Origin of the sequence: Pseudomonas sp. NPDC096925 (assembly GCF_044762545.1) — a bacterium.
Lineage (GTDB): Bacteria > Pseudomonadota > Gammaproteobacteria > Pseudomonadales > Pseudomonadaceae > Aquipseudomonas.
The window spans coordinates 1-56,767 of record NZ_JBIWEM010000004.1 but is presented as its reverse complement, the minus strand read 5'-3'; the positions used below and the strand labels follow the sequence as shown (position 1 = coordinate 56,767).

The 56,767-nt window shown below is 64.0% G+C and carries 47 protein-coding genes and 1 pseudogene (1 of these 48 cut by a window edge); 24 read left to right on the top strand and 24 right to left on the bottom strand.

Annotation, left to right across the window (positions count from 1 at the left end; all coding sequences use genetic code 11):
• On the bottom strand, positions 1-710 hold the 5' portion of the coding sequence (gene metE, locus ACIQYU_RS14015; protein ID WP_233694106.1) for a 5-methyltetrahydropteroyltriglutamate--homocysteine S-methyltransferase. The gene continues 1,582 nt to the left of window position 1, outside the view; the window shows 710 of its 2,292 coding nt (coding positions 1-710); its start codon is at positions 708-710; the stop codon falls past the left edge of the window.
• 315 nt (positions 711-1,025) lie between these two features.
• On the opposite strand from metE, the gene ACIQYU_RS14010 reads away from it, so the two are divergent.
• A complete protein-coding gene (locus ACIQYU_RS14010) occupies positions 1,026-2,513 on the top strand; it encodes a methylenetetrahydrofolate reductase C-terminal domain-containing protein (RefSeq protein ID WP_233687081.1) in 1,488 nt (495 codons plus the stop codon).
• Here the strand turns inward: ACIQYU_RS14010 and yjiA are convergent.
• The 3 genes from yjiA to ACIQYU_RS13995 all read right to left on the bottom strand — a co-directional run bounded on the left by yjiA (position 2,473) and on the right by ACIQYU_RS13995 (position 5,852).
• On the bottom strand, positions 2,473-3,450 hold the full coding sequence (yjiA, locus tag ACIQYU_RS14005) for a GTPase (protein ID WP_207836523.1): 978 nt from the start codon (positions 3,448-3,450) through the stop codon (positions 2,473-2,475). The genes ACIQYU_RS14010 and yjiA overlap by 41 nt on opposite strands.
• A gap of 124 nt (positions 3,451-3,574) precedes the next feature.
• Positions 3,575-3,772, bottom strand: a complete 198-nt coding sequence (locus ACIQYU_RS14000; RefSeq protein ID WP_013974210.1) for a YbdD/YjiX family protein — start codon at positions 3,770-3,772, stop codon at positions 3,575-3,577.
• A 13-nt stretch (positions 3,773-3,785) separates the two neighbouring features.
• Complete coding sequence (locus ACIQYU_RS13995) at positions 3,786-5,852, bottom strand: carbon starvation CstA family protein (protein WP_063913400.1); 2,067 nt, start codon at positions 5,850-5,852, stop codon at positions 3,786-3,788.
• A gap of 178 nt (positions 5,853-6,030) precedes the next feature.
• Between ACIQYU_RS13995 and ACIQYU_RS13990 the strand changes: the two genes are divergently transcribed.
• Positions 6,031-6,390, top strand: a complete 360-nt coding sequence (locus tag ACIQYU_RS13990) for a PilZ domain-containing protein (protein ID WP_207836536.1) — start codon at positions 6,031-6,033, stop codon at positions 6,388-6,390.
• 263 nt (positions 6,391-6,653) lie between these two features.
• Positions 6,654-8,171, top strand: a complete 1,518-nt coding sequence (locus ACIQYU_RS13985; RefSeq protein WP_207836538.1) for a nucleobase:cation symporter-2 family protein — start codon at positions 6,654-6,656, stop codon at positions 8,169-8,171.
• A gap of 176 nt (positions 8,172-8,347) precedes the next feature.
• Here the strand turns inward: ACIQYU_RS13985 and radA are convergent, their stop codons facing one another.
• Complete coding sequence (gene radA / locus ACIQYU_RS13980) at positions 8,348-9,718, bottom strand: DNA repair protein RadA (protein WP_003251626.1); 1,371 nt, start codon at positions 9,716-9,718, stop codon at positions 8,348-8,350.
• A gap of 177 nt (positions 9,719-9,895) precedes the next feature.
• Between radA and mscL the strand changes: the two genes are divergently transcribed.
• Positions 9,896-10,315: a large-conductance mechanosensitive channel protein MscL gene (gene mscL / locus ACIQYU_RS13975; protein ID WP_207836542.1), complete on the top strand. Its 420-nt coding sequence runs from the start codon at positions 9,896-9,898 to the stop codon at positions 10,313-10,315.
• Between the two features lie 123 nt (positions 10,316-10,438).
• Here the strand turns inward: mscL and ACIQYU_RS13970 are convergent, their stop codons facing one another.
• The gene (locus ACIQYU_RS13970) at positions 10,439-11,215 is read right to left on the bottom strand and encodes a ferredoxin--NADP reductase (RefSeq protein WP_207836544.1); all 777 of its coding nucleotides are present in this window, start codon (positions 11,213-11,215) and stop codon (positions 10,439-10,441) included.
• Positions 11,216-11,428: 213 nt separating this feature from the next.
• On the opposite strand from ACIQYU_RS13970, the gene ACIQYU_RS13965 reads away from it, so the two are divergent.
• Together ACIQYU_RS13965 and ACIQYU_RS13960 are read left to right on the top strand one after the other, a co-directional pair.
• Positions 11,429-12,136 carry an autoinducer binding domain-containing protein gene (locus ACIQYU_RS13965; protein WP_207836546.1) on the top strand — a complete coding sequence of 236 codons (708 nt, stop codon included), beginning with the start codon at positions 11,429-11,431 and terminating at the stop codon, positions 12,134-12,136.
• A gap of 96 nt (positions 12,137-12,232) precedes the next feature.
• On the top strand, positions 12,233-13,357 hold the full coding sequence (locus tag ACIQYU_RS13960; protein WP_402800444.1) for a methyltransferase: 1,125 nt from the start codon (positions 12,233-12,235) through the stop codon (positions 13,355-13,357).
• Between the two features lie 117 nt (positions 13,358-13,474).
• Here ACIQYU_RS13960 and ACIQYU_RS13955 read toward each other — a convergent pair whose 3' ends face one another.
• From ACIQYU_RS13955 to ACIQYU_RS13945, 3 genes are read right to left on the bottom strand one after another with little or no spacing between them, the layout of a single operon-like run.
• On the bottom strand, positions 13,475-13,630 hold the full coding sequence (locus ACIQYU_RS13955; RefSeq protein ID WP_085626848.1) for a DUF2474 domain-containing protein: 156 nt from the start codon (positions 13,628-13,630) through the stop codon (positions 13,475-13,477).
• A 9-nt stretch (positions 13,631-13,639) separates the two neighbouring features.
• Positions 13,640-14,647: a cytochrome d ubiquinol oxidase subunit II gene (gene cydB / locus ACIQYU_RS13950; RefSeq protein ID WP_063913408.1), complete on the bottom strand. Its 1,008-nt coding sequence runs from the start codon at positions 14,645-14,647 to the stop codon at positions 13,640-13,642.
• 3 nt (positions 14,648-14,650) lie between these two features.
• Entirely contained in the window at positions 14,651-16,087 is a 1,437-nt protein-coding gene (locus ACIQYU_RS13945) for a cytochrome ubiquinol oxidase subunit I (RefSeq protein WP_233687083.1), read from the bottom strand.
• Between the two features lie 344 nt (positions 16,088-16,431).
• Between ACIQYU_RS13945 and ACIQYU_RS13940 the strand changes: the two genes are divergently transcribed.
• The 3 genes from ACIQYU_RS13940 to trmA all read left to right on the top strand — a co-directional run bounded on the left by ACIQYU_RS13940 (position 16,432) and on the right by trmA (position 20,309).
• A complete protein-coding gene (locus tag ACIQYU_RS13940) occupies positions 16,432-17,652 on the top strand; it encodes an MFS transporter (protein ID WP_207838223.1) in 1,221 nt (406 codons plus the stop codon).
• A 279-nt stretch (positions 17,653-17,931) separates the two neighbouring features.
• Entirely contained in the window at positions 17,932-19,227 is a 1,296-nt protein-coding gene (locus ACIQYU_RS13935; RefSeq protein ID WP_233687084.1) for an NCS2 family permease, read from the top strand.
• Positions 19,224-20,309, top strand: coding sequence for a tRNA (uridine(54)-C5)-methyltransferase TrmA (trmA, locus tag ACIQYU_RS13930; protein ID WP_402800439.1), 1,086 nt, complete (start codon positions 19,224-19,226; stop codon positions 20,307-20,309). The genes ACIQYU_RS13935 and trmA overlap by 4 nt, the downstream gene beginning before the upstream one ends.
• A gap of 133 nt (positions 20,310-20,442) precedes the next feature.
• Here trmA and pcaG read toward each other — a convergent pair whose 3' ends face one another.
• A complete protein-coding gene (gene pcaG / locus ACIQYU_RS13925) occupies positions 20,443-21,048 on the bottom strand; it encodes a protocatechuate 3,4-dioxygenase subunit alpha (RefSeq protein ID WP_046616363.1) in 606 nt (201 codons plus the stop codon).
• Positions 21,049-21,058: 10 nt separating this feature from the next.
• Entirely contained in the window at positions 21,059-21,778 is a 720-nt protein-coding gene (pcaH, locus tag ACIQYU_RS13920) for a protocatechuate 3,4-dioxygenase subunit beta (protein WP_003251597.1), read from the bottom strand.
• Between the two features lie 227 nt (positions 21,779-22,005).
• Here pcaH and ACIQYU_RS13915 point away from each other — a divergent pair, with 227 nt between their 5' ends.
• A complete protein-coding gene (locus ACIQYU_RS13915) occupies positions 22,006-22,893 on the top strand; it encodes a neutral zinc metallopeptidase (RefSeq protein WP_207837835.1) in 888 nt (295 codons plus the stop codon).
• Between the two features lie 6 nt (positions 22,894-22,899).
• On the top strand, positions 22,900-24,987 hold the full coding sequence (locus tag ACIQYU_RS13910; RefSeq protein ID WP_402800435.1) for a methyl-accepting chemotaxis protein: 2,088 nt from the start codon (positions 22,900-22,902) through the stop codon (positions 24,985-24,987).
• A gap of 136 nt (positions 24,988-25,123) precedes the next feature.
• On the opposite strand, the gene ggt is transcribed toward ACIQYU_RS13910, so the two are convergent.
• The 3 genes from ggt to ACIQYU_RS13895 all read right to left on the bottom strand — a co-directional run bounded on the left by ggt (position 25,124) and on the right by ACIQYU_RS13895 (position 28,579).
• A complete protein-coding gene (gene ggt / locus ACIQYU_RS13905) occupies positions 25,124-26,791 on the bottom strand; it encodes a gamma-glutamyltransferase (protein WP_207837841.1) in 1,668 nt (555 codons plus the stop codon).
• A 117-nt stretch (positions 26,792-26,908) separates the two neighbouring features.
• Positions 26,909-27,805 (bottom strand): LysR family transcriptional regulator, encoded by an 897-nt coding sequence (locus tag ACIQYU_RS13900; RefSeq protein ID WP_233687085.1) that lies wholly within the window; start codon positions 27,803-27,805, stop codon positions 26,909-26,911.
• A 183-nt stretch (positions 27,806-27,988) separates the two neighbouring features.
• Entirely contained in the window at positions 27,989-28,579 is a 591-nt protein-coding gene (locus tag ACIQYU_RS13895) for an NAD(P)H-dependent oxidoreductase (RefSeq protein WP_402800430.1), read from the bottom strand.
• A gap of 154 nt (positions 28,580-28,733) precedes the next feature.
• Between ACIQYU_RS13895 and ACIQYU_RS13890 the strand changes: the two genes are divergently transcribed.
• The gene (locus ACIQYU_RS13890) at positions 28,734-29,048 is read left to right on the top strand and encodes a putative quinol monooxygenase (protein WP_063913418.1); all 315 of its coding nucleotides are present in this window, start codon (positions 28,734-28,736) and stop codon (positions 29,046-29,048) included.
• Here ACIQYU_RS13890 and ACIQYU_RS13885 read toward each other — a convergent pair.
• Positions 29,038-29,802: a sulfite exporter TauE/SafE family protein gene (locus tag ACIQYU_RS13885; RefSeq protein ID WP_207837847.1), complete on the bottom strand. Its 765-nt coding sequence runs from the start codon at positions 29,800-29,802 to the stop codon at positions 29,038-29,040. The genes ACIQYU_RS13890 and ACIQYU_RS13885 overlap by 11 nt on opposite strands.
• A gap of 77 nt (positions 29,803-29,879) precedes the next feature.
• On the opposite strand from ACIQYU_RS13885, the gene ACIQYU_RS13880 reads away from it, so the two are divergent.
• The 7 genes from ACIQYU_RS13880 (at position 29,880) to ACIQYU_RS13850 (ending at position 36,695) form a co-directional block, all read left to right on the top strand.
• Positions 29,880-30,761, top strand: coding sequence for a LysR family transcriptional regulator (locus ACIQYU_RS13880; protein ID WP_402800425.1), 882 nt, complete (start codon positions 29,880-29,882; stop codon positions 30,759-30,761).
• Positions 30,762-30,922: 161 nt separating this feature from the next.
• Complete coding sequence (locus ACIQYU_RS13875; protein ID WP_207837854.1) at positions 30,923-31,528, top strand: CDP-alcohol phosphatidyltransferase family protein; 606 nt, start codon at positions 30,923-30,925, stop codon at positions 31,526-31,528.
• A 30-nt stretch (positions 31,529-31,558) separates the two neighbouring features.
• Complete coding sequence (locus ACIQYU_RS13870) at positions 31,559-33,313, top strand: bifunctional alpha/beta hydrolase/class I SAM-dependent methyltransferase (RefSeq protein ID WP_233687088.1); 1,755 nt, start codon at positions 31,559-31,561, stop codon at positions 33,311-33,313.
• Positions 33,314-34,699 (top strand): phosphatase PAP2/dual specificity phosphatase family protein, encoded by a 1,386-nt coding sequence (locus ACIQYU_RS13865; protein WP_233687089.1) that lies wholly within the window; start codon positions 33,314-33,316, stop codon positions 34,697-34,699.
• Entirely contained in the window at positions 34,696-35,127 is a 432-nt protein-coding gene (locus ACIQYU_RS13860; RefSeq protein ID WP_207837859.1) for a hypothetical protein, read from the top strand. The genes ACIQYU_RS13865 and ACIQYU_RS13860 overlap by 4 nt, the downstream gene beginning before the upstream one ends.
• A gap of 10 nt (positions 35,128-35,137) precedes the next feature.
• Positions 35,138-35,761, top strand: coding sequence for a lysophospholipid acyltransferase family protein (locus ACIQYU_RS13855; RefSeq protein ID WP_087503209.1), 624 nt, complete (start codon positions 35,138-35,140; stop codon positions 35,759-35,761).
• Position 35,762: 1 nt separating this feature from the next.
• Complete coding sequence (locus ACIQYU_RS13850; protein ID WP_402800418.1) at positions 35,763-36,695, top strand: phosphatidate cytidylyltransferase; 933 nt, start codon at positions 35,763-35,765, stop codon at positions 36,693-36,695.
• A 394-nt stretch (positions 36,696-37,089) separates the two neighbouring features.
• Here the strand turns inward: ACIQYU_RS13850 and ACIQYU_RS13845 are convergent, their stop codons facing one another.
• Complete coding sequence (locus ACIQYU_RS13845; RefSeq protein WP_063913427.1) at positions 37,090-37,365, bottom strand: metal/formaldehyde-sensitive transcriptional repressor; 276 nt, start codon at positions 37,363-37,365, stop codon at positions 37,090-37,092.
• 70 nt (positions 37,366-37,435) lie between these two features.
• Here ACIQYU_RS13845 and dmeF point away from each other — a divergent pair, with 70 nt between their 5' ends.
• From dmeF to ACIQYU_RS13825, 4 genes and pseudogenes are all read left to right on the top strand, one after another.
• Positions 37,436-38,377: a CDF family Co(II)/Ni(II) efflux transporter DmeF gene (dmeF, locus tag ACIQYU_RS13840; RefSeq protein WP_402800414.1), complete on the top strand. Its 942-nt coding sequence runs from the start codon at positions 37,436-37,438 to the stop codon at positions 38,375-38,377.
• A 96-nt stretch (positions 38,378-38,473) separates the two neighbouring features.
• Entirely contained in the window at positions 38,474-38,818 is a 345-nt protein-coding gene (locus ACIQYU_RS13835) for a cupin domain-containing protein (RefSeq protein ID WP_003258412.1), read from the top strand.
• Positions 38,819-39,125: 307 nt separating this feature from the next.
• Complete coding sequence (locus ACIQYU_RS13830) at positions 39,126-39,614, top strand: type VI secretion system tube protein Hcp (RefSeq protein WP_207837871.1); 489 nt, start codon at positions 39,126-39,128, stop codon at positions 39,612-39,614.
• A 10-nt stretch (positions 39,615-39,624) separates the two neighbouring features.
• Positions 39,625-40,601, top strand: a pseudogene (locus tag ACIQYU_RS13825) (hypothetical protein).
• Positions 40,602-41,081: 480 nt separating this feature from the next.
• On the opposite strand, the gene mmsB reads toward ACIQYU_RS13825, so the two are convergent.
• Positions 41,082-41,969 (bottom strand): 3-hydroxyisobutyrate dehydrogenase, encoded by an 888-nt coding sequence (mmsB, locus tag ACIQYU_RS13820; protein WP_402800410.1) that lies wholly within the window; start codon positions 41,967-41,969, stop codon positions 41,082-41,084.
• 10 nt (positions 41,970-41,979) lie between these two features.
• Complete coding sequence (locus ACIQYU_RS13815) at positions 41,980-43,506, bottom strand: CoA-acylating methylmalonate-semialdehyde dehydrogenase (RefSeq protein ID WP_402800407.1); 1,527 nt, start codon at positions 43,504-43,506, stop codon at positions 41,980-41,982.
• Positions 43,507-43,638: 132 nt separating this feature from the next.
• On the opposite strand from ACIQYU_RS13815, the gene ACIQYU_RS13810 reads away from it, so the two are divergent.
• Entirely contained in the window at positions 43,639-44,589 is a 951-nt protein-coding gene (locus tag ACIQYU_RS13810) for a LysR family transcriptional regulator (protein ID WP_207837876.1), read from the top strand.
• A gap of 188 nt (positions 44,590-44,777) precedes the next feature.
• Here the strand turns inward: ACIQYU_RS13810 and ACIQYU_RS13805 are convergent, their stop codons facing one another.
• The 6 genes from ACIQYU_RS13805 to recC form a co-directional block, all read right to left on the bottom strand.
• Positions 44,778-45,269 carry an OmpA family protein gene (locus tag ACIQYU_RS13805; RefSeq protein WP_233687093.1) on the bottom strand — a complete coding sequence of 164 codons (492 nt, stop codon included), beginning with the start codon at positions 45,267-45,269 and terminating at the stop codon, positions 44,778-44,780.
• A gap of 4 nt (positions 45,270-45,273) precedes the next feature.
• Positions 45,274-46,545, bottom strand: a complete 1,272-nt coding sequence (locus tag ACIQYU_RS13800) for a diguanylate cyclase domain-containing protein (protein WP_233687094.1) — start codon at positions 46,543-46,545, stop codon at positions 45,274-45,276.
• Positions 46,542-47,108, bottom strand: a complete 567-nt coding sequence (locus ACIQYU_RS13795) for a YfiR family protein (protein WP_207837888.1) — start codon at positions 47,106-47,108, stop codon at positions 46,542-46,544. The genes ACIQYU_RS13800 and ACIQYU_RS13795 overlap by 4 nt, the downstream gene beginning before the upstream one ends.
• Positions 47,109-47,313: 205 nt before the next feature.
• Positions 47,314-49,389 (bottom strand): exodeoxyribonuclease V subunit alpha, encoded by a 2,076-nt coding sequence (gene recD, locus ACIQYU_RS13790; RefSeq protein ID WP_402800400.1) that lies wholly within the window; start codon positions 49,387-49,389, stop codon positions 47,314-47,316.
• Positions 49,386-53,063, bottom strand: coding sequence for an exodeoxyribonuclease V subunit beta (gene recB, locus ACIQYU_RS13785; protein ID WP_207837892.1), 3,678 nt, complete (start codon positions 53,061-53,063; stop codon positions 49,386-49,388). The genes recD and recB overlap by 4 nt, the downstream gene beginning before the upstream one ends.
• On the bottom strand, positions 53,060-56,542 hold the full coding sequence (gene recC, locus ACIQYU_RS13780) for an exodeoxyribonuclease V subunit gamma (protein WP_207837894.1): 3,483 nt from the start codon (positions 56,540-56,542) through the stop codon (positions 53,060-53,062). The genes recB and recC overlap by 4 nt, the downstream gene beginning before the upstream one ends.
• Positions 56,543-56,767 lie beyond the last annotated feature (225 nt).

Sequence of the window (56,767 nt, the reverse complement as noted above, 5' to 3'; positions counted from 1 at the left end):
GCCCGCTGAAGGATGTTGTAGACGCGCTCGTAAGCGTTCTTCCAGTCCTGAGGCAGGTCCAGGGCCAGGATCGGCTCATCGATCTGCACCCATTCCACACCTTGGGCAGCCAGGCGGTTGAGGATCTGGTCATACACTGGCAGCAGGCGGTCGAGCAGCTCCAGCTTGTCGAAATCGCCACCCTTGGCCTTGCCCAGCCACAGGTAGGTCAGCGGGCCGATTACTACCGGCTTGGCCGCGTGGCCCAGGGCCTGGGCCTCTGCCACTTCTTCGAACAACTGCTCCCAGCTCAGGGCGAACTGCTGGTCGACGGTGAATTCGGGGACCAGGTAGTGGTAGTTGGTGTCGAACCACTTGGTCATTTCCTGGGCGTGTGCGCCACCGCAGCAACTGTCACCCACGGCGCCACGGGCCATGGCGAACAGGGTCTGCAGGGTCGGCCTGGCAGCGTCCTGGCTGCGGAAACGCTGCGGAATCACGCCGAAGGTCAGCGAGTGGGTCAGCACCTGGTCGTACCAGGCGAAGTCGCCGACCGGCAGCAGTTCGATGCCGGCGTCTTTCTGCACCTGCCAGTGGCGGGCACGCAGCTCACGGCCGACGGCGCGCAGGCCGGCTTCGTCGAGTTCACCCTTCCAGTAGGCTTCCAGGGCCTTTTTCAGCTCGCGGTCGCGACCGATACGTGGAAAGCCCAGGTTGTGTGCCAGTGCCATGTCTTGTCCCTCAGCATGCATAAATGAATGAGGGGATTTTCCGGATGCTTGCATCTTGAGACAAACTCATTAAATTTGAGATGAACTCAAGATTTCCTCATGTTCATGTTTTTGTGCTGCCTGTGCCGGCCCTTTCGCGGCTAAAGCCGCTCCCACAGGTACCGCGCCACCCTGTGGGAGCGGCTTTAGCCGCGAAAGGGCCGCTACAGGCAACCTTGGATGTCTCATTCAGAGCACCACCCTGCGCATTCGGACATGACCCCACCCGCCTTCTGCCGCACAATGCCACCCTGACCACACCAGGTACCCGGCCCCATGAGCCTGCTGAAAACCGCGCTGCGCGAAAACACCTTCGTCTGCGTCATGGAGTTCGTCCCCAAAGCCTCCGCAGAACGCTTCGCCGCCATGGAGGCGATCCTGGCCCGTGCGCACCTGTGCGGCTGGCCAATGACCGTGGCCATTGGCGACCGCGTCGGCAGCCCGCTGGACATGTCGCCACTGGACGCCCTCGCCTCGTTCAGCAACCCGGTACCCGCCCTGCCGCATTTCTCCGGCAAGGACCGCGAACACCACCACCTGCTCGCCCAACTGCAACGCATGGATGCCGCCGGCCTGGACCAGTTGTTGCTGCTCACCGGCGACCGCCTGCCCGGCCACCAGCCTGGCCAGCGCCCGGTGCGCTACCTGGAATCGGTCGCAGCCCTGCAGATCGCCCGCCAGGCCTGCCCGCACTGGCTGCTTGGCGCTGCGCTGAACCCGTTCAAGTACTGCGAGGAAGAAGGCGGTGCCCAATACTTCAAGGCCGAGAAAAAGCTGGCGGCAGGCGCCGACTTCCTCACCCTGCAACTGGGTTTCGATGCTGGCAAACACCAGGAAGCCATGCACTGGATGAGCCGCCAGGCCACGCCCAGGCCGATGCTGGCCTGCCTGATGAGCCTCACCCACGGGCGGGCGACGATGCTCGAGCACGTGGCGGGCGTGACCGTCACGCCGTCCATGCGCGACATGCTCGAAGCGGAAGCGGCGCAGTCCAAGGCCTTTGCCCAGGCGCGCAGCATCGACCGCCTGGCCTTGCAGATCATCGGCGTGAAGCTGATGGGCTATGCCGGCGTGCATCTGTCGGGGGTTCACGAACTCAAGCAACTGCTGGCCCTGGAAGCACGCATCGAGCACTGGCAGGCGCAAATCCACACGCTGGAACAATGGGCGCCGGCCTGGCATGCCAGCTGGCAGATGCCCGGTCTGCCGGCAGTCAGCTTCCACCCGCCACAGGCGAGCTGGCGCCAGGGCGAGTCACGGGTCGATGCGTCGTTCAAAGAAAAAGCGCGCTATCACCTGATGCACGGCATGCATTCGCTGCTGTTCAGCCGCCGTAATGGCCTGAGCAAGGCATTTGGCTGGGCCGTGCGCCAGCCTTTGTGGACTACACGCCTTGGCGCGCGGGTGCTGCACAAGGTGGAACACGCGGTGAAGCACCCGCTGGTAGGCTGCGACACCTGCGGCCGTTGCCGCCTGGAGGACACCCTGTACATCTGCCCGGAAACCTGCCCCAAGGGCCTGGCCAATGGCCCCTGCGGCGGCACGGCGCTGAACCGCTGCGAGTTCGGCGACCGCGAGTGCATCCACAGCGCCAAGTACCGCACTGCCAAGGCGGTGCGGCAAACGGCGCTGCTGACCGAGCGCCTGATCCCGTGTATCGAGTTGGAGACACGCCACCGCAGTTCATGGCCACAGTGGTTCCAGGCCCAGACACCGCGTCAGCTCAGCCCGCAGCCAGCGCCTCGAACCCAGCCCGAATCCTAGCTTCGGGCAATTCGTCGGCGATGAACACCATCACGCTCTCGCGGGTTTCATCTTCGGCCCACTCGGCATCCCAGTCGAAGCCGTAGAGCTTGAGCACGCCCTGGAACACCAGCTTGCGCGCTTCACCGGCAATGTTCAGCACGCCCTTGTAGCGCAGCAGCTGCTTGCCGTGGGTTTCCAGCAGTTCGTTCATGAAGTCGCTGAGGCGGTCGATGTCCAGCGCGGTTTCCGTGCGCAGCACCAAGGTGGAGATCCGGTCCGGGGTAGCGGGCTTGAGCAGCGGGCGCAGCGCCGGCTGCAGGTTCGCGCCCAGATCGGGGTTGAGGTTGAAACCACGCACATCCAGCAGTTCAGCCAGGTCGATGCGACCATGCTCGACCACACGGATCGCGGCCCGGCCATTGATGCGGGCCAGGCGCTCGCGCAGGGCCTCGACCGCAGCGGGCTCGACCAGGTCGGTCTTGCTCAGCAGCAGGCGATCGGCAAAGCCGACCTGGGCCTGGGCGATGGTCTGGGTCAGGTGCAGCTCGGCGTGGGCGGCATCGACCAGGGTGAGGATGCCATCGAGGATATAGCGCTCGCGAAGCTCCTCGTCGATGAAGAAGGTTTGTGCCACCGGCGCCGGGTCGGCCAGGCCGGTGCATTCGATTACCAGGCGGTCGAAGGCGATCTCGCCGGCATCCAGGCGTTCGAGCAGCAGGTACAAGGCGCGGGTCAGGTCGCCGTGGATGCTGCAGCACACACAGCCATTGGCCAGGGTCATCACCTGCACCGGCTCGTCGCCCAGCAGCTGGCTGTCGATGCCGGCCTCGCTGAATTCGTTTTCGATCACGGCGATTTTCAGGCCGTGCTCGGCCTTGAGCATGTGCTTGAGCAAGGTGGTCTTGCCGGCACCGAGGAAGCCAGTGAGCACGGTTACGGGAATAGGCGTCTGCACGCAGAACATCTCCTGTGCAGTGAGAATTTTGAAGGTGTACCACGGCCCTTGTGGGAGCGGCCCTATCGCGACACGAGGCCGCTCCCACAAAGACCGCGCTAGCCGATCAGGCTAGCGCGGGCCGTTAGCAGCACTTGGGCCCGGACTTGCCGCCGTAACGCGCTTCCTGGCGTTCGCGGAAGAACTCCTCGTACGTCATGACCGGCTTGTCCGGGTGCTTGGTCTGCATGTGCTCGACGTAGTTGTCGTAGTCGGGCATGCCGACCATCAGGCGGGCTGCCTGCCCCAGGTATTTACCCAGTCGACCCAGGTCGTTGAACATCGCAGCAGTCCTCTCAAGCGTCCGGCAGGGCCTGGAACGGGGTTTCCTTGTCGGTACGTTCCTTGCGGCCGAGGGCGGCGAAGCCGACCTTGACAGCGAAGAACAGCACGCTGAACACCACCAACAGGAACAGCACGGTCAGGCCGGCGTTGGTGTAGGCATTGAAGATCACATGCTGCATCTGCCCGATGTCCTTGGCCGGGGCCAGTACCTGGCCGGCGTCCAGTGCAGTGCTGTACTTCTTGGCCAGGGCCAGGAAGCCGACTGCCGGGTTCGGGTCGAACAGCTTGATCAGGCCTGCGGTAGTGGTGCAGATCAGCAGCCACACGGCCGGCAGCAGGGTGACCCAGACGTAGCGCTGGCGCTTCATCTTGATCAGCACCACGGTGCCGAGCATCAGGGCGATACCGGCCAGCATCTGGTTGGAGATGCCGAACAACGGCCACAAGGTGTTGATGCCACCCAGCGGGTCGATCACGCCTTGGTACAGCAGGTAGCCCCACAGGGCCACGCAGCCGGCAGTACCGATCAGGTTGGCGGTCCACGATTCGGTGCGTTTGAGCGCCGGCACGAAGCTGCCCAGCAGGTCCTGCAGCATGAAGCGCCCGGCACGGGTGCCGGCGTCTACCGCAGTGAGGATGAACAGGGCCTCGAACAGGATCGCGAAGTGGTACCAGAAGGCCATGGTGTTTTCACCCGGCAGCACCTGGTGCAGGATCTGCGCGATACCCACCGCCAGGGTTGGAGCGCCACCGGCACGGGCCAGCACAGTGTGCTCGCCAATGTCGCGGGCGGTGGCCTCGAGCTGCTCAGGGGTGATCAGGAAGCCCCAGCTGCTGACCGTTTGCGCCACCGACGCCACGTCTGCACCGACCACCGCGGCCGGGCTGTTCATGGCGAAGTACACGCCCGGCTCGATTACCGAAGCGGCGACCATGGCCATGATGGCGACGAACGATTCCATCAGCATGCCGCCGTAGCCGATGTAGCGGGCGTTGGTTTCGTTGTCCAGCAGCTTCGGCGTGGTCCCCGAGGAGATCAGCGCGTGGAAGCCGGACACCGCACCACAGGCGATGGTGATGAACAGGAACGGGAACAGGGTGCCCTTCCACACCGGGCCGGTGCCGTCGGTGAACTGGGTCAGCGCCGGCATTTTCAGCTCGGGCGCGATGATCAGGATACCGATGGCCAGGCCAACGATGGTGCCGATCTTGAGGAAGGTCGACAGGTAGTCACGTGGCGCCAGTACCAGCCATACCGGCAGCACTGCGGCGACGAAGCCATAACCCACCAGCATCCAGGTGATCTGCACGCCGGTGAAGGTGAACGCCGGGCCCCAGGTCGGATCTGCAGCAATCTGGCCCCCCAGCCAGATCGAGGCCAGCAGCAGCACCACGCCGATGACCGAAATCTCACCGATGTGGCCCGGGCGGATGTAGCGCATGTAGATGCCCATGAACATCGCGATCGGGATGGTCGCCATCACCGTGAACATGCCCCACGGGCTTTCGGCCAGGGCCTTGACCACGATCAACGCCAGCACCGCAAGGATGATGATCATGATCAGGAAGCAGCCGAACAGGGCAATGGTGCCCGGAATGCGGCCCATCTCCTCGCGCACCATGTCGCCCAGCGAACGGCCGTTACGGCGGGTGGACAGGAACAGGACCATGAAGTCCTGCACCGCACCGGCCAGCACCACGCCGGCGATCAGCCACAGCGTGCCGGGCAGGTAGCCCATCTGCGCGGCGAGTACCGGGCCGACCAAGGGACCTGCGCCAGCGATGGCGGCGAAGTGGTGACCGAAGAGGATGTGTTTGTTGGTCGGGACGTAGTCCAGGCCGTCGTTGTTGAGCACCGCCGGGGTGGCTCGGCGCGGGTCGAGTTGCATCACCTTGGTGGCGATGAACAGGCTGTAGTAACGATAGGCGACCAGGTAGAGGGCCACCGCCGCGACCACGATCCACAAGGCATTGATCGCCTCGCCGCGACGCAGGGCAACCACACCCAGCGCACAGGCTCCTATGACTGCCAGCGCCAGCCACGGAATGTGGCGTAGCAGGCTATTATTGTTGTTCATGGTTTGCTTCCAGCTGGTGGATTGGAAAAGACCGCCCATCGAGTCTAGGGCGAGTCATCGCGCATTGCCACACTTGCTTTGGTCTAGAGCCTCTGCGGCCAGATTGCGGTACCTGATGCACATACCACTCTAACTATAGTCAGGATGTCCCCTGAGGACCTATTCGAGGATCTATCCCATGAGCGAACACGAACGCCGCCGCTTTCAGCGCATCGATTTCGACGCCCCCACCGAACTGCGCCAGGGCCTGCAACGCTGGCCTGCCAAGCTGCTGGACCTTTCACTCAAGGGTTTGCTGATCGAGCGCCCGGCCAACTGGGATGCCGACCTGACCCAGGATTTCGACGCCATCATTCAACTGGACCCCGATACACGTGTGCAGATGCAAGTTGAACTGCGCCATGAAGAACCGGACCGCCTGGGCTTCATCTGCCTGTACATCGACCTCGAGTCGATGAGCCATTTGCACCGTCTTGTGGAATTGAACGTGGCCGACAGCACCGAAATGATGCGTGAGCTGCGCGAACTCATCGAATAATGAAATCTCTTAGCTAGCTAATGGCTTCCTCACCTTGTGTTTCCTGTCTACCCAGACAGCTTTAAGCCTGGGTAGCAGCGTTTTGTACACACCCCTCTAGTACAGCCTCTGAAGAGTTGGTACGCGTTCTGCATTGGATGCACACACACCTTGCGGGCGCTCTTGTGCGCGCTCCAATCAAAATATTGTATACAATTCTTGTGGAAATCATTTGCAGGAAGTGTCTACAGTAGCGCCACAACAATAAACAGAGAGCCTGCTCCATGACTACGTCCACTAGCACGTCTCCCGCCAAGCGCCCCGAGGATGAAAACCTCGGCCTTGGGGCCAACCTGGCCTATGGTCTGCAGCATGTGCTGACCATGTACGGCGGGATCGTCGCGGTACCCCTGATCCTGGGGCAGGCCGCGGGCCTGAACGGCGCCGAAATCGGCATGCTGATCGCCGCTTCGCTGTTTGCCGGTGGCCTGGCCACCCTGCTGCAAACCCTCGGTTTGCCGTTCTTCGGCTGCCAGTTGCCGCTGGTGCAGGGTGTTTCGTTCGCCGGTGTGGCAACCATGGGGGCAATCCTCAGCAGCGAGGGCGGTGGTGGTCTGCCAGGCGTGCTCGGCGCGGTCATGGCAGCGTCGCTGATCGGCTTTCTGATCACCCCGGTGTTCTCGCGCATCACCAAGTTCTTTCCGCCGCTGGTGACCGGCATTGTCATCACCACCATCGGCCTGACCCTGATGCCCGTGGCCGCCCGCTGGGTAATGGGTGGCAACAGCGCATCGCCGGAGTTCGGCAGCGTGGCCAATATCGGCCTGGCAGCACTGACCTTCGCCATCGTGCTGCTGTTGAGCAAGCTGGGCAGCGCGGCCATCTCGCGCCTGTCGATCCTGCTGGCCATGGTGGTCGGCACCCTGATCGCCTGGGCGCTGGGCATGGCCGACTTCAGCAAGGTCACCGAGGGCCCGATGTTCGCCTTCCCCACGCCGTTTCATTTCGGCATGCCGGAATTCCACATCGCCGCAATCCTGTCGATGTGCATCGTGATCATGGTGACCTTGGTTGAAACCTCGGCCGACATCCTCGCCGTGGGTGAGATCATCGACACCAAGGTCGACTCCAAGCGCCTGGGCAACGGCCTGCGCGCCGACATGGCGTCGAGCGTCCTGGCGCCGATCTTCGGCTCGTTCACCCAGAGCGCATTCGCCCAGAACGTCGGCCTGGTAGCCGTGACCGGGGTCAAGAGCCGCTACGTGGTGGCCACCGGTGGCGTGATCCTGGTGGTGCTGGGCCTGTTGCCGATCATGGGCCGGGTGATAGCAGCAGTCCCTACCCCGGTACTGGGTGGCGCGGGCATCGTGCTGTTCGGCACCGTGGCGGCCAGTGGTATCCGTACCCTGTCCAAGGTCAGCTACAAGAACAACGTCAACCTGATCATCGTTGCCGCCTCGCTGGGCTTCGGCATGATCCCGATTGCCGCACCGACCTTCTACCACCACTTCCCGAACTGGTTCGAGACCATCTTCCACTCGGGCATCAGCTCGGCGGCGATCATGGCCATCCTGCTGAACCTGATCTTCAACCACTTCACCGCCGGCAACTCGGACCAGCAGTCGGTGTTTGCCGCCGCGTACGAGCGCACCATCCAGTACTCGGACATTTCAGCGCTGCGTGATGGCGACTACTTCAAGGATGGCAAGCTGTTCGATGCCGAGGGTAATGAAGTGCCGATGCTGGAACTGGACGAGCATGGCAATGAAACGGTCAGGCGCAGTGCGGTTGCCGAGCATTGACTGCTGACTGAGCGGTGAGGTGGGGGGCCGACGCGCATCGTCGGCCCCTTTTTCGTTTTGCCTGTACCGGCCCTTTCGCGGGTAAACCCGCTCCCACAGGGTTTGCACAACCCTGAAGCTGATGCGGTACCTGTGGGAGCGGGTTTACCCGCGAAAGGGCCGGTACAAGCTACAAATTACTCAAATAGCGCATCCAAGGCCTGCTCCAGCCGGGTAACGGCAATCACCTGCAACCCCGCCGGCGCCTCTTTCGGCGCATTGCCCTTGGGCACGATGGCCCGCTTGAAGCCGTGCTTGGCCGCCTCCTTCAAGCGCTCCTGGCCACTGGGCACCGGCCGCACCTCGCCGGACAGGCCGATCTCGCCAAACACCAGCAGGCCATGGGCCAGGGGCCGGTTGCGCAGGCTGGACATCACCGCCGCAAGCAGCGCCAGGTCCGAGGCGGTTTCCAGCACCTTCACCCCGCCGACCACGTTGAGGAACACGTCCTGGTCATGGGTAGGAATACCGCCATGGCGGTGCAGCACTGCCAGCAACATGGCAAGGCGGTTCTGGTCCAGGCCCAGGGTCACCCGGCGCGGGTTGGCCAGGTGGCTGTCGTCGACCAGCGCCTGCACTTCAACCAGCATCGGCCGGGTGCCCTCCCAGGTCGCCATCACCACGCTGCCCGGCACTTCCTCCTGGGTGCGGTTGAGGAAGATCGCCGACGGATTGGACACTTCTTTAAGACCACGGTCGGTCATGCCGAACACACCCAGCTCGTTGACCGCGCCAAAGCGGTTCTTCACCGCCCGCAGCAGGCGCAGGCGGCCATCGGACTCGCCCTCGAAATACAGCACGGTATCGACCATGTGCTCAAGTACCCGTGGCCCGGCCAGCGAGCCCTCCTTGGTCACGTGGCCGACCAGGAAAATCGCCGTACCGCTCTGTTTGGCGTAGCGCACCAGCAACGCCGTGCTCTCGCGTACCTGAGCCACGCCGCCGGGCGCCGATTGCAGTTGCTCGGTGAAAATGGTCTGGATCGAGTCGATCACCATGACCCGCGGTTTTTCGACGCGTGCCGTGGCGATGATGGTTTCGATGCAGGTTTCGGTCATCACCTTGAGCTGGTCCTGGGGCAGGCCCAGGCGCCGCGAACGCATGGCCACCTGCTGTTGCGACTCCTCGCCGGTGACATACAGCGCCGGCATGCCCACGGCAATGTTGCACAAGGTTTGCAGCAGGATGGTCGACTTGCCGATGCCGGGGTCGCCACCGATCAACACCACCGAGCCATCCACCAGGCCACCGCCCAGCACGCGGTCCAGTTCGGTGCTGCTGGTGGTGAAGCGCGGGATTTCTTCGACGCTGACTTCGGCCAGGGTCTTGATCTGCGCCTGCTGACCGGTCCAGCCGGCACGGCCGCTACTGGGCGCAGCGGCGCCGCCGCTTTCGATCATGGTCTCGACCAAAGTGTTCCAGGCCCCGCATTCGCCACACTGGCCGGCCCATTTGGGGAAGGTCGCACCGCACTCGGTGCAGCCATACAAGCGCTTGGCCTTGGCCATGGCTGGGGGTCTCCTGGAAAAAACCGCCATGATAGCCGAGCTGGACGTGCCTCGAACGCCTCGGGATGCGACAAAACTATTCGTTCTAACCGCAGTCAGTAGCCCAGAGCACAACGCATGAAGCGTTCAAGTGGCTTACACTGCGTAAACCTTACCTTTTGTTACAAGGAACCAAACATGGGCATGATCAGTGAGTTCAAGGCCTTCGCGGTCAAAGGCAATGTCGTCGACATGGCGGTCGGTATCATCATCGGCGCGGCCTTCGGCAAGATCGTCTCGTCTTTCGTCGGTGACGTGGTCATGCCGCCACTGGGCCTGTTGATCGGTGGCATGGACTTCAGCGACCTGGCAGTTACCCTGAAGGCTGCCGAAGGTGACGTTCCGGCGGTGGTGCTGGCCTATGGCAAGTTCATCCAGACCGTGATCGACTTCGTGATCGTGGCCTTTGCCATCTTCATGGGGGTGAAGGCGATCAACAAGCTCAAGCGTGAAGAGGCCGTGGCGCCGACTGCACCGCCTGTGCCGACTGCCGAAGAGACCTTGCTGACCGAGATCCGCGATTTGCTCAAGGCGCAGAACCAGAACCGTTTGCCCTGAGGTTAGATAGGGAGCGCTGTGGGAGCGGGCAGGCCCGCGAAGAATCCAACGCGGTGGATGGCACCGGCTCCGCCGGTGTTCGCGGGCAGATCGGACCGCCGCACCGCCGCTCCCCCAACGGCCTTACCAGTAATTCTCTACCGCCACCTGCCCCGGCCGCTTGCTCAGGCTCAATTGCAGGTCGCGCGCCTTCAGTACCTTGCGCGTATCGTCAATCATCTGCGGGTTGCCACACAGCATCACCCGCGAATGTTCCGGCGACAGCTCCAGCCCCGCCGCCTTCTCCAGTTCGCCATTCTCGATCAGCGTGGTAATACGCTGGTTCAACGCCCCCGGGTGCTGTTCACGGGTCACCACCGGAATGAACTGCAACTTGCCGGCGAACTCGGCCAGGTAATCGCGCTGCTCCAGCCCGGCGATTTCATCCACATAGGCCAGCTCTTTCGCTTCGCGCACCGAATACACCAGCTTGATGTTGTCGAAACGCTCCCAAGCCTCGAAGTCCTGCAGGATCGACATGAACGGCGCAATGCCAGTACCGGTCGCCAGCAACCACAGGTCGCGGCCACCGACGAAGCGGTCGAGGGTAAGGAAGCCGAAGGCCTGGCGATCGATCAGCAGAGCATCGCCCGCCCCCAGCCTGCTCAGCTCACTGGTGAATTCCCCACCAGGCACCACGATGGAGAAGAAGTCCAGGTGCTCGTCATGGGGCGCGCTGACCATGGAGTAGGCACGCCACACTACACTGCCATCGGCCTTGGTCACGCCCAGGCGGGCGAACTGGCCGGAACGGAAGCGGAACCCCGCATCGCGCGTAACCCGCAGGCTGAAGAGGTTCGGCGTCAGTGGCTGAACATCGAGCAGGGTCTGGCGGGTGAACTTTTCGGCGCTAGCGGTCATATCGGGCTCCAGGTTTGGCGTGCGCACAGTGTCGCGCAAAGTAGCGCGGATAAAAACCACTGCTTTGTAGGGCCTCATCTGCGGCGATCCTGCCGAAGTCGCAGAAAATCCTGAGTGCTATAACAAAAAATTCCCAGCGGGATCGTAGGTCTTTTCCTACAATCATCCGGGCACCCAAACGGAATGAATCCTGGAACCCAAGGAGTTGTTCAGATGCTTCACTGGAAACCCGAGCATCTTCATACGTTTGCCAGCGAACGCAGCCCACGGAAGCTGTTCGACATCGCGGTTTGCCTGGCACAGGACCTGGGCATGGAATATCTCGGGCTGAACATTCGCATCCAGATCGCCACGCAAACACCCAGACTGTACCTTTACAGCAATTACCCGAGCGGCTGGATCGAGCGCTATCAGGGCGACGAGCTCTACAAGCAGGACGCGGCCGCATACCTGAGCCACACCTCGACCATGCCAGTGCAATGGACCGACGAGCTGTATCGTGAAGCCCCGCAGTTTCGTGAAATCGCCTGCCAGCACGGTCTGCGCCATGGCTGGACACAGTCGCTGCACGATCTGCATCACAACGAAAGCCAGATCAGCGTGGCCAGGCCTGCCGGCAGCATCAATATGGCAGAGCTCTACGGCAAGGCCGGCAACGTGCAGTGGCTGTGCCACACCCTGCATGCGGTGCTTGGCGAACACCACCTCAATGCACTGTGCCCGCCGGCGCCGAAAATGAGCGATCGGGAACTTGAAGTGCTGAAATGGTCGGCCGCCGGCAAGACCGCCGCCGACGTGGCCTGCATCCTGTCGCTGTCGCAAAGCACGGTGAACTTCCATATCCGCAGTGTCATCACCAAGACCAACGCCGCCAACAAGGCCGGCGCCATCGCCATCGCCGCCCTGCGTGGCTGGATCTGACCTTCAAACCTGCGACCTTGGGCAAAGCCCTGTAGAATCGCCCGGCAAAGCCCGGAGCGAACCGCAACGGGCAGTTTCGTACCCGAGCCAGACGCCATGCCCCTGTTGACCACCCCCTACGCCGAACTCGACCTGATCCGCCAGCCGGAACAGGCCAACGACCCGCTGCAGGCTTTCGATGCCGCCGACGAGTACCTGCTTGCGCAGCTGCACGAACAGGCCCCCGCGGCCAACTGCCGGGTGCTGGTGCTCAATGACAGCTTTGGCGCCCTGGCCGCCAGCCTGGCGGGCAAGCTGCAGGTGGTCAGCAGTGGCGACTCGCACCTGGCGCACCTGGCCCTGGAAAAGAACCTGACACGCAATGGCCTGCCGTTTGACAGCGTGCCGTTCGTACCGGCCAGCGAACACTGGCAAGGCCCGTTCGACCGGGTGCTGGTGCGCGTGCCCAAGACCCTGGCCCTGCTCGAAGAACAGCTGATCCGCCTGCAAGGCCACCTGGCGCCCGGTGCACAGGTGATTGCCGGGGCGATGATCAAGCACCTGCCACGAGCGGCAGGTGACCTTATGGAGAAGTACATCGGCCCGGTGCAGGCCTCGCTGGCACAAAAAAAGGCTCGGTTGCTGACAGCAACGGTGGCCGAACGGCCTGTCGCCCGCTCGCCCTACCCTAGCCGCTACCGTCTTGACACGCCGGCGCTGGAGTTGGTCAACCACGCCAACGTGTTCTGCCGTGAGGGTCTGGACATCGGCACCCGGGCGTTCCTCCCGCACCTGCCCCGCGAACTGGGCCGTGCGCGGGTGGCGGACCTGGGTTGCGGCAACGGCGTGCTGGCGATAGCCAGCGCCCTGGACAACCCGGATGCCCAGTACACCCTGGTCGACGAGTCGTACATGGCGGTGCAATCGGCACAAGAGAACTGGCAGGCCGCGCTGGGTGAGCGCCCGGCGGTGTTCGAGGCAGCCGATGGGTTGGCGGGGGTGGAGAAGCAGTCGCTGGACGTGGTGCTGTGCAACCCGCCGTTCCACCAGCAGCAGGTAGTGGGTGACTTCCTCGCCTGGCGCATGTTCCAGCAGGCGCGGGAAGCGCTGGTGGTGGGCGGTGCGCTGTATATCGTGGGTAACCGGCACCTGGGCTATCACAGCAAGCTGGCGCGGTTGTTCCGTGGGGTTGAGCAGGTGGCCGCAACGCCCAAGTTCGTTATCCTGAAAGCCCGCAAGTAAGCCTGTACCGGCCCTATCGCCGGCAAGCCAGCTCCCACAGGTACGGCACTGCATTCAAGGACAGTGCGTTACCTGTGGGAGCTGGCTTGCCGGCGATAGGGCCAGAACAGGCTTACCTCAATGGGTAGTCAACCCCGCTGCCCCCATGAACAGGCGCATCACCCAGGCCGCCACACCCAGAGCCGCCACGCTCATCGCCCAGATCAGCAGCAGCCAACCCAGCCGCTGCCACAGGGGTTTCTTCTCGTCCAAACCATGCTTGCCGGTCATCATGCGGCCCTCCTAGTGATAGCCGTCTTCATGGGTAACCTTGCCGCGGAACACGTAATAGCTCCAGAAGGTATACATGAGGATGAACGGCAGGATGAACAGGGTGCCCACCAGCATGAAGCCCTGGCTCTGCGGTGGCGCCGCAGCGTCCCAGATCGAGATCGACGGCGGGATGATATTCGGCCACAGGCTGATGCCCAGGCCGCTGTAACCAAGGAAGATCAGCACCAACGTCAGCAGGAACGGCGTGTAGTGGGCATTGCGCGCCACCGCCTTGAGCAACCCGTAGAAGGTTACCAGCACCAGCAGCGGCACCGGCATGAACCAGACCAGGTTAGGCATGCTGAACCAGCGCTCGGCAATCTGCGGGTAGGCGATCGGTGTCCACAGGCTGACGATGCCGATCACCACCAGCAGCACCAGCGCCAACGGCCGGGCGATGTCGTGCATCTTCTGCTGCAGCGCCCCTTCGGTCTTCATGATCAGCCAGGTGCAGCCCAACAGGGTGTAGGCAACGATCAGCCCCAGGCCGCAGAACAGGCTGAACGGGGTCAGCCAGTCAAGTGTGCCGCCGGCGAAATGCCGGTCGACCACCTTGAAGCCTTCGAGGAAGGCGCCCAGCGCCACGCCCTGGAAGAAAGTGGCAATCAGCGAACCCCAGATGAACGCCTTGTCCCAGATATGGCGCTTGTCGGCCTTGGCCTTGAAGCGGAACTCGAAGGCCACGCCGCGGAAGATCAGGCCGATCAGCATCAGGATCAATGGCAGGTACAGGGCCTCCAGCACTACCGAATAAGCCATCGGGAATGCCCCGAACAGCCCGGCACCGCCCAGCACCAGCCAGGTTTCGTTGCCGTCCCACACGGGGGCGACGGTGTTCATCATCACATCGCGGTCATGCTCGCCCTTGACGAACGGGAAGAGCATGCCGATCCCCAGGTCGAAACCATCCATCACCACATACATCATGACGCCGAAGATGATGATCACGGCCCAGATCAGCGGAAGGTCGATACCCATGGTTCAGTTCCCCTTGCTCAGGCTGGCGGAGTTGGCCTCTCGGCCATCATCGGCGGCGGACAGCGGCCGCGCCGGCGTGCGTTTGGTGCCTGGGCCACCGGGGCTGTGCTCGTCACCCTCACCGGTCTGCGGCCCTTTGCGCACCAGGCGCATCATGTAGCCAAGGCCGGTGCCGAACAGGGCGAAGTACACCACCACGAAGGCCACCAGGGTGAAGCCGAGCTGGGCATAACTGTGGTTCGACACACCGTCTGCCGTGCGCATCAGGCCATACACCACCCAGGGTTGGCGGCCGATTTCGGTGGTGAACCAGCCGGCCAGCAGCGCGATCAACCCGGAAGGCCCCATCCACAGGGCCAGGTACAGGAACGGCCGCGAGGTGTAGAGCGTGCCGCGCTTGCGCAGCCAGAGGCTCCACAGGCCGACGAAGATCATCAGGAAACCCAGCCCGACCATGATCCGGAACGACCAGAAGACGATGGTCGAGTTAGGCCGGTCTTCGGGCGGGAACTCCTTCATCGCCGGCACCTGCTTGTCCAGGCTGTGGGTCAGGATCAGGCTGCCGAGTGCCGGAATCTCGAGCTTGAAGCGGGTGGTTTCGGCCTGCATGTCGGGGATGCCGAACAAGATCAGCGGGGTCGGCTCGCCGGGCACGTTCTCCCAGTGGCCTTCGATCGCGGCGATCTTCACCGGCTGGTGCTTGAGCGTGTTGAGGCCATGGAAGTCACCGATCACCGCCTGGATCGGGGCGACGATCAGCGCCATCCACATGGCCATCGACAGCATCTTGCGCACCGCCGGGTTGTCACGCCCGCGCAGCAGGTGCCAGGCCGCCGAGGCACCGACGAAGAAGGCAGTGGAGACGAACGCGGCAGTGGCCATGTGCGCCAGGCGGTAGGGGAACGAGGGGTTGAACACCACTGCCAGCCAGTCCACCGGCACCACCCGGCCATCGATGATCTCGTGGCCTTGTGGGGTCTGCATCCAACTGTTGGAGGCGAGGATCCAGAAGGTCGAGACCAGTGTGCCAAGCGCCACCATCACCGTGGAGAAGAAGTGCAAGCCACGGCCGACGCGGTTCCAGCCAAACAGCATGACCCCCAGGAAGCCGGCCTCGAGGAAGAACGCGGTCAGCACCTCGTAAGTGAGCAGCGGGCCGGTAATGGCGCCGGCGAAGTCGGAGAAGCGGCTCCAGTTGGTGCCGAACTGGTAGGCCATGACCAACCCGGAAACCACGCCCATGCCGAAGTTGACGGCGAAGATTTTCGACCAGAAGTGATAAAGGTCACGGTAGACCTGGTTATTGGTCCGCAGCCAGAGGCCTTCGAGGACTGCCAGGTAGCTCGCCAGGCCAATGGTGATGGCCGGGAACAGGATATGAAACGACACGGTAAAGGCAAACTGCATTCGGGCGAGTTCCAAGGCCTCTATTCCGAACATGGTGCTTCCTCTTCAGATAATCCGGCGTCCGGGCCGCTGGCCCCGTCGCCCACTGCCCCCACGGTAGTCGAGTGCGGCGCGTTGGAATTGTTCTGTTCGATCGCAGGGATTTCGGCCCGAGGGCCCGATCGTTACATCTGGAACGATTGATCCAGATCAACGATTGCTAGGAAGCATAGTCCTGAATGGCCTGACGGGCCGTGTGGTTGATTGCCGCGTGACCCGTTGCCCCACCCCCTTTCCTGACGCGTGAAAAAGTGCCGACCCCGGCAAACAGTAACCGGTTGTTACAAACAGATGATACGCTGCGCCCCCCTCTACTGCGCCGAGGCCCCTGGTTTCCGATGTCCGATTCCGCACCGCAGTTGTTGCGTCACCACCGCCCTTTCCTGGCCTTCTGGCTGGCCCGCGTGTTCACCGCCAGCGGCTTCCAGATGCTTACCGTGGCCATTGGCTGGCACCTCTACCAGTTGACCGGCAATGTGCTGGACCTGGGCCTGGTCGGCCTGGTCGAGTTCGCCCCTCGGGTGCTGTTCATGCTGCACACCGGGCATGTCGCCGACCGCTATGACCGGCGCAAGGTCGCAGCGCTGTGCCAGAGCCTGCAGGGGCTGATAGCCCTGGCACTGGCGCTGGGCAGCGCAACCGACAACGTCACCCGCGAGCTGATCTTCGCCCTCGCCTTCCTGCTCGGTGCCACGCGTTCGTTCGAAATGCCGGCGACCCAGGCGCTGCTGCCCAACGTGGTACCGGCCGGTCTGTTCCCGCGCGCGGTGGCGGCTTCAGCCTCGGCCACCCAGACGGCAACCATCGTGGCACCGGCGGTGGGCGGTTTCCTGTATGCCTTCGGCAGCATCTGGGTATACGGCCCCACCGTAGCCCTGTACGCCATCGCCTGTGTCCTGACCTTGAGCCTGCAGGCACGCGGCCAGGTGGCCCAGCGCGGGCGCGCCAGCATCGAATCGCTGCTGGCCGGTATCCGCTTCATCCGTAGCCGGCCCGACATTCTGGGCGCCATCTCGCTGGACCTGTTCGCCGTACTGCTGGGCGGGGCCACCGCGCTGCTGCCGGTGTTCGCCAAGGACATCCTGCTGACCGGCCCGCTGGGCCTGGGCCTGCTGCGCTCGGCGCCAGCGGTGGGAGCGTTGCTGATGTCGCTGTGGCTGGCGCGCTTCCCGTTCGAGCGCAACGTTGGGCGGACCATGTTCACGGCAGTGGGCGTGTTCGGCGTGGCGACCATCGCCTTTGGCCTGTCGACCTCGTTCTGGTTCTCGCTGGCAGTACTGGTTGTGCTGGGCGCGGCGGACATGATCAGCATGGTCATCCGCGGCGCCTTCGTGCAGCTGGAGACGCCGGACGAAATGCGCGGGCGGGTGAGCGCGGTGAACGGCTTGTTCATTGGTGCCTCGAACCAGCTCGGCGAGTTCGAATCGGGGGTTACGGCGCACTGGTTTGGGACGGTGCCGGCGGTGGTACTGGGCGGAGTGGGCACTTTAGTGGTGACTGGGGTGTGGATAAGACTGTTCCCCACACTGGCCAAGCGAGATCGGTTGCATAACGGTTGATCTGTAGCCTGTACCGGCCCTTTCGCGGGTAAACCCGCTCCCACCAGGAGCGCGTCGCCATCAGGCCTGGTGGGGTACCTGTGGGAGCGGGTTCACCCGCGAAGAGGCCGGCACAGGGAAAAAATTACCATTCCCCAACGGCGATAGGCCCCCGCCAAGCATGCTGGTATGATGCGCGGCTTTTTTCCGCCCCACACAAAACCACGGCAACCGGTACGGTCTGTGCTTTGCTGATGGGGTCGATACATTCATGGCGCCGGGGGCGCCTTGGGAGCGGGCATGCTGGAAAGGCTGTTTCAACTGAAAGCACACAACACCAATGTGCGCACCGAGATTCTCGCGGGCGTCACCACCTTCCTGGCCATGGCCTACATCCTGTTCGTCAACCCGAGCATCCTCGGCGAGACCGGCATGGACAAGGGTGCGATCTTCGTCGCCACCTGCCTGGCCGCGGCCATCGGCTCGGTGACCATGGGCCTGATCGCCAACTACCCGATCGCCCTGGCGCCGGGCATGGGCCTGAACGCGTTCTTTACCTACACCGTGGTCCTGCACATGGGCCACACCTGGCAAGTGGCGCTGGGCGCGGTGTTCCTGTCAGCGGTGATGTTCTTCCTGCTGTCGATCTTCCGCATCCGCGAATGGATCGTGAACAGCATCCCGCTGCCGCTGCGTTCGGCCATTGCGGCGGGTATCGGCCTGTTCCTGGCGCTGATTGCTCTGCATAACGCGGGCATCGTCGTCGATAACCCGGCTACCCTGGTGGGCCTGGGCGACCTCAAGCAGCCAGCACCGATCCTCGCCACCCTGGGCTTCTTCCTGATCGTCGGCCTGGAGTCGCTGAAAGTGCGCGGCGCCGTGCTGATCGGCATTCTCGCCGTAACCATCGCCTCGATCCTGATGGGCGTGACACCATTCGGCGGCGTGGTCTCGATGCCGCCATCGCTGGCCCCGACCTTCCTGCAACTGGACATCGCCGGCGCGCTGGACGTGGGCTTGATCAGCGTGATCTTCGCCTTCCTGTTCGTCGACCTGTTCGACAACTCTGGCACCCTGATCGGCGTGGCCAAGCGCGCCGGGCTGATGGGCAAGGACGGGCACATGCCGAAGATGGGCCGTGCCCTGATCGCCGACAGCACTGCAGCCATGGCCGGCTCCCTGCTGGGCACCTCGACCACCACCAGCTACATCGAATCTGCCGCGGGCGTGAGCGCCGGTGGCCGCACCGGCCTGACCGCCATCGTGGTCGCGGTACTGTTCCTGCTGGCGCTGTTCTTCGCCCCGCTGGCCGGTAGCGTGCCAGCCTTCGCCACTGCCCCGGCGCTGCTGTTCGTCGCGGTGCTGATGGCCTCGGGCCTGGCGGAAATAAACTGGGACGACGTCACCGAAGCCGCACCGGTGGTAGTGACCGCCCTGGCCATGCCGCTGACCTACTCGATCGCCAACGGCATCGCCTTCGGCTTCATTTCCTGGACCGCCGTCAAGCTGATCTCCGGCCGCCACCGCGACCTGAACCCGGCCCTGGTGATCCTTTCCATCCTGTTCGTCATCAAGCTGGGCTGGTTCAACGCATGAGTGCTGCTTTCGACCCCTCCTCCTACGCCACCCAGCTGGACGCCAAGGTGGCCCGGCTGCGCGAGCTGCTGGCGCCGTTCGCCGCGCCGGAGCCGGCTGTTTTCGACTCGCCGCGCGAGCATTACCGCCTGCGCGCCGAGTTCCGCCTGTGGCGCGAAGACGGCCAGCGCCACTACGCCATGTTCGCCCCGGGCGAGAAGCACAAGGCGATCCTGATCGACGACTTCCCCATCGCCAGCCAGCGCATCAATGCACTGATGCCACGCCTGAAGGCGGCCTGGCAGGCCAGCGAGGAACTGGGCAACCGCCTGTTCCAGGTGGAGTTCCTCACCACCCTGGCCGGCGATGCCATGGTCACCCTGTGCTACCACCGCCCGCTGGACGAGGCCTGGGAAGTGGCCGCACGGCAACTGGCCGAAGAGCTGGGCGTGAGCATCATTGGCCGCTCCAAGGGCAAGCGCCTGGTGATCGGCCGTGACTACGCGGTGGAAAAGCTCGACGTCGCTGGCCGTGTGTTCAGCTATCGCCAGCCGGAAGGCGCGTTCACCCAGCCCAACGGCGCGGTGAACCAGAAGATGCTGAGGTGGGCCTTCGAGGCCATTGGCGAGCGTGACGACGACCTGCTGGAGCTGTACTGCGGCAACGGCAACTTCACCCTGCCGCTGGCCACTCGCGTGCGCCAGGTGCTGGCCACGGAAATCAGCAAGACCTCGGTCAATGCCGCGCTGAGCAACCTCGACGAGAACGCTGTGGATAACGTGCGGCTGGTGCGCCTGTCGGCAGAAGAGCTGACCCAGGCACTGAACGAGGTGCGACCGTTCCGCCGACTGGAAGGCATCGACCTGAAGAGCTACGCGTTCGGTACGGTGTTCGTCGACCCGCCGCGGGCGGGGATGGATCCGGATACCTGCGAGCTGACCCGGCGTTTCGAGCGGATCCTGTACATCTCGTGCAACCCGGAGACACTGGCAGCGAACATTGCCCAGTTGCACGACACCCACCGCATCGAGCGGTGTGCATTGTTTGACCAGTTCCCTTATACCCACCACATGGAAAGTGGGGTTCTGCTGGTTCGGCGTTGACCGGTAGATTGCCGGGGCCGCTTGGCGGCCCTTTCGCGACACAAGGCCGCTCCCACAAAGGCCTGCGTACGCCGATCAATGTGGGAGCGGCCTTGTGTCGCGATGGGCTGCAGAGCAGCCCCAGTGGCTTGAATCAGAAGTCGAAGAAGACTGTCTCCCCTTCCCCCTGAATACGGATATCGAAGCGATACGCCGTCTTCCCGTCCACCTCACAACGCTTGGCCACCAGGGTCTCGCGCCGCTGCGGCTGCTCGATCAGGTTGAGCACCGGGCACTTGGCATTGGCCTCGGCCTCATCATCGAAATACAGGCGCGTGTGCAGGTGGATGTTGATCCCCCGGGCAAACAGGCTGATGTTGATGTGCGGTGCCATTGGCACACCGGCGGCGTTTTTCACCACGCCTGGCTTCACCGTATGCGCCGTCCACTCACCCGCGTCAAAGGTGGTAGCCGTGCGGCCAAAGCTGTTGAAGGCGTTTTCCAGGTTGTAGGCATCCTGGTACTCACCGTTGGCGTCGGCTTGCCAGAGCTCCAGGAACGAGTCCCGCACCAGGTGGCCATTGCCGTCATACACATGGCCGATCAGCAGAATATGCTCGCCGGGCGCATCCGGCTTGGCCAGGCGGTTCCAGATTTCCTGGTCGCGGGTCGGGTTGCCGGCCGCTTCCAGGGCCAGGCCGATGTGCACGTAGGGGCCGGCGGTCTGCGAAGGGGTTTCCGGCAGCAGTTCGATTGGCATGGCGGGGTCCTCAGCAGTTTTCGAAGTGGGTCTTGCGCTGGCCACGCAGCACGATGTCGAAGCGGTAGGCCAGGCAGTCCATCGGGTTGGCGTTGCTCATGTCGAGCTTGGCGATCAACTGCTGCACGGCTTGCGGGTTGGCGATCGACTTGACGATCGGGCACATCGGGATCAGCGGGTCACCCTCGAAGTACAGCTGGGTGATCAGCTTGGTGGCGATCGACGGGCCACTGATGGCGAAGTGGATGTGCGCCGGGCGCCAGTCGTTCGGGCCGTTGCGCCATGGGTACGGGCCCGGCTTGATGGTGCGGAAGCTGTAGTAGCCGTCACGGTCGGTCAGGCAGCGGCCGACGCCACCGAAGTTCGGGTCCAGCGGTGCCAGGTAGCGGTCGTTCTTGTGACGGTAGCGGCCGCCGGCGTTGGCCTGCCACATTTCCACCAGGGTGTTCGGTACTGGCTTGCCGTACTGATCGACTACACGGCCGGCGACGATGATGCGCTCGCCGATCGGCAAGCCGCCGTTATTGAAGTTCAGCAGCAGGTCATGGTCATGGGCGCCGAAGCCCAGGTGGGAAAAGTCCGGACCGGTGGTTTCGCTGATCGACTGCGGGATGCTGACCAGCGCCTGGCGCGGCGAGCGGGCAATGGACGTCTTGTAGTCAGGCGTAAGGGCTTTCGGGTGCCAGTTGCGATCACGGATCACAAAGCGGCTGTTGTCCTGGGCGGGCATGCCGGTTTCCTCTCTTGGAATTATGGAAATGCGAGGGGGGCTTCTACGAAACCCTGTCGCGGGCAAGCCCGCTCCCACATGCAGTTTCAGGCAGGTAGCGCGCAATGAATATTGAAATCAGGCATTTCAAACATAACCATTTGGTTATGGATAAACACCTTGGCCTGACACTCGCCGCTGTCGTGGACTAATCTTTGCCTTCTTGTTTCAAGCTCCGGAGAACATTCATGGAATGGCGAAAAGGCCGACGCAGCGACAATGTGGTCGATGCCCGAGGTGAAGGTGGTGGCGGCGGCATGCGTTTCGGCGGCGGCAAGGGGCTGGGGCTTGGCGCAGTGCTGCTGATTGTCGGCATCGGTTGGCTCACCGGCCAGGACCCGTTGCAGATTCTCGGCCAGCTCGCCGGCCAGATGGAGCAGCAGCAACAGCAGGTGCCCAGCGGTGCGGGTGGCAAGGCCCCGCCGGCCAACGACCAGCAGGCCGAGTTCGTCGCCTCGATCCTGGGCGATACCGAAGACACCTGGAAAGCCCTGTTCGCCGAGGGCGGCAAGCAGTACCGCGACCCCAAGCTGGTGCTGTTCAGCGGCCAGGTCAATTCGGCCTGTGGCTTTGCCTCGGCGGCGGTGGGGCCGTTCTACTGCCCGGCGGACCAGCGGGTTTACCTGGACATGTCGTTCTTCCGCGAAATGGAAACCCGCTTCGCCGCCGCCGGCGACTTTGCCCAGGCCTACGTGATCGCCCACGAAATCGGCCATCATGTGCAAACCCTGCTGGGCGTGTCGGCCAAGGTCGATGCCGCGCGCCGCAGTGGCCAGCGCATGGAAGGCGACAACGGCCTGCTGGTGCGCCAGGAGCTGCAGGCCGACTGCCTGGCCGGCGTATGGGCCTACCAGGCGCAGAAGCGCCTGAACTGGCTGGAGCCGGGTGACGTCGAAGAGGCGCTGAACGCGGCCAATGCCATTGGCGATGACCGCCTGCAGCAGCAGGGCCGCGGCCGCGTGGTGCCGGACTCCTTCACCCATGGCACCTCGGCGCAGCGGGTGCGCTGGTTCAAGGCCGGGTTTGCCGAGGGTGAGGTGAACCGCTGCGATACCTTCAGTGCGCGCAACCTCTAAGGCTTCATGGGGCTGCCATGCAGCCCCAATCAAGTCAGTTACAAATCTGCTGAAAAAGCGTTTCAGCTTCCCCCATCACTGCCGATAACCCCTGCACGAGTCAGCAGGCATCCAGAACAACAACGCCTGGCGATCGACGATCAAGCGAGCGAAAAAAATTTCTGGAGAGCGTGCATGAACAACTGGTTCGCCAACATCAGCGTCAACCTCAAACTCGGCCTGGGCTTCGGCCTGGTACTGATTCTCACCGGCCTGCTGGCCCTGACCGGCTGGACCAGCCTGGGCAGCCTGATCGACCGCAGCAACTGGATGGGCGATATCGGCCAGCTCAACAAGGACCTGACCGACCTGCGTATTGCGCGCCTGCAGTACATGATCGCCAACGGCGACGATGCCGCCGCCGCCAACACCCAGGCCAAGCTGGACGCCTTCAGCAAGCAGCAGGCCTACCTGGCCAGCACCTTCAAGAGCCCGGAAAACATCAAGCTGCTGGGTGAGCTGGGCGAAACCATCAGCGCCTACAAGGTGTCGCTGAACAAAATGCGCCAGGGCTACGACGCCACCCGCACCGCGCGCACGGCCATGGACGGCTCGGCCAGCCGCGCCGACCAGGCCATGGACATCCTCAGCCAGGAAGTCATGGCACGCCCCGAAGCCGACAGCGTGCGCCTGGCCCAGTACCAGCTGATCAGCAAGGCTCGCCAGCAACTGCTGCAGGTACGCATCGACGTCCGCGGCTACATCGCCGACAACAGCGCCACCAACGAGCAGGCCGCCCTGCGCCAGCTGGACGCGGCCCTGGCCGAAATCGACAACCTCAAGCGCCAGCTGCCCGCCGAAGACACGCGCGTGCAACAGTTCGAAGGCTCGGTGCTGGCCTACCGTGACGCCGTGCGCCAGTTCCGCGATGCAGTCGCCAACATCACCACTGCGCGCGCCGAAATGACCGTACAGGGTGCCGACATCGTCAAGCGCAGCGACGCGCTGTACCAGATCCAGCTGCAGCGCCGCGACATCGAGAGCACTCAGGCGCGCAGCCTGCAGACCATCGCCACGCTGCTGGCGCTGCTGGTCGGCGTACTGGCGGCAGTGCTGATCACCCGGCAGATCACCCGCCCGCTGCGCGACACCCTGGTGGCGGTGGAAAAGATCGCCAGCGGCGACCTCACCCAGCAGTTGCGGGTTACCCGCCGCGACGAACTGGGCGTGCTGCAGCAGGGCATCGCGCGCATGGGCAGCACCCTGCGCGAGCTGATCAGCGGCATCCGCGACGGCGTCACCCAGATCGCCAGCGCCGCCGAGGAACTGTCGGCGGTGACCGAGCAGACCAGCGCCGGCGCCAACAGCCAGAAGGTCGAGACCGACCAGGTGGCCACCGCCATGCACGAAATGGCGGCCACCGTTCAGGAGGTGGCGCGCAATGCCGAGCAGGCATCGCATGCTGCCACCGGTGCCGATGACGAAGCCCGTGCCGGCGACCGCGTGGTGGGTGAGGCGATTGGCCAGATCGAGCGCCTGGCCGAAGACATGCACCGCTCCACCGAGGCCATGAACCTGCTGCAGCAGGAAAGCCAGAAGATCGGCAGCGTGATGGACGTGATCAAGTCGGTGGCCGAACAGACCAACCTGCTGGCGCTGAACGCGGCGATCGAAGCGGCGCGTGCCGGCGAGGCCGGGCGTGGCTTTGCCGTGGTCGCCGATGAAGTGCGCGGCCTGGCCCAGCGCACGCAAAAATCCACCGAAGAGATCGAAGAGCTGATCGCCAGCCTGCAGCACGGCACCCAGCAAGTGGCTACGGCCATGCACGGCAGCCGCACCCTGACCGACAGCAGCGTCGAGCTGGCGCGCAAGGCCGGGGCTTCGCTGGAGAGCATCACCAGCACGGTATCGAGCATCCAGTCGATGAACCAGCAGATTGCCGCAGCGGCGGAGCAGCAGAGTGCGGTGGCGGAGGAGATCAGCCGCAGCATCCTGAATGTGCGCGACGTGTCGGAGCAGACGGCGGCGGCCAGTGACGAGACGGCGGCATCCAGCGTGGAGCTGGCGCGGTTGGGTGGGCAGTTGCAGACGCTGGTCAGCCAGTTCCGCGTCTGATCCTGGAATTCGGGGCCGCTTTGCGGCCCATCGCGACACAAGGCCGCTCCCACATTGATCGGCGTACGCAGGTCTTTGTGGGGGCGGGCTTGTGTCGCGAAAGGAGGGCACAGCCCTCCCAGCGATGGAACAGGTATTACTTGACGATCATCCCTACCCCACGCCCACGCGGATCGGAAGCGGTCTCCAGTTTCGTCCCATCCACCCGGATCGCCTGGATATCCCCCATCTCCCAGCCCTGGTCCTCCAGCACATAGCCCATCTTCTTCAGTTCATCAGCCACAGGCCCGGTCAGGGGTGCGTAGCTGTCGAAATAGATGGTGTCCTTGGGCAGCAACTGATGGTGCACACGTTGTGCCGCCACTGCCTTGTCCAGCGGCATGCCGTAGTCGTACAGGTTGTTCATCACCTGGAAGATCGAAGTGAAGATCCGCGAGCCACCCGGGGTACCGATGACCAGTTCGACCTTGCCATCGCGGGTCATCAGGCTGGGGCTCATGGACGACAGCATGCGCTTGCCCGGCGCAATGGCATTGGCATCGCCGCCCACCACGCCAAAGGCATTCGCCGCCCCCGGCTTGGCGCTGAAATCGTCCATCTCGTCGTTGAGCAGGAAGCCGGCGCCTTTCACCACCACACCACTGCCGTAGTCGAGGTTGAGGGTGTAGGTGTTGCTGACCGCATTGCCCTGTTTGTCGACGATCGAGAAGTGCGTGGTCTGGTGCGGCTCCAGGCCCGGTTTGACCTGGTCAGTGTCGGAAATCGCTTTCGGGTTGACCTGCGCGGCGCGCTTGGCCAGGTAGTCCTTGGCCACCAGCTGGTCCACAGGCACTTTGGTGAAGGCCGGGTCGCCGAGGTAGTCGGCGCGGTCGGCGAATACGCGCTTCTCGATCTCGGCCAACAGGTGGATGTACTGCGCCGAGTTGTGCGCCACCCCCTTGAAGTCCGCCGCGCGGTTTTCCTTGATGCCCAGCAGCTGGGCCAGGGCGACGCCACCGGAGCTAGGTGGTGGCGCGGTATAGACCACGTTGCCACGCCAGCTCACGGCCATCGGCTCACGCCATACGGCCTTGTAGTCCTGGAGGTCTTGCTTGGTGATCAGGCCCTTGTCGGCCTGCATCTGCGCCACCAGCAGGTCGGCGGTCTTGCCCTGGTAGAACTCGCTCACACCCTTGTCGGCAATGCGCTCCAGGGTCTGGGCCATTTCCGGTTGCTTGAACAGCTCGCCAACCTTCATGTTGCCGAAGTAGTCGTTGAAATTGGTCGCGGTCTTGAACATGCCTTGGGCATCGTTGCGGTACTGGTACTGCTTTGCCGCCACCTTGAAGCCGTTTTTCGCATAACCGATGGCCGGGGTCAGCAGTTCGCTCCAGGGCAGCTTGCCGAACTTCTGGTGCGCCTCCCACAACCCCATCACCGTGCCAGGTACGCCAGCAGCGCGTGCCCCGACCAGGCTGAGGTTCTCGATGACCTCACCCTTGTCGTCCAGGTACATGTTGCGCGTGGCGGCCTTGGGCGCGACTTCGCGGTAGTCGAGGAAGTAGGGTTTGCCGTCGACGAACAGGGTCATGAACCCGCCACCGCCGATGTTGCCGGCCTCCGGATAAGTCACCGCCAGGGTGAACGCCGTGGCCACTGCCGCATCCACCGCGTTGCCGCCTTTCTTGAGGATGTCGGCGGCCACCTGTGCACCATATTGATCAGGCGCAGCCACCGCGCCGCCCTCCAGGGAGGCGGCATAAACCGAGGAACCGCTCAGGATCGCGGCTGCGAGGGCAAGGTACTGGAACGGAACAATACGCATGACACTTCCTTGGTGTTGTTTTTGTTGAGCGTTCAGTAAGGCCGAAGCGCTTCGACTGTGCAATCAACCGCAGGAAGTTTCGCCGCCTGTGGACAGGATCTGTCGCGTTCAGGCAACTCAGCTGGCGTACATCGCCAACTTGCGCTGGATGAAATCGAGGAAACACTGGATACGCAGCGCCAGCTGGGTGTTGCGGTAATACACCGCATGAATCGGCTGGCGGTAGCCGTTGTTGGCTTCGCTCAGCAACACCTGCAGGCGCCCGGTGCGGATGTCCTCGTGGGTCATGAAGTGCGACAGGCTGACAATGCCCTCGCCGGCCAGCGCCAGTTGGCGCAAGGTTTCGCCGCTGGAGGCGATCAGCGACGGGCGGATGCTCCAGCGGTCACCCTGGGCATGGCGCAGAGGCCAGTGGTTGAGCGATTCGGGCTGGCTGAAGCCGAGCAGGCAGTGGTTGGCCAGCTCCTCGACCCGCTGCGGTGTGCCGTGCTGTTCGAGGTAGGCCGGGCTGGCCAGCACCTGTACCGGGCTGCACCCCAGGCTGCGCGCGTGCAGGCTGGAGTCGGCCAGTTCGCCGATGCGAATCGCCACATCGGTGCTCTGCTCCAGCAGGTCGATGATCAGGTCGTCGGTATTGAGCTCCAGTTCGATGCCAGGGTATTGGCGGCGGAACTCGCCGATCCACGGCAGGATGGCATGCAGCATGAACGGCGCGGCAGCGTTGATGCGCAGGCGCCCGGTGGGGGTCTGGCGGTTCATCGACAGGCGCTCTTCCATCTCGTCCATCTGCTCCAGGATCAGCCGCGCGCGGTCGAGGAAGAAACGGCCCTCCTCGGTCAGGTCCATGCGCCGGGTAGTACGGTTGACCAGCGTGGTGCCCAGCTTGCCCTCCAGGCGCGACAGGGTGCGGCTGACGGCAGACGGGGTCTGGCCTATCTGCTCGGCAGCGGCGGAAATCGAGCCGCTGTCGATGACGGCGACGAATACCTGGAGTTCTTCGGATCGGGTTTTCACATCTGCGCCTGTGGTTGGTCTCTGCAGGGATTAGATAGCCGCTTGTCGAGGCCAAGTCCAGCGGTGCCTGTACGGGCCTCTTCGCGGGTGAACCCGCTCCCACAAGTGCTGCACGGTTCTCAAAGACTGTGGAGTACCTGTGGGAGCGGGTTTACCCGCGAAGAGGCCGGCACAGGTAGAACCTTACCGTGCCTTGCCGAATACCTTGTCCAGGTGCGCCTCATAGGCCGCCAAGGCAGCCGGCACATCCGGCCGCTTCATCACATCCACCGCCAGGAAAGTCGGCAGCCCGGTCATGCCGAGGAACTGGTTGGCCTTGTGGAACGGGAAATACACCGCATCCACACCCTTGCCCTCGAAGAAATCGCTCGGGTCGTCGAATGCCTGCTGCGGCGCATTCCAGGTCAGCGAAAGCATGTACTGCTTGCCATGCACCAGGCCACCGCTGCCGTACTTCTGCGAGTGGTCCGCACGGGTACGGCCATCGTTGGCATACAGGCTGCCGTGGCCTGCAGTGAACACGTCATCGACGTATTTCTTTACGGTCCATGGCGCGCCCATCCACCAGCCTGGCATCTGGTAGATCACCACATCGGCCCAGAGGAACTTCTCCACTTCTTCCCGGGCGTCATAGCCACCGTCGATGAAGGTCTGGCGCACATAGAACCCGGCCCGGTCCAGATGAGCGATGGCCGCTTCATGCAAGGTCGCGTTGAGGCGACCATCGGAATGAGCGAACTGTTTACCACCGTTGAGCAAAAGGATCTTTTTCATGCGCGCCTCGCGGAAAATTCAGGCCGGCAGGTTAGGGGCTCGCGGGCACGGGATACAGGCATGCAGGGGCAAAATACAATTGACTTCAAGTCACGAATAAACAACACATTATTGCATTAGAATCGCATCACCTCCCATCACCGAGTAGCGACCCATGAGTGAGCAGTACGCCTTCATCCTCAAAGCCAAGACCCGCCCGGAAATGGCTGAAGCGTTCGAAACCCTGTTCCGCGCCTACGTCGAGCCAAGCCGCCAGGAGCCGGGCTGCATCGAGTACCACATGCTGCGCGACAAGCAGGACCCGAGCCTGTTCGTATTCTTCGAGGTGTGGGCCGACAAGGCCGCGCTGGATGTGCATTCGGCACTGCCGCACATGACCGCGTTCTTCGAAAAGCGCATGGACTACCTGGAGCGCGATTTCGACATCCAGATGATCGACATGCTCAGCGCCTCAAGCGCTAGCCGCTGATCAGCAGATGGCCGCCGAGTGCGGCCAGGCCGATGAAGAAGCACCGTTTGAACAGCAACGCACTGATGCGCTGACGCAGCCACTGGCCGGCCAGCATGCCGAGCAAGGCCGGCGCCAGCATCAGCAGCGAAGCACCCAGTGCCTGGCCACCCAGGGCATCCTGCCCGGCCAGGCCAATGGCCAAGGCCAGCGTCGAAACCGTGAACGACAGGCCCAGGGCCTGGATCATCTGCTCCCGGCTCAAGCCCAGGCTCTGCAGGTAGGGCACCGCCGGCATCACGAATACCCCGGTCGCTGCCGTGACCACGCCCGTAACCAGCCCGCAAAGCGGCCCCAGCCAACGCTCCCGCCCCGGCGCCAGGTGCAAGCCCGGGCCGACCAGCCCGTACAGCGCATACACCAGCAAGGCCGCGCCCAGTGCATGCACGGCCCACGGGCCGCTGTTGATCCCCAGCCAGGCGCTGCCGAGCACGGTACCGACGAAGATCATCGCCAGCATTGGCCCCAGGCGCACCAGCAACTCCCGCAGGTGCCCGCCGCTGGCCAGCTGCCACAGATTGGTGAGGGTCGAGGGCACGATCAGCAACGCCGCAGCCTGCGCCGGTTGCATAGCCAGGCCCAGCAGGCCCATGGCGATGGTCGGCAGGCCGAGGCCGATCACCCCTTTCACCGCGCCGGCCAGCAGGAAGGTCATTACCACCAGCAGCGACAGCGCTGGGCCAATGTTCTGGTAGAAAGCTAGCAAGGTATTCATGGGCCGATGATGGCGTGCGCCGGCCAGGCTGAAAATCTGCCATATACTCAGCCAGACTCTTGCCAGGACAGAGCCACATGCATTTCGACCTGACCGACCTCAGGCTGTTCCAGCACACCCTGGAGTGCGGCAACATCACCGCCGGCGCCAGCCGCAGCCATCTGTCACTGGCGGCAGCCAGTGCGCGCATCCGTGCCATGGAGGCATCGCTGGGCATCCCTTTGCTGGACCGCAATCGCCGTGGCGTGCAACCAACTCCGGCCGGGCAGGCGCTGCTGCAGCATGCCCGGTTGATAACGCAGCAGGTCGAACGCCTGCAGTTCGACCTGGGCCAGTACGCGCAAGGGCAGCAGGGCCAGGTACGCCTGCTGTGCAACACGGCGGCGCTCACGGAGTACCTGCCGGAACTGCTGGCCGGCTACCTGGCTGAAAACCCCGGGGTCAGCGTGGATGTGCAGGAGTTGCCGAGCTTGCGCATCGTGCAGTCGATTACCCAGGGCATGGCAGACCTGGGCATCGTGTCCACCGCTGCCCCCAGCGAGCACCTGCAGACCCGGCCGTTTCGCGACGACCCGCTGGTGCTGGTAACGCCGCTGCGCCACCCGTTGGCCAGCGAGGTCGCACCCAGCTTCATCGATAGCCTGGCCCATGGCTATGTCGGCCTGGGGGCCAGTAGTGCATTGGCGTTGTACCTGGAAGAGCAGGCGCTGCGCGAAGGGCGGCGCATGCGGGTTCGGGTGCGGGCCGAGGGGTTCGATGGGGTGATCCGCATGGTCGCGGGCGGGGCCGGGGTGGGGGTGGTGCCGCTGGCCGCGGTGAAGCGTTGGCAGGGGGTGCTGCCGTTGCACTGGGTGGCGCTGACGGAACCATGGGCCAACCGTCGGTTGCTGGTATGTGCACGGGATTTTGCGGCATTGCCGGGGTATGCCGCAGGGTTGGTAACCACCCTCACCCGCTGACGGACTGGATGGCACGGGCTTCGCCCGTGTTCGCGGGTGAACCCGCTCCCACAGGTATGCGCTGTCTCTCAGATTGACACAGTACCTGTGGGAGCGGGTTTACCCGCGAAGAATGCTCACACACAATGGTGCCCTAACGACCCACCGAAAAGGACTTTCCAGTGGCATCGATCTACCAGCTCAAACCGCGCTTCCAGGCCCTGCTCCGCCCAGCAGTCCAGCGCCTTTACGACCGCGGTGTCAGCGCCAACCAGGTCACCGTCGCCGCGGCCCTGCTGTCAATCCTGCTGGGCCTGCTGCTGGCCGCCCTGCCCCATCTCACCTGGCTGTTCATCCTGGTACCGGTCTGGATGCTGCTGCGCATGGCGCTGAACGCCGTCGACGGCATGCTCGCCCGGGAATTCGGCCAGCAATCCACCCTCGGCGCCTACCTCAACGAACTCTGCGACGTGATCGCCGACGCCGCGCTGTACCTGCCCTTCGCCCTGCTGGTCGGTGTCTCGCCAACCTTGGTGGTACTCGTAGTGCTCAGCGCCACCTTCAGCGAATACGCCGGTGTCATGGGCCCGCTGGCCGGCGCTTCAAGGCGCTACGACGGGCCCATGGGCAAGAGCGACCGGGCCTTTGCCTTCGGTGTGCTGGGCACCGGTGTCGCCTTCGGCCTGCTGAACGGCACCTGGGTCAACGGCTTGTTGCTGGTCATCCTCGCACTCTCGCTCTATACCCTCTACAACCGGGTTCGCCAAGGGCTGGCCGAAACCCGCTGAGCCCACTGCCGTCGCAAAAGGATGTCGACCATGCGCCAAGCGCAAGCGCTGCACTTCTCCACCCATGACGGCGTCGAGCTGCACTACCGTCACTGGCCTGCCACCCGCAACCAACACCAGCCACGCCGGGCCGTGGTGATGTTCCACCGCGGTCACGAACACGGCGGGCGCATGGCCCACCTGGCCGATGAACTGGACATGCCAGGCTACGATTTCTTCGCCTGGGATGCCCGTGGCCACGGCCAGTCGCCGGGCGCGCGCGGCGACAGCCCGGGGTTCGCCACCAGCGTGCGCGATGTGCAGACCTTCATCGAGCATATCCAGGCCCGCCACGGTATCGCCGAACAGGACCTGGTGGTGCTGGCGCAGAGCGTCGGGGCCGTGCTGGTCGCCACCTGGGCCCACGACTACGCGCCCAAGGTGCGCTGCCTGGTGCTGGCCTCGCCAGCGTTCAAGGTCAAACTGTACGTGCCGTTCGCCCGCACCGGCCTGAAGCTGCTGAAGGCCCTGCGCGGCAACTTCTTCGTCAACAGCTACGTCAAGCCTCGCCTGCTTACCCACGACCCTGAGCGGGTCATGTCGTACGTGGCCGACCCGCTGATCAGCCGGCCGATTTCGGTGACCATGCTGCTGGGCCTGTACGAAGCCGCCGACCGGGTGGTGGCGGACGCCCAGGCCATTCAGCTGCCGACCCAGCTGCTGGTATCCGGTGCCGACTTCGTGGTCGAACGCCAGCCGCAGGAACGCTTCTTCGAACGCCTGGGCAGTGCGCGCAAGGAAATGCACATCCTGCCAGGCTTCTTCCATGACACCCTTGGCGAGCGTGATCGGGCCCATGCCCTGCGGCGCATCGAGCGGTTTGTCGAACATTGCTTCGCCAGCCCCGCCGCCCTGCCATCGTTGCTCGATGCCGACAAGACCGGCACCAGCTGCGCCGAGGCCGAAAGCCTGGCCGCACCGCTACCGCGCAACTCGCCCCGCGACCTTTACTGGCGTGCTACCCGCGCCGGGCTACGCCTGGGCAAAGGGCTGTCCGAAGGGGTGAAGCTGGGTTTCGACACCGGTTTCGATTCGGGCAGTACCCTCGACTACGTGTACCGCAACCAGCCGACCGGCAAAGGCAAGCTCGGCCGCCTGGTCGACCAGAACTACCTCAACGCCATCGGCTGGCGCGGCATCCGCCAGCGCAAGCTGCACGTAGAGGAACTGCTGCGCCTGGCCATCGCCCACCTGCGCGAACAGCAACGGCCGGTGCACATTGTCGATATCGCCGCCGGTCATGGCCGCTACATCCTCGAGGCCCTGCAGGAACTCGAACAGCTGCCGGACTCGGTCCTGCTGCGCGACTACAGCGAACTGAACGTGCAGCAAGGCAGCGCACTGATCGCCGAAAAGGGCCTGGCCGACATCGCCCGCTTCGTCCACGGCGATGCCTTCGACCGCCAGAGCCTGGCCACCCTGGAACAACCTCCGACCCTGGCCGTGGTCTCCGGCTTGTACGAGCTGTTCGCCAGCAACCAGTTGGTGGGCAACTCGCTGGCGGGCCTGGCGGACGCGCTGGAGGATGGCGGCTACCTGGTCTACACCGGCCAGCCGTGGCACCCGCAACTGGAAATGATCGCCCGCGCCCTCACCAGCCACCGCGGCGGCGAAGCCTGGGTGATGCGCCGCCGCAGCCAGGCCGAAATGGACCAGCTGGTAGAGGCGGCGGGCTTCCGCAAGCTGGCCCAGCGCATCGATGAATGGGGCATTTTCAGCGTCAGCCTGGCACAACGGGTGCGCTGAATGAGCCCATCACGCGAGCCAGGGCTGATCCGCCGAGGCGTGTTCTGGCTTCTGCTGCTGGGGCCGCTGTTTTTCCTCAGCTACGGGTTGGCGAACAATCACACGGCCGGGCGCAGTGATGTCGGCAGCCTGGTGTTTGGCTGGGAACGCAACATGCCGCTGTGGCCGTGGACGATCATCCCGTACTGGTCGATCGACCTGCTCTACGGCTTGTCCTTCCTGCTGCCGCGCACGCGCCAGGAAATGGACCGGCACGCGCTGGCGCTGCTCACCGCGCAACTGATCAGCGTCAGCTGCTTCCTGCTCTGGCCGCTGCGCTTCACCTTCGAGCGGCCGGAACTGGGCGGGGTATTCGGCTGGATGTTCGATGTGCTGATGGGCTTCGACCAGCCGTTCAACCAGGCGCCTTCGCTGCATATTGCCCTGCTGGTGATCATCTGGACGATGTTTGCCCGGCACGTGCAGCGCCAGCCCTGGCGTTGGCTGATGCACGGCTGGATGGCACTGATCGGGGTATCGGTGCTGACCACCTGGCAGCACCATTTCGTCGATGTTCCCACAGGGGCATTGGCCGGGTTTGTCTGCGTCTGGTTGTGGCCATATCGGGGGCCGCTGCCGTGGCAGCAGGTAAGCCTTGCGCGGGATGCCAAGCGTTGGCGGTTGGCGTTGTTCTATACAGTGGGTGGGCTGCTGTGCGCAGTGCCTGCCGTTACGTTCGGCGGTACCTGGCTGTGGTTGAGCTGGCCGGCCGTGTCGCTGGTTTTGGTGGCGCTGAACTATGCCGTGCTCGGCGCAGGCGGGTTCCAGAAAGGCGCCGATGGGCGCTTGTCGAATGCAGCCAGCTGGCTGCTGGCGCCGTACCTGGTGGGGGCGTGGGTCAATTCGCGGCTATGGACCTGGCGGCATCCGCAGGCGGATGAAGTGTGTGAAGGCGTCTACCTGGGGCGGATTCCAGGGCATGGCGCGCAGTTCGCTGCGGTGGTCGATTTGTGTGCAGAGCTACCGTGCATTGTTGGCCGCCCTGTCGCAGACACTTGTGGGAGCGGCCTTGTGTCGCGAAAGGGCGCTCCCACAGGGTCCGCGTCAGCCGGTCAGGCAGCGCATGGCTACGCATGTTTTCCTACCCTGGACCTGATCGCCCCGGAAAGCCCACTGCTGCACCAGGCCGCCATCGCCATCGAACGCCTGCGCTCCCAAGGCCCGGTACTGGTCTGCTGCGCCCTGGGCTATTCGCGCAGCGCCAGCGCCGTGGCCGCCTGGCTGGTACTCACAGGCCGCTGCAGTGATGCTCGCCAGGCCGAAGCGCTGATCCGCAAGGCCCGCCCCGGCGTGGTCCTGCACAGCGCACATCGCCAAGCCTTGCAACAGCTAGGGACACAACCATGACGCTGTATGTGGTGGCCAGCCTGCTGGGCCGTGGCAAACAACTGGAACGCCTGTCGGACGGCCTCACCTTGCTGGCCCTGGCCTACGGCCTGGCGCCCTTGCTGGTTGCCCAGTTGCAACCGCTGGCCAGCCTGCTGTGCATTGCGCTGCTGGTACTCGGCGTACTGCACAAGTACTGGGCCATCCGCGTCGCCGTGGATGCCGAACTGTTCGCCTACCTGGCCGCTAGCCGCGACCTGGCGGCAGACACCCAGGCCCTGGACCGCGCCTTGTTCGAGCTGAAACTCAAACCGCAGGCCGCCGACGCCCGCGCCTGGCCTGCCCGCAGCCAGGCCGCGCTGGCCCTGTTACGCCGCCAGGCAGTGTGCCTGGGCCTGCAGCTGTCGCTGGCGCTGGCTACCCTGCTGACACTGCCTTTGAAGGGATGACTACCGATCCATGCTCGCCAACCTGACCGCCTACCTCATCACTTCCGCCGCCCGTCTGATCACCGGCGCCCGTGCCCTGTGGCTGGGTTGTACGCCGCTGCCAGTGCAGCGCCTGTACTTCGCCAACCACAGCAGCCATGGCGACTTCGTACTGCTGTGGGCCTCGCTGCCACAGCCGCTGCGCAAGCGTACCCGTCCGGTAGCCGGTGCCGATTACTGGGCCAGGCCGGGCATTCGCGATTTTCTTATCCGCAAGGTCTTCAATGGTGTGCTGATCAACCGACAGCACAGCGCCGGCCAGGGCAGCCCGTTGCAGCCGATCCTCGAAGCCGTGGCCCAGGGCGACTCGCTGATCTTCTTCCCGGAGGGTACCCGCAATCTCGGCGACGAGCCGCTGATGCCGTTCAGGAGTGGGCTGTACCACCTGGCAGCAGCCAACCCCGACGTCGAGCTGGTGCCGGTGTGGATCGCCAACCTGAACCGGGTGATGCCCAAGGGCCGCGCCCTGCCATTGCCGTTGCTGTGCACATTGAGCTTTGGCGAACCGCTGCACCTGCAGCCGGATGAAAGCAAGCCAGCCTTCCTCGAGCGGGCCAGCCAGGCCCTGCTGAACCTGGCCCCCAAGGATGCCTGAGATGGACGACAACACCCTTTCCCTGTTCGCCGGCATCGGCGCCCTGCTGCTGCTCGCCAGCGTGATCGGCCGCCTGCTCAAATGGCGCGCCGGCCCGGCCCCGCACGCGGTGATCGACAACCTCAACGCCCGCATCAACGCCTGGTGGGTGATGGTGCTGGTGATTGGCATCGCCTTTGTGTTCGGCAAGTACGGCGTGATCGTGCTGTTCTACGGCGTATCGTTCTACGCCCTGCGCGAGTTCATGACCCTCACCCCGACCCGGCGCAGTGACTACCCGGCACTGGTGGCGGCGTTCTATGTGGCACTGCCGGTGCAGTACGTGCTGATCGCCATGGACTGGTACGGCCTGTTCAGCATCTTCATCCCGGTGTACCTGTTCCTGTTGCTGCCGATCCTGGCCAGCTTCGGCGGCGACACCACGCGCTTTCTCGAGCGCGCCTCGAAGGTGCAGTGGGGGCTGATGATCGCGGTGTACTGCGTGTCATCGGTGCCGGCATTGATGACCCTGGACATCCCGGGTTACGAGGGCCGCAACCTGCTACTGATCGCCTGGCTGATCCTGGTGGTGCAGATCAGCGACGTGCTGCAGTACGTGTGCGGCAAGCTGTTCGGCAAGCACAAGGTGGCGCCCAACCTGTCGCCGTCCAAGACCGTCGAAGGCCTGGCCGGTGGCGTGGCCCTGGCCACCCTGATCGGCGCGCTGCTGTGCTGGATCACCCCGTTCACCTTCTGGCAGGCCGCGCTGATGGCGCTGGCGGTAAACGCCATGGGCTTCTTCGGCGGGCTGGTGATGTCGGCGATCAAGCGCGACCGCGGGGTGAAGGACTGGGGGTACATGATCGAAGGCCACGGCGGCATGCTCGACCGTATGGATTCGGTGTGCTTTGCCGCGCCGGTGTTCTTCCACTTTGTGCGGTATTGGTGGGCTTAGTATGTGTTCACCTTTGGTTTTCTAGTGCCTGCAAGATCGAGCGCCGCCCGCGCGGCGCATCGCGAGCTGCGCTCGCTCCTACGTTTGTTTCGGGCCAATTATTCCTGGGGGATTTGCGCGCGAACGCTTTGGCGCATGGCTTGATATCGCGTCGTACAAACAAGGCGGTCGCGCGCGCCTGTCATAGGCGTTACTGGCCCGAAACAAACGTAGGAGCGAGCGCAGCTCGCGATGCGCCGCGCGGGCGGCGCTCGATTTACGCATCACCTCAAAACTCAAGACTGACATCTGGTAGCCTTGAGCCTATCTTCCGACGAGCACATCGCCGGTTGCTAATTCCCACCACTCCGTGAAGAACGTTTACCCCCTGGGTATCCCCGATCGTTTCAACCGGCTACTTGAGGTACGACCGCAGCAACGTCGCCACCTTGTCCGCCTCGTCCTGCCGTTGCTCGGCACTTAGCCCGTCCGCCACCAGGTGTTCGCGGATATGCCCTTCCATCACTTCGGCCATCAGCCCGTTCACCGCGCCGCGCACGGCGGCGATCTGCTGCAGGATCGCCAGGCAGTCCTTGTCCTGCTCCAGCGCTGTCTCCAGGGCAGCGGCCTGGCCTTTGATCTTGCGCACCCGGGTCAGCAGTTGCTTCTTGCTCTTCAGGGTATGTGCCATTGGGTTCCACACCATGCTAGGTATACTGGGGTATAGTATATTTCTCGATGTTCCGGGAGCATGATAAACCATGGCGACACAAACCTCAGACCGCTGGCAGCACAGCCACCAGTTCCATACCAGCAACCTGGGCGCCGAGCGCAAGACGCGCCTGGCGGTGTGGCTGACCACGGTGATGATGGTGGCGGAAATTACCGGGGGCTGGTTCTTCAATTCCATGGCGTTGCTGGCCGACGGCTGGCACATGAGTTCCCATGCCCTGGCCTTGGGCCTGTCGCTGCTGGCCTACGCCGCCGCTCGGCGCTATGCCGGCGACCGGCGCTTTGCCTTCGGCACCTGGAAGATCGAGATTCTCGGCGGCTACTCCAGCGCCCTGCTGTTACTGGGCGTGGCCGGGCTGATGGCGTTCCAGTCGGTGGAGCGCCTGCTGACACCGGGGCCGATCCACTATGACGAGGCGATCTTCATCGCCGCCGTGGGCCTGGCCGTCAACCTGATCTGTGCCTGGCTGCTGCGTGACGACCATCACCATCACGATCATCACCACCATGGCCATGATCATCACCACGACCACGGCCACCATCACCACGACCTGAACCTGCGCTCGGCCTACCTGCATGTGATGGCCGACGCCGCTACCTCGGTGCTGGCGATCATCGCCCTGCTGGCCGGCAAGTTCTGGGGCGCCGGCTGGCTCGACCCGGTCATGGGCCTGGTCGGTGCGCTGCTGGTGGCGCTATGGGCCCGTGGCCTGCTGCGCGATACCGGGCGGGTGCTGCTGGATGCGGAGATGGATGCGCCGGTGGTGGAAGAAATCCGTGAAGTGGTGGCGCAGCTGCCAGTGCCGGCCAGTATCACCGACCTGCATGTGTGGCGGGTGGGCAAGGACCAGTACGCCTGCATTCTCGGCCTGGCCGCCCGGGCCGAGCTCAGCGCCGACAGCGTGCGCATGGCCCTGGGCGTACACGAAGAACTGGCGCACATCACCGTCGAGGTCAACCGCCTGGCATAGCGCGACCAGACAGCTGGACGTCGAGCCCAGGCAACTGCGGCTCGGCCGATGGCCCTATGGTGACGAGTCATTCAGCCAGTCACCAGGAGTTGTGCCATGTCCGATTTCATCACCGTCCTGCGCGAAACCTGCCCGACACCGGTCGTGGACGCCACCAAGTGGAAGCGCATCGGCGGCGATCCGCACACCGTCAACCTCAACGCCTACCTGTCGGCCGACGGCAGCAAGATCATGGGCACCTGGATCTGCACCCCGGGCAAGTTCGAGGTCAACTACGAGAAGTGGGAGTTCTGCCACTTCCTCGATGGCTACTGCATCATCACCCCGGAAGGCGAAGAGCCGAAGCACCTGAAAGCGGGTGATGTGTTCGTGATCGAACCGGGGATGAAAGGCACCTGGGAAGTGGTCGAGACCGTGCGCAAGTACTTCGTCTTTGCCTGATTCATAAGCGGACCTTGGTTTGGGTCATGTGGGATGAGCGAAAATTCCCACATGACTCTGCTCGCAATTAAACATGATGACCAAAGGAACCAAGAGCTGAATAACAACCATCCTATTGCAAGGATAACAGTTACATTTTTTGACATATGAATTCAGCTTTCCCCCTTCATTTGTAGTCCATTTCTGAACTGCACCTCTTCATCCCCTGAAGCATTGCCCCCGATTCATCGCAGGCCTAGGCTCTGAAAATCAGCCGGGTCGCCGGGCAGCAATACCCAATTGATTCAATTGTCAGGGAGAAGAAAACATGGCTTTCGACGCCTACATTCAAATCGACAACATTCCAGGTGAAGCACTGGACGCGCAATACAGTAAATGGATCGAAGTGCTTGGCTACGACTTCGGGGTCAGCCAAAGCACATCCGCCACTGCAAGCTCCGCTGGCGGCGCTACTTCCGGACGGACCTCTGTCACCAACTTCACTTTCACCAAATACCTCGACAGTGCCAGTTGCAAACTGATGGAAGCCAGTTGCACCGGGCAACATCTCAAGGAAGTGAAACTGGCACTCTGCCGCGCGGGTGGTGACAAACTCAAGTACTACGAAATCATCCTTGAGGAAGTGATCATCGCCGAGTATTCGCAAAGCGTGGACACCGGCGTACCGCTGGAAGTGGTGCAGCTCAACTACGGCCGGATCAAGACCACCTATACCCAGCAACGCCGCATTGATGGCGCCGGTGGCGGCAATATCGCCGGCGGCTGGGACCGGATCGGCAACAAGAAATACGCGTGAGGACAAGGCTATGTCTGAAGCCCGGGCGTTTCTCAATCTCAAGCTGCAAAACTATCATAGGCTGAAATCCGACCTGGCGCTGACCGGTCATTCCCTGGAAAAGTTTGACGTGCTGAATTCGCACATCGCCAATACTGTGGTCCGTAGCGGTGAACTTATCATCATCGGCGATCCCACCACGGCTTCCTGCACCAGCCAAGAAGCCTGGATGATGAGACAGGCGACGATTGCGCATGGGGGCTGATGCGCAACGGCCAAGGTGTGGATAACTTTTTCCTGGACAATTTCGAGACCTTGAAGAGCCTCATCGCGCATGCATCTGTGGGCGCTGGTGTAGTCAGTGAAGGGTGGAGCAAGCACCTGAAAGCCATCGAGGCCACCTTGATGGATATCGAGAAGCTGCATCAACAGCATCTCGGGTCAGGGGCCATGGCGGCTCGCGATCAGTTCTATGCAAAGCGTGCCGTCTTGTTCATGAAGTTGGATGAGCAGCTGAACAAGCTGGCTGCTTACGGTTCCGGGATAAGGAACAAAGGCTCGATCAAAAGGACGCTGGGGATATCCACAAAGAGTTATTTGCATACCGGCGAGATTGCAGGATATGCCAACAAAGTCTCAGGCGTGGCGACGGCTGCTAATTTGATCAAGAAAGGAACGTATGTAGGGATTGCATTAGACGTCGCTGCCACGGGACTGGAGATACATAAAGCCTGTACGCTCGGACGCGAGGAGGAATGCAAAAAGGCGCATTATGTCGAGGTTAGTTCATTAACCTTGGGCTTGTTGGGTACTACTGCTGGGGCAGCCAGTGGCAAGCTTCTTCTTGGTGCTGCTTGCAGCGTGGTGTTTGGCGTAGCGACAGGTGGAACCGGAGCACTCGCTTGTGGGATATTCGGCGGTACAGTGGGGGGAATGGCAGGCGGAAAATTTGGGAATGAAGCAGGCGCCTGGGCTGGGGAACTTCTATACGAGGCAGTAGCAACATGACAATCATGCACTGGATTTTTTTAGTCTACAGCATGACAGTCACAACTTTACTTTTCTTGAACCTGGCATTAACAATATATATCGCTCACCGCAAAATTGATTACATTGAAGGATTTTTATTAAATTGCAATGCAATAACCGGCGAAAAGAAACTCTGGCTACATGCTGGCTTGATGGGAAAATTCTTTCGACTAACGAATATATCATTCATACTGCTCATTCCTAAAATCTATGCACGAAAAAACCTCATTGACATCAAGGAAATAAATAATCTACCTTCAAAAATCAAGACCCTCCTAATCTTCATGGGCTCCTCGCTTTTGATATTGACTATCGCATTTTTTGGTTTGGGAGTTTTCATGTATTACTTACCCCCCTTGCCTAAATAATGCTCAAAAAACATCGCAGTACGGGCCCCCTCCCCTCTGGTGCGCAGTTACAGAGGGAAGGCCGCCCGGCCCGCGATAAAGTCCTCGCTCGTCAATCCTTCTTGCGGTAACCCTCGACGATCGCCGAGAAGTCCTTGCCACCCTCGCCGCGCAGGCTCATGGCCTGGTACAGCTGCTGGGCCACGGCCCCCAGGATCACCGGTTGATGTGCCTGGCGTGCTGCCTCGGTGGCCAGCCCCAGGTCCTTGAGCATCAGCTCGGCGCCAAAGCCACCGGTATAGCCACGCGAGGCCGGCGCGGTTTCGATGATGCCCGGCCACGGGTTGTAGGTGTCCGAGCTCCAGCAACGCCCGGTCGAACTGTTGATGATGCCGGCCAGCACCTTGGTGTCGATGCCCAGCGCGTTGCCCAGGGCCATGGCCTCGGACACGCCGATCATCGAGATGCCCAGCAGCAGGTTGTTGCAGATCTTGGCGATCTGCCCGGTGCCGACTTCACCGCAGTGCACGATGTTGCGGCCCATCTGCTCCAGTACCGGCTTGAGGGTGGCGAACAACTCGGCGCTGGCACCCACCATGAAGGTCAGGGTGCCTGCCGCCGCGCCGCCAGTGCCACCGGACACCGGCGCATCACCCATGTCCACGCCCTTGGCCGCTGCGGCCTTGGACACATTACGCGCAGTCTGCGGGTCGATGGTGCTGCAATCCACGGTCGGCGTGCCCGGGCGAATGCCTGCCAGCACACCGTCTTCGTTCAGGTACACGCTGCGCACATGCGCAGCAGCCGGCAGCATGGTGATCACCAGCTCGCTGTTGGCCGCCGCGTCCTTGGGCGAGGGGCTGACCTGCCCGCCCAGTTCTGCCAGCTCGGCCAGCACGACCTTGTTCAGGTCGAACAGGTTCAGTTGGTGCCCGGCCTTGATCAGGTTGCGGGCCATGGGTGCGCCCATGTTGCCGAGGCCGATGAATGCGATACGCATGACTGTCTCCTTAACGCAGGCTGATGGTGGTGTTCACACCGTCATTGACACTGTCGTCATCGAACCAGCGGGCGGTGACGGTCTTGGTCTGAGTGTAGAACTGCACCACTTGCTTGCCGTACGGGCCGAGGTCGCCGAGCTTGGAGCCACGCGAGCCGGTGAAGCTGAAGAACGGTACCGGTACCGGGATCGGGATGTTGATACCGACCTGGCCAATGTCGATTTCGCTCTGGAACTTGCGTGCTGCCGCGCCGCTCTGGGTGAACAGGCCGGTGCCATTGCCGAACGGGTTGGCGTTGACCAGGGCGATGGCCTCATCGAGGGTATCGACCTCCACGGTCACCAGCACCGGGCCGAAGATTTCCTGGGTGTAAACCTGCATGTCGGTCTTCACGCCCGAGAACAGGGTCGGGCCGACGAAATTGCCTTGCTCGTAACCTGGCACCTTGACGTCACGGCCGTCGAGCTCCAGCTTGGCGCCTTCCTTGATACCGCTTTCGATCAGGCCCAGCACACGCTCCTTGGCGCGCTTGGAAACCACCGGGCCGACATCGGTGCCTGGCTCGCAGCCGGCACTGACCTTGAGCTTGCTGGCCGCTTCCTTGATATCCGGCAGCCATTCGCGGGCCTTGCCCACCAGCACCGCCACCGAAGTGGCCATGCAGCGCTGGCCCGCCGCGCCGAAGGCGGCACCGACCAGGGCGTTGACGGTTTGCGTGCGGTTGGCATCGGGCAGCACCACCGCGTGGTTCTTGGCGCCCATCATCGACTGCACGCGCTTGCCGTGCTGGCTGCCCAGGTTGTACACGTGGGTGCCCACTTCGGTGGAGCCGACGAAGGAAATCGCCTTGATGTCCTGGTGGGTGCAAATGGCATCCACCACCTGCTTGCCACCGTGCACCACGTTGAGCACCCCGGCCGGTATGCCGGCTTCCAGCGCCAGCTCGACCAGCAGCATGGTCGACAGCGGGTCCTGCTCGGACGGCTTGAGCACGAAGGTATTGCCGCAGACGATGGCCATGGGGAACATCCACAGCGGGATCATCGCCGGGAAGTTGAACGGGGTGATGCCGGCGCACACGCCGATCGGCTGGCGCAGGGTGTAGGTATCGACGCCGCCGGCAACGTTCTCGGCGAATTCGCCCATCTGCAGGGTGCCGATGGAGGCGGCGTGCTCGACCACTTCCAGGCCGCGGAAGATATCGCCTTCGGCGTCAGCCAGGGTCTTGCCCTGCTCGGCACTGAGGACCTGGGCGATGCGTTTGGTGTGTTCGCGGATCAGCGCCTGCAGCTTGAGCATGATGCGCATGCGCGCGCCGATCGGCGTGTTACGCCAGGTCTGGAAGGCGCGGTGGGCAGCGGCGACGGCTGCGTCGACTTCTTCGACGGTGGCGAACGGTACGCGCGCCAGCACTTCTTGGGTAGCCGGGTTGACGATGTCGCGCCATTCGGTGGTCTTGGACTCGACCCATTGGCCGTCGATCAGCAGCTTGACCTGCTCGATTTTGGTCTGGTTAGGGGATTGCGGTGCGTTCATCTGCGTTCTCCTTGGAATTATTGTCGGGACGAGATCGCCATTGCCGGGCAAACGCGAGGTGGCGTCCTGAGGCTTGTTTCGAGTATAGATGTGCAAACATCCAACAAGAACGCACAAAAAAACCGGATCATCATGCAAAAAGACCTCACATCCCTGAGTGCACTCAACTGGGACGACCTGAAGTTCTTCCTTGAAGTGGCGCGTACCCGCAAGGCCAGCAGCGCCGCCAAGCGCCTGAACGTGGACTACACCACGGTGTCGAGGCGCATCAGCTCGCTGGAGGGGGCACTGGGCACCTTGCTGTTCGAGAAATCCCGGACCAACGGCTTTGTCCTCACCGCCGAGGGCCAACGCCTGCTGAGTTATGCCGAGTCGATCGAGAGCACGCTGCACATGGCTTGCGAGCAGGTGTCGGGGTCAGGCGTGGCGTTGTCGGGGCACGTGCGCATGGGCTGCACCGAAGGCTTCGGCAGCTTCTTCGTCACCCCGCAGCTAAGCCACTTTGTCGATGCCTACCCGGCGATTTCGGTGGATATCCTGCCGCTGCCGCACTTCATCAGCCTGTCCAAACGCGAGGCGGACATCGTCATCGCCCTGGAGCGGCCGGAACACGGCCCTTATGTATGTTGCAAGCTGTGCGACTACCGCTTGCGGCTGTACGCGACCCAGGACTACCTGGACAACCACGCACCGATCAACCAGATCGCGGACCTGGCCAGGCACCCGTTCATCAGTTACGTGGACGACCTGGCGTTCAGTTCGGAGCTGCTGTACCTGGCCAACCTGATCCCCAGCGCCAGCGCGCATTTGCGCAGTACCAGCGTGATTGCGCAGTACACGGCAGCGTTGCAGGGGCGTGGGCTGGCGATCTTGCCGTGCTTCCTGGCCGCGCAGGACCCGCGGCTGGTGACGGTGTTGCCGGAAGAGATCGAGGTGACGCGGCAGTTCTGGATGTATTGCCGGGAGGATTTGAGGAAGTTGAAGCGGATTACCCTGCTTTGGGATTACATCCGAGGGGTGACGGAGGCGAATGCGCCGTTGTTGATGGGCGAGACCCGAGAGATGCGCTTTGCTCAGGAATGAGGGGGCTGCTGCGTAGCCATCGTCGGCAAGCCAGCTCCCCACAAGGTCTGCGCCGGATTCAAGGCATGCGCAGGACCTGTAGGAGCGGGCGTGCCCGCGAACACCGGCGCAGCCGGTGCCAGGCACCGAGTCGCCTGCTTCGCGGGCAAGCCCGTTCCACGCGGATGTGCTGGCCTGTGAGGCTGCGGTCAGTAGGAAGCCACCACAATGGACACGCGCCGGTTCTCGGTACGCCCGGCGCTGGTGCGGTTGTCCGCCACCGGCTGGCTACTGCCAAGGCCACGGGACTGGATGTTCTGCGCCTGCATGCCTACCTCGACCAGCGCCTTGGCCACGCTCTGCGCGCGGCGCTCTGAGAGTTGCTGGTTATACGCCGCCTTGCCCGACGAATCAGCATGCCCGTCCACCCGCACGCCCTGGATGCCAACGCCGAGCAGCGCCTTGCCAATGCGCTCGACGATCGCCTGGCTCTGGCTGTTGAGGCTGTCCAGATCGCTGCCGAACAGCACCTTGCCGGACAAGTCGTAGGCCCATCCTTCGTCGGTCGGGGTAAAACCTTCACGCTTGAGCACGGCAATCTGTTCGGCCGTCAGGCCTTTGGGTGGCGTGCTCTGGCAACCGGTCAGTGCCAGCACGGCGAGCAGCAATGCCCAAAGGGGGAAACGCAAAGCCTGTATCACGGGTTCAACTCCTGTTGTTGTTTTCACCGGCGGACTGTTCCGTCTGCGCCACTTGCCAATGGCCACGGCGTTTGCGCTTGGCCTGGTACATCGCTGCATCGGCAGCATTCAGAAGACTGGCGGGGTCAGCGCCGTCATCCGGGTAATAGGCAATACCGACACTCAACGAGGTGGCGATACTGCGGCCACTGTCCAGCTGCACCGGCAACTTCATGCTGGCAACGATCTTCTCGGCAATGTCCTCGGCGTCCTGGCGCGACTGCAAAGGCGTCAGCAGCACGGCGAACTCGTCGCCACCCAGGCGCGCCACCAGGTCGTGCTCGCGCAACTGGGCGCGCACGCGGTCGGCCACGCTGATCAGCACTTCGTCGCCCACCGCATGGCCGAGGGTGTCGTTGATCTGCTTGAAATGGTCGCTGTCGAGAAACAGCAGCGCCAGGTGGTCCTGCTTCCGTTCTGCATTGCGCACGCTGCGGCTCAGGCGCCCCTCGAAGAAGGCGCGGTTGGGCAGGCCGGTCAGGCTGTCATGGCTGGCCTGGTGGGCCAGGGTCTGGTTTTCGTTTTGCAGGTGGCTGTGCCAAACCTCCAGCTCGTCCAGCAGGGCATTGAAGTCATTGCCCAGTTCGTTGAGCTCGGCAATCGGCGCTTCCGGCACGCGCCGGTCGAAACTGCGCTCGCGGCGGGCGGCGTGAGCAACACTGGCCAGGCCGCGCAGCGGGCGGACGATATCACTGAGCAGACGCCGCGACAGGTATTGGGCAGCCAAGGCGCTGAGCACCGTGCAGAACAGGATGCCGGCCAGTCCACTGAGCAGGAACAGCAACAGGCTTCGCCCCTGGCCGACCAGTTCGATGCGCCCGACCTGCTGTTGCTGGTGCGTAATCGGCAGATTGACCGGTTCATCCAGCAAGGCGGTGGCAACCTGCGCCTCCAGCCGCGCGAGCACGCCGGTATCGCTGCGCTGCCAATGCGCCAGTTGCTCGCCTTCGTTATTGAAGACCCTGGCTTCGGCCACTTCCTCGGCACTGGCGATCAGCGCCAGCGATTCATTGGCCGCAGCGCTGTCGTCAAACACCACCGCCGCTTCCACGGTGTAGCTGATCGAGCGGGCGATCAGCTGCAGGTTGTCGTTGGCGTAAACACGCAGGGCGAGCACGCCCAGCAGGGTCAGGGAAATACCGGCCAGGCCCACGGCGAGCAAGGCGACGCTGAGGTGGCCACGGCCCAGCACCGAACGCAGGGTCGGGCGCACGCCGCGCTTACGGGTCGGCTTCATGGCTGACCTGCCCGGCGCCGCGACAATTGCAGCACGCTGGGGTGGATGCGCACGCCGGAACGTGCCACCGAGTCGAGGTTGACTTCGAAGGCTACCTGCTGGTCGCTGACCCGCAAGCAGAACAGGCTGCCGACCGTGCACGGGTCGTCTGCCTCGCTGATGCTCAGCACCGGGTGGCCACTGACACGCTCGAACAGCCGGTCGCGCTGGCCTTGGTCGAGCTTGCCGATGTAGATGGCGTCGCAGGCCTGGGCGACCTGGCTATCGTCTGCCAGCAGACGCCGCACCTGCAGCGGTCGGCCGGACTCCTGCACATGGCCTTTGATCAGGTCATCGGCGTATTCGGTCGGGCCGACCAGGCACAGGCGCAAAGGCGAGGGTTCGACGGGCCAGCGGGCATAGCTGAAGATGCCCAGCACCACCTGGGTGACGGCCTTGGCCCGTTGCTGCGCCTGGGCGGCAGTCATGGCGGGGTCTGCCTGGGCCGGGCCTGCGGAAAGGAACAGGGCGGCCAGCAATAGCGAAAGCGCACAGCTCATCACTCGCCTGGCGGCCATGTTCATGTGGGAAATCTCTTAAGGCCCTTTCCAATATCGGCGCAACGATAGCACATGGCCGCATGCTTGTATGAAAGGCGCGGAGCTAATGCGATCCCTGTGGGAGCGGGCGTGCCCGCGAAGCAGGCACCACGGTGGTTGGCACGGGCTGCGCCCGTGTTCGCGGGCGCGCCCGCTCCCACAGAGGATCTCCTTTTGGCTCACTACAGGGCTAAACCTGCTCCAGCATCAACCCGGAAATACGCCGCACCTTGCGCGCAACCGCTTCTTCGAAAATACCCTGGCGAGGCTCGACCAGGCTAAAGCAGTGCTTGGCGCGGGTGATGCCGGTGTATACCAGCTCCTTGGTCAGCACCGGGTTGAGCGCATCCGGTAGCACCAGCGCGGTGTGGCTGAACTCCGAGCCCTGGGACTTGTGCACGGTCATGGCGAATACCGTTTCCACTTCATTCAGCCGGCTGGGCAGGACGAAGCGCACGCCGCCACTGCCGTCGTTACGCGGGAAGGCCACGCGCAGCAGGGGCTCGCCGCGCTCATCCGGCAGGCGCAGGGCAATGCCGATGTCACCGTTCATCAGGCCCAGGCCGTAGTCGTTGCGGGTCACCAGCACCGGGCGCCCTTCGTACCAGGGCTGCTGGCTGTCGATCAGCCCCGCATTGTGCAGCACCCGCGCCACCCGCTCGTTGAGGCCTTCGACACCCCAGGCGCCCCGGCGTACCGCGCACAGCAGCTGGAAGTCCTCGAAGCTGTGCAGCACCTTGCCCGCCCATTGCTCCCACGCGGGGTCGTCAACGGCGGTATCGAGTGCCGGGCGGAAGCGGCCAAGGGTGCGCAGGTAGCTGCGGTAACCCTGCGGGCCGTCGCTACCGCGGTTGAGGCCGTCGAGCAGCAGGCGGTCGAAGGCACGGTCCTGTTCGTGCTTCAGGGCCAGGCTGTGCACATCGGGCGGCGGTGCGGCCAGCAGGTTGCGTGCCGCGTGGGAGTCCTGACGATTGACCAGCCGGGCCAGTTGGCCAATGCCGCTACCTTCGCCGAAACGCCGCGAAAAGCGCAGCATCACCACCTGCTGGGCCAACGGGTTGCGTTGCTCATCGCCGGCCTTGAGGCCACTGCCCGCCAGCGACTCACCACCGGTCTGTTCCAGCCACGCCTCGGTCGCCGGGGAGTAACAGCCCTCCTCGGCATCCCGACACAGGTCACCCAATACCGCACCGGCCTCGACCGAGGCCAGCTGGTCCTTGTCGCCCAGCAGCACCAGGCGTGCCCGTGGCGGCAGGGCATCGAGCAGGTTGGCCATCATTTCCAGGTCGATCATCGACGCTTCATCGACCACCAGCACGTCCAACGGCAGCGGGTTGCCGGCATGGTGGCGGAAGTGCCGCGAACCGGGGCGGCTGCCGAGCAAGCGGTGCACGGTGCTGACCTCGGTCGGGATTTGCCCGCGCACCTCGGCGCTGACCTGCAGGCGCTCGACCTGCTGGCCAATGGATTCGGTCAGGCGCGCGGCTGCCTTGCCGGTCGGCGCGGCCAGGCGAATGCGCAGCGGCCCGCCCTGCTCCACCGCCGGCGCCTGCAGCAAGGCCAAAAGGCGCACCACGGTAGTGGTCTTACCCGTGCCGGGGCCGCCGGTGATGATGCTGAAGCCGGCGCGGGTGGCCAGGGCACAGGCGAGCTTCTGCCAGTCCACCTGGCCAGCCGGCGCACCACCGTCGAACAGCTGCGCGAGGCGGCCAGGCAGGTCGGCTGGAGGCGCTTCGGCCAGGGTCAGGCGCTGGCGCAGGGTATGGTCGATGCGCCGCTCGTAACTCCAGTAACGGCGCAGGTACAGGCGCTCGCCGCTAAGCACCAGAGGCCGCGCCTGCTGGCCAGGGGTATCGCCGGCGGCCACCAGGGGGCTGGCGGCAATGCGCTGGCGCCAGGCGTGCAGGTCGAGGTTGGCCAGCAATTGCGAGGGCAGCAGCAAGGGGCCGGTCAAGGCGTCGCCTTCGGGCGGCAACGACAGGGCGAAATCGGGCTCGGCCAGGGTTTGCTGCAGGTCGAGGCAGACATGGCCGTGGCCCAGCTGGTGACTGGCCAGGGCGGCGGCCAGCAACAGCAGGGGGTCGCCACCAGGGACTCGCTCTTCCAGGAACGATACGAACGCACGGTCCAGGGCACGCAGCCAGCCCCGCTCTACCCAGCGGTCGAGCAGTTGCAGCAGGTCGCCGCTGTCACGCTGTGGCGCCAGTGCGAGCAGGTGCTCGGCGTGCAGCGGGGTGGGCAACAGGTCGACAAGGCTTCGGCTCATATCACGGCTCCGGCAAACAGGTCCTGCTGTGCGGGCGGGTGCTCGCCACGGAACAGCGCATCGAGGCTTTCGATCAGCTCACGCGGTGGCTTGGCGTGGTAAACGCCGTGGCCGCTGCTGCTGGCGCCTCGCAGGAAGATGAACAGGGCGCCGCCGACATGGCGGTCGTAGTCGTAGTCCGGCAGGCGGGCGCGCAACTGGCGGTGCAGGGCCAGCAGGTACAGCACGTACTGCAGGTCGTAGCGATGTTCGAGGATGGCCTTTTCCATGGCCAGGGCATCGTAGGCCTGGATGTCAGGGCCCAGCCAGTTGGACTTGTAGTCGGTCACGTAGTAACGCCCGTCCAGCTCGAAGGCCAGGTCGATGAACCCTTTGAACATGCCATTGAGCACGGTCGGCTGCGCCGCCGGGCGTGCCAGGCCAGGGTGAGTGTGGCGTGCCACCAGGCGATCGAGTTGTTCGGCATCGACCTGGTGGCTGGCGAACCAGAACTCCATTTCTATCTGGTAGTGGCGCAACTGCCCGAGCGTCACGCTGAGGTCGTTGCCCGGCAGCGGCAGCGCTTCGCCCAGCAGGCGCTGCAGCCAGTGGGTCAGGGTGGGAATCCAGCCGGTCCAGTCACGACGGTTGCAGCGCTGGCCAACGGTTCGCTCGATCAGTTGCGCATTGCCGCTGACCTGGCTGAAGCCCTCGCGGCCAACCCATTCCAGCAAGCCATGCAGGAAGGTGCCGGGGTTGGGCCCGCGCGGGAAGCGGTGGATATCGCCACTGTCGGCCGGGACCTCGCGCAGCACCTGGGTATCGACCACTTCATCATCCAGTAACTGCTGGGCCTGGGAGCTGTCGGCACCGAGGGTCTGGTCGCCGACGCGCAGGGCACTGTACGAGGCAATCCACCAATGCTCGGCCCCCGCCGCACGGCGCGGCTTGCGAGCAGGCAGCAACTCGCTTTCGGCGTGCGGCATGCGATACACCTGTTCATCCGCCTGCGGCAAGCCCGGGCAGCTGATGTGCGGACACGTCGCGGCCAGGGCCTGCAACCAGTCCGTCAGTTGCTGCGAGCCCGGCAAGGCGAGGCCGCCACCCAGCAGGTAGCCGAGCGCCGAGCGGTGCAGTTGCGAGCTCTTCTGGTTGCCACGCTTGAGATCGGCGACACCCAGCCAGCAGGCATGCTGGGCACGGGTCAGGGCCACGTAGAGCAGGCGCAGGTCTTCGGCCAGGCGCTCGTCGTCGGCACGGTCGATCTGTTCCTGGTCCGGTGTGAGGGTGAGATGGGCGTTGCCCTGGCTATCATGCCAGGCCAGCGGCAGGCGGCTGCCGTCCACCGGCTTGCTGGTGCAGATGAACGGCAGGTAGACCAAGGGGTATTCCAGGCCCTTGGACTTGTGGATGGTCACCACTTTCACCAGCTGCTCGTCACTCTCCAGGCGCAGGATCTGCTCTTCACCGGCCTGCCCGGAACTGGCCAGGTGCTCGGCCAGGTGGCGGATCAGCGCCTGTTCGCCGTCCAGCTCGCCTGCGGCCTGTTGCAGCAACTCGGCCAGGTGCAGCAGGTTGGTCAGCACCCGCTCGCCGTCGCTGCGGCGGATCAGCGTGCGCGGCAGCTGGAAGTCATGCAGCAGGTGCCGCAGCATTGGCAGCACGCCCTGGCGCTGCCAGGTGTCGCGGTAACGCCGAAAACGCATGACCCAGTCTTCCCAGACCCGCTCGTCCTGGTTCAGGCGGTCCAGCGCAGCCAGCGACAGATCGAGGGTGAGGCTGGCCAGGGCGGCCTTGAGCAGGCGCTCCGAGTCGGGCTCGGCGCAGGCCTTGAGCCAGGCCAGCAGGTCGTGGGCTTCCTGGGCGGCGAATACCGAGTCCTTGTCGGAGAGGTACACGCTACGCACCTCGCGCGCGGCCAGCTCGGCGCGGACCATTTGCGCCTCATGGCCATCGCGCACCAGGATGGCGATGTCCGATGGCAGGCACGGGCGCAGTTCGCCATCGGCATTCTGGAAACCAGCCGTGCCCTGCTGGCCACCATTGAGCAAGGCGACGATATGGCTGGCGCAACTGGCTGCCAGTTGCTGGCGGTAAACGCTGCCGGAGACCGGTTCTTCGCTCTGCAGATGCCAGCATTGCAGCGCTGCGCAGGTTTCACCGTCGATCAACAGCTGCTCGCCACGGCCTTTGGCGCGGACCTCGATGAACGGCAGCGGGTTGTCATCGGCCTCGCGGAACAAGAATGCACCGCGCCCTGCCTGACGCGCTTCGGCCTGCAGGAACACCTGATTGACCGCCGCGACCATGGCCTTGCTGGAGCGGTAGTTGGTGTCCAGGCTGTGCAGCCGACCACTAGTGGCACGGCGGGCGGCAAGGTAGGTGTAGATGTCGGCGCCACGGAAGGCATAGATCGCCTGCTTGGGGTCGCCAATCATGAACAGGCCGGTTTCGGCGCGGTTTTCGCTGATCTGGTAGATGCGCTCGAAGATGCCGTACTGCACCGGGTCGGTGTCCTGGAACTCGTCGATCAACGCCACCGGGAACTGTTCGCGAATCAGGCTGGCCAGGCGCTCGCCGGCCTCGCTGGCCAGGGCGTGCTGCAGGCGCAGGAGCATGTCGTCGAAGCCCATTTCCGCACGCCGGCGTTTCTCCACTTCGAAGCGCGCCGATACCCAGTTGGCGGCATGCTCGAGCAATGGGGCATCCGGGCTATCCAGCGCCTGCAACTGCTGCTGCAAGCTCTGCATGGCATAGAGGGCCGGGTGCTCGGGTGGCTCGCCCTTCCAGGCTTCGGCCATGCCCGCCGGGGTCAGGCGGGTGAAGCCGGTGCCCAGGTCGAGCTCCACCAGTTGTTCGTCTGCGGCCCAGGCGCAGAGCTTGTCGAACCAAGGTTCGAAGTAACGGGCCTGCATCTTGCGGCCGTCGACCTGCTTGGCGGCCAGCGCATCACGGCAGATCTGCCGCAATTCCTCGGCCCACTGCGCCCAGGGCGCCTTGAGCCGGGCCAACTGCTCGCCACGCTGCTGCAGCGATGCCTGGATCAGCGCCGCCGGCTCTGGCCCGTCCTGCTGGGCGCGCACGCGACCGAACAGCGGGCGGATCCGCGGCAGCAAGGCGTCGGGGCTGCCCCAGTGGCCACGCACCCAGGCCAGCGCATCGCCTTGCATGCCGTAGCAGAAGCGCCGCCAGTAGTCGCGCATGACCTGACCCAGCAGCTCGCTGTGGTCGGTTTCCAGGGTCTGGGTGAACAGGCTGCCGCTGTCGAAGGCATGCTCGCGCAGCATGCGCTGGCACCAGCCGTGAATGGTCGACACCGCAGCCTCGTCCATCCACTGCACGGCGATTTCCAGGCGGCCGGCACAACGTGGCCAGGCTTCTTCCGGGTAGTCGTCACGCAGTTGGTGCAGCAGCGGGTCGGCCGCCTCCAGCTCACCACGGAAGAACCGCGCAGCTTCGGCCAGGCGCGCACGGATACGCTCACGCAGTTCCTTGGTGGCGGCGTCGGTGAAGGTCACCACGAGGATTTGCGGTGGTAGCAGCTCGCGGTCGAAGCCCTGCTCGCCACCGTGACCGAGGATCAGGCGCAGGTACAGCGCCGAAATGGTGAAGGTTTTGCCCGTGCCGGCGCTGGCCTCGATCAGCTGGCTGCCATGCAGGGGGAAACTCAGTGCCAGGGGACGGTCCTGGGTCATGCGCCTTTCTCCGGGTTGCCCAGGGTTTGCCACGGGGCGTTGAACAATGGGCGGTACAAGGCTTCGCACCAGCCTTCGAAGGTTTCATCGGCGGTGAGCGCGGCAAAGTCGCGGAACTGGCGGGCCAGGGCGATGCTTTCACTGCGCTCGCCGAAGCTGGTGCGCTCGTCACCTTCGTAGGCGCGGGCTGCAGCAGCCAGGGCTTTGTCGCTATCGTCCTGGGCCAGCCAGGCGAACGCGGTCTTGGCCGCGACCGGCAACGGCGCATTCATCGCCGCCTGGCGGGCCACCAGCAGGTCGCCCAGCAGTTGCGCCGCCTGCGCTTGCGGCAGCGGCGCAAGCAGCAGGGTCAGGTCGCTGGCCACCAACGCGCTGTTATAGGGGTAACCCGCTGCGCAGGCCGCCAGGTGCGTGACCCAGGGCGCGATCAGGCGGTGCCACTTGAGGGCGTTACGCCCGGCGCTGATGGTGTTGGGTACGGTGGTAATGCCGAGCAGGCTCTGGTCATCCGCCTGGAATACCCGGCCCAGCCAGCCTTCAAGACGGTGCGGGCCGTGCTCGAAATGCACCGGCAATGCGCCTTCGACCAGCTGTGGCCAGCGTTGCAATAGCTGGCGGTGGCGTTGCAGCAGGTCTGGCAGGGGCTCGATCAGCTCGCGCTGCAGCAGTTCGCCGAAACCGGCCAGTGGCAGCATGCCGCAGGCCTGCAAGCGCCGAGCCTGGGCCTGCAGGGCCTGTTCGGCATTGTCCGGCTCGGCCAGCGCTGCACCAAGCAGGCTTTCACTGGCGCCGTAGCGTTGCAGGGTGTCGAGGACGAAGGGTTCCTCGTCCGGGGTCGGCGCTTCCAGCGCTTCGAAGTACACCTTCAGACGCTGGCTGAAGAAGTGCCGCACCGGGTGGCGCAGGAAGTCATTCAGCTGGGTCAGGCTCAAGGCCTCATCGTCATGGTAAGGCGGCAGGCCTGGGTCGCCCTGCTCGTCTTCCTGGCCCTGCTGGTGCAGCACCTGCCATTCGTGGGCAAAGCTGAACAGCGGGCTGCCCTTCTGGAAGTAGCGTGGGCTGAACGGTTGCAGCGGGTGCTCCTGGGTCAGTGCGTGCAACAGGTGCTCACCCGGTTGTGCTGGCTGCCCCTGCTCCGCGCCTGCCAGCTGCCAGCCGGCCGCCAGGTGATCGCGCAACTGGCCGATCAGCACCGAGGCCGGGCGTTCGCTGTTGTCGCGGATACTGCGCCCGACCCAGCTGACATACAGCTGGTCGCGTGCCGACAGCAGCGCTTCGAGCAGCAGGTAACGGTCATCCTCACGGCGCGAGCGGTCGCCGGGGCGGTAGTCGCTGGCCATCAGGTCGAAGTCCAGCGGCTGTTGGGCGCGGGGGTAATCGCCATCGTTCATGCCCAGCAGGCAGACCACCCGGAACGGGATGGCGCGCATCGGCATGAGGGTGCAGAAGTTCACCGAGCCGGCGAGGAAGCGCTGGGACAACTTGCCCTGGTCAAGGCCCGACAGCCAGGCTTCACGCACTACGGTCAGCGGCAATGGGTCTTGCAGGCCGACGGCCTCGCACACTTCAAGCCAGCTATCGCGCAGATCCTGCAACTGCATCAGCAGGAACTCGTCGCGCTCGCCCTCGGCCAGGAAAAACACCTGCAGCAAGGCATGCAGGCGCTCGCCCCACTGGCTGACAGTGGCAGGCTCGGACAAGGCCTGGCTGGCCACGTCGAGGGCGTCGAGCAAGGCGACCAGCGGGCCGATCAGTGCCGCATCCAGGCCACCGATTTCATCGTAGGGTTCGATGCCATCACAGGCCTCGCCCACGCCTACGGCATAACCCAGCAGCATGCGCCGCAGGCCGAACCGCCAGCTGTTCTGCTCAAGCCCTGCGGGCAAGCCCAGGCTGGCCCGCTGCTCGGCATTGAGGCCCCAGCGGATGCCGGCCCCCTCGATCCAGCGGTGCAGCGTGGGCAGGTCGTTTTCACGAATGCCGAAACGGGCCCGCACTGCCGGTACGTCCAGCAGGTCGAGCACTTCGCTGACCGCGAAGCGGCTGTCCGGCAGCTTGAGCAGGTGTTCGAGGGCAATCAGCAAGGGTTCGCGGCCACGCTGGCCCTGGTCGGTCAGGGTAAACGGTATGTAACGCAGGTCGTTGCGCTGCAACTGGCCGAATACGGCGCGGATATGCGGCGCGTAGGTGTCGATGGCCGGCAGCATGACGATCACGTCACGTGGGCGCAGGGTAGGGTCGGCACTGAACCGGGCCAGCAGCTGATCGTGGAGGATCTCCACTTCGCGTTGCGGGCTATGGGCGATGTGGAAGCGGATCGAGCGGTCCTTCGCCGGGTCAACTGGATGCCACCGCTCGCGGGTTTCGGCGAGCGGGCGCAGTTCGAGGATATCGTCCTGCAGCTGGTTGAGCAGCGTGGTGGGCGAGCCGTCACTGAACAGGTCGATGCGGCCATCGCTGAACACGCCCTGGTAACTGCCAGGGTCGTCGTAGCTGTCGAGCAGGTTGATGTAGTCGCGGCCTTGCTTGCCCCAGGCGGCCAGCAAGGGATGGGCATGCTGGTGCAGCGACTGGTCGTCCAGCTGCAGGGGCATGCCCTGCTTGCGTTGCTGGCGCTTGTACTGGTGACGCAGCAGGTCCTTGTCGGCAACGATATCGGCCCAGTGGTGGCGACAGGGGTTGTGCACGCACAGCAGCACCTGGCTGAAGCGTGCCAGACCGGCCAGTGCCTCAAGGGCCTGGGCGGGCAGCGAGGAGATGCCGAATACGATCACCCGGGCCGGCAGACCGGCAGGTGCCTGTTCCAGGCTGTTGATCCGTTCGATGAAGCGCTGATGGACCCCGGCGCGGCTCTGCGCCATGCCCTGCTCGCCCACATCCTCCAGCAATGCACGCCATAGCTCGGCCTGCCAGCGGTTGCCCGGGGGCAGCGCCTTGCGCTCGCCGCGAGCGGTGTTGAGGATGTGCTCGCCAGCGGCCCAATCCTTGAGCCAGTCGGCGCGGTAGACCTGATACTGGTCGAACAGGTCGGCCAGCCGCTCGGCGAGCTGGTAGCGCTTGCGCAGGTCGCTGTCGTCGGTGAGGAAGCGCCGCAGCGGCTCGAAATGCGGGCGTTCGATCAAGGCCGGGAGCAGGCGCATCAGGCGCCAGGTCAGCGGTGCCTTGTCGAGCAGGGACACTTCGGGAATTTCGTCACGGCCCAGCACGCTGCGGTAAAGCTGCCACATGAAGCTGCCCGGCAGTTGCACGTCGATGGCGGCGGCGATGCCACAGCCGCCCTGGTCATCGTCCTGTGGGTCTTCGGCCAGGGCCAGCTTGAGCCATTGGGCAATGCCATTGCTTTGTACCAGGGCGATTTCGTTTTCCAGCGGCGCCAAGGGGTAGCGACGCATCCAGCTCACCACCAGGCTGCGCAGGTCGTCGAGGCGGTTGCCGTGGACGATCATGAAGCCGGGGTGGAGGTGGGTGGTGTTGGGCATCGGGAGGTCTCTGGCAGGCGCTGGTGGCTGAGGGGGAACGATATCACGCGGATGCCTGAAAGGGCCGAGTGCCATCAGGCTGACGCGATCAGTGTGGGAGCGGGCGAGCCCGCGAAACAGGCGACGCGGTGGATGGCACCGGCTTTGCCGGTGTTCGCGGGTGAACCCGCTCCCACAGGGGGCGCGTATGCCCGGGAGTTTTTGCGCCACAAAGACAAAACCCCT

What these genes read in the sequence shown, in the direction of transcription:
- ACIQYU_RS14010 (WP_233687081.1), top strand. Translation starts at nt 1,026, where the DNA reads ATGAGCCTGCTGAAAACCGCGCTGCGCGAAAACACCTTCGTCTGCGTC.
- ACIQYU_RS14000 (WP_013974210.1), bottom strand. Translation starts at nt 3,772, where the DNA reads ATGTTCAACGACCTGGGTCGACTGGGTAAATACCTGGGGCAGGCAGCC.
- ACIQYU_RS13995 (WP_063913400.1), bottom strand. Translation starts at nt 5,852, where the DNA reads ATGAACAACAATAATAGCCTGCTACGCCACATTCCGTGGCTGGCGCTG.
- ACIQYU_RS13990 (WP_207836536.1), top strand. Translation starts at nt 6,031, where the DNA reads ATGAGCGAACACGAACGCCGCCGCTTTCAGCGCATCGATTTCGACGCC.
- ACIQYU_RS13985 (WP_207836538.1), top strand. Translation starts at nt 6,654, where the DNA reads ATGACTACGTCCACTAGCACGTCTCCCGCCAAGCGCCCCGAGGATGAA.
- radA (WP_003251626.1), bottom strand. Translation starts at nt 9,718, where the DNA reads ATGGCCAAGGCCAAGCGCTTGTATGGCTGCACCGAGTGCGGTGCGACC.
- mscL (WP_207836542.1), top strand. Translation starts at nt 9,896, where the DNA reads ATGGGCATGATCAGTGAGTTCAAGGCCTTCGCGGTCAAAGGCAATGTC.
- ACIQYU_RS13970 (WP_207836544.1), bottom strand. Translation starts at nt 11,215, where the DNA reads ATGACCGCTAGCGCCGAAAAGTTCACCCGCCAGACCCTGCTCGATGTT.
- ACIQYU_RS13965 (WP_207836546.1), top strand. Translation starts at nt 11,429, where the DNA reads ATGCTTCACTGGAAACCCGAGCATCTTCATACGTTTGCCAGCGAACGC.
- ACIQYU_RS13960 (WP_402800444.1), top strand. Translation starts at nt 12,233, where the DNA reads ATGCCCCTGTTGACCACCCCCTACGCCGAACTCGACCTGATCCGCCAG.
- ACIQYU_RS13955 (WP_085626848.1), bottom strand. Translation starts at nt 13,630, where the DNA reads ATGATGACCGGCAAGCATGGTTTGGACGAGAAGAAACCCCTGTGGCAG.
- cydB (WP_063913408.1), bottom strand. Translation starts at nt 14,647, where the DNA reads ATGGGTATCGACCTTCCGCTGATCTGGGCCGTGATCATCATCTTCGGC.
- ACIQYU_RS13945 (WP_233687083.1), bottom strand. Translation starts at nt 16,087, where the DNA reads ATGTTCGGAATAGAGGCCTTGGAACTCGCCCGAATGCAGTTTGCCTTT.
- ACIQYU_RS13940 (WP_207838223.1), top strand. Translation starts at nt 16,432, where the DNA reads ATGTCCGATTCCGCACCGCAGTTGTTGCGTCACCACCGCCCTTTCCTG.
- ACIQYU_RS13935 (WP_233687084.1), top strand. Translation starts at nt 17,932, where the DNA reads ATGCTGGAAAGGCTGTTTCAACTGAAAGCACACAACACCAATGTGCGC.
- trmA (WP_402800439.1), top strand. Translation starts at nt 19,224, where the DNA reads ATGAGTGCTGCTTTCGACCCCTCCTCCTACGCCACCCAGCTGGACGCC.
- pcaG (WP_046616363.1), bottom strand. Translation starts at nt 21,048, where the DNA reads ATGCCAATCGAACTGCTGCCGGAAACCCCTTCGCAGACCGCCGGCCCC.
- pcaH (WP_003251597.1), bottom strand. Translation starts at nt 21,778, where the DNA reads ATGCCCGCCCAGGACAACAGCCGCTTTGTGATCCGTGATCGCAACTGG.
- ACIQYU_RS13915 (WP_207837835.1), top strand. Translation starts at nt 22,006, where the DNA reads ATGGAATGGCGAAAAGGCCGACGCAGCGACAATGTGGTCGATGCCCGA.
- ACIQYU_RS13910 (WP_402800435.1), top strand. Translation starts at nt 22,900, where the DNA reads ATGGGGCTGCCATGCAGCCCCAATCAAGTCAGTTACAAATCTGCTGAA.
- ggt (WP_207837841.1), bottom strand. Translation starts at nt 26,791, where the DNA reads ATGCGTATTGTTCCGTTCCAGTACCTTGCCCTCGCAGCCGCGATCCTG.
- ACIQYU_RS13895 (WP_402800430.1), bottom strand. Translation starts at nt 28,579, where the DNA reads ATGAAAAAGATCCTTTTGCTCAACGGTGGTAAACAGTTCGCTCATTCC.
- ACIQYU_RS13890 (WP_063913418.1), top strand. Translation starts at nt 28,734, where the DNA reads ATGAGTGAGCAGTACGCCTTCATCCTCAAAGCCAAGACCCGCCCGGAA.
- ACIQYU_RS13885 (WP_207837847.1), bottom strand. Translation starts at nt 29,802, where the DNA reads ATGAATACCTTGCTAGCTTTCTACCAGAACATTGGCCCAGCGCTGTCG.
- ACIQYU_RS13880 (WP_402800425.1), top strand. Translation starts at nt 29,880, where the DNA reads ATGCATTTCGACCTGACCGACCTCAGGCTGTTCCAGCACACCCTGGAG.
- ACIQYU_RS13870 (WP_233687088.1), top strand. Translation starts at nt 31,559, where the DNA reads ATGCGCCAAGCGCAAGCGCTGCACTTCTCCACCCATGACGGCGTCGAG.
- ACIQYU_RS13865 (WP_233687089.1), top strand. Translation starts at nt 33,314, where the DNA reads ATGAGCCCATCACGCGAGCCAGGGCTGATCCGCCGAGGCGTGTTCTGG.
- ACIQYU_RS13860 (WP_207837859.1), top strand. Translation starts at nt 34,696, where the DNA reads ATGACGCTGTATGTGGTGGCCAGCCTGCTGGGCCGTGGCAAACAACTG.
- ACIQYU_RS13855 (WP_087503209.1), top strand. Translation starts at nt 35,138, where the DNA reads ATGCTCGCCAACCTGACCGCCTACCTCATCACTTCCGCCGCCCGTCTG.
- ACIQYU_RS13850 (WP_402800418.1), top strand. Translation starts at nt 35,763, where the DNA reads ATGGACGACAACACCCTTTCCCTGTTCGCCGGCATCGGCGCCCTGCTG.
- ACIQYU_RS13845 (WP_063913427.1), bottom strand. Translation starts at nt 37,365, where the DNA reads ATGGCACATACCCTGAAGAGCAAGAAGCAACTGCTGACCCGGGTGCGC.
- dmeF (WP_402800414.1), top strand. Translation starts at nt 37,436, where the DNA reads ATGGCGACACAAACCTCAGACCGCTGGCAGCACAGCCACCAGTTCCAT.
- ACIQYU_RS13835 (WP_003258412.1), top strand. Translation starts at nt 38,474, where the DNA reads ATGTCCGATTTCATCACCGTCCTGCGCGAAACCTGCCCGACACCGGTC.
- ACIQYU_RS13830 (WP_207837871.1), top strand. Translation starts at nt 39,126, where the DNA reads ATGGCTTTCGACGCCTACATTCAAATCGACAACATTCCAGGTGAAGCA.
- mmsB (WP_402800410.1), bottom strand. Translation starts at nt 41,969, where the DNA reads ATGCGTATCGCATTCATCGGCCTCGGCAACATGGGCGCACCCATGGCC.
- ACIQYU_RS13815 (WP_402800407.1), bottom strand. Translation starts at nt 43,506, where the DNA reads ATGAACGCACCGCAATCCCCTAACCAGACCAAAATCGAGCAGGTCAAG.
- ACIQYU_RS13810 (WP_207837876.1), top strand. Translation starts at nt 43,639, where the DNA reads ATGCAAAAAGACCTCACATCCCTGAGTGCACTCAACTGGGACGACCTG.
- ACIQYU_RS13800 (WP_233687094.1), bottom strand. Translation starts at nt 46,545, where the DNA reads ATGAAGCCGACCCGTAAGCGCGGCGTGCGCCCGACCCTGCGTTCGGTG.
- ACIQYU_RS13795 (WP_207837888.1), bottom strand. Translation starts at nt 47,108, where the DNA reads ATGAACATGGCCGCCAGGCGAGTGATGAGCTGTGCGCTTTCGCTATTG.
- recD (WP_402800400.1), bottom strand. Translation starts at nt 49,389, where the DNA reads ATGAGCCGAAGCCTTGTCGACCTGTTGCCCACCCCGCTGCACGCCGAG.
- recB (WP_207837892.1), bottom strand. Translation starts at nt 53,063, where the DNA reads ATGACCCAGGACCGTCCCCTGGCACTGAGTTTCCCCCTGCATGGCAGC.
- recC (WP_207837894.1), bottom strand. Translation starts at nt 56,542, where the DNA reads ATGCCCAACACCACCCACCTCCACCCCGGCTTCATGATCGTCCACGGC.